Annotated in this window: 47 protein-coding genes and 2 tRNA genes (2 of these 49 running past the window's edge); 28 read left to right on the top strand and 21 right to left on the bottom strand. The window is 53.3% G+C overall.

The window, feature by feature from the left end:
• On the bottom strand, positions 1–706 hold the 5' portion of the coding sequence (locus ABD949_RS08015) for a DUF6807 domain-containing protein (protein ID WP_345242320.1). 221 nt of this gene lie to the left of the window's left edge; 706 of the gene's 927 nt are visible here — the first part of the coding sequence; its start codon is at positions 704–706; its stop codon lies beyond the left edge, outside the window.
• Positions 707–887: 181 nt separating this feature from the next.
• Here ABD949_RS08015 and ABD949_RS08010 point away from each other — a divergent pair, with 181 nt between their 5' ends.
• Complete coding sequence (locus ABD949_RS08010) at positions 888–2,303, top strand: SLC13 family permease (RefSeq protein WP_345242318.1); 1,416 nt, start codon at positions 888–890, stop codon at positions 2,301–2,303.
• A 33-nt stretch (positions 2,304–2,336) separates the two neighbouring features.
• Here ABD949_RS08010 and ABD949_RS08005 read toward each other — a convergent pair whose 3' ends face one another.
• The 5 genes from ABD949_RS08005 to rpoN form a co-directional block, all read right to left on the bottom strand.
• Positions 2,337–3,110, bottom strand: a complete 774-nt coding sequence (locus tag ABD949_RS08005; RefSeq protein ID WP_345242316.1) for an HNH endonuclease — start codon at positions 3,108–3,110, stop codon at positions 2,337–2,339.
• A gap of 305 nt (positions 3,111–3,415) precedes the next feature.
• A tRNA-Arg gene (locus ABD949_RS08000) sits at positions 3,416–3,489 on the bottom strand.
• Between the two features lie 85 nt (positions 3,490–3,574).
• Entirely contained in the window at positions 3,575–4,372 is a 798-nt protein-coding gene (locus tag ABD949_RS07995; RefSeq protein WP_345242314.1) for an enoyl-CoA hydratase/isomerase family protein, read from the bottom strand.
• 133 nt (positions 4,373–4,505) lie between these two features.
• On the bottom strand, positions 4,506–5,144 hold the full coding sequence (locus ABD949_RS07990; protein ID WP_345242312.1) for a hypothetical protein: 639 nt from the start codon (positions 5,142–5,144) through the stop codon (positions 4,506–4,508).
• A 180-nt stretch (positions 5,145–5,324) separates the two neighbouring features.
• Positions 5,325–6,779, bottom strand: a complete 1,455-nt coding sequence (gene rpoN, locus ABD949_RS07985) for an RNA polymerase factor sigma-54 (RefSeq protein ID WP_345242310.1) — start codon at positions 6,777–6,779, stop codon at positions 5,325–5,327.
• A gap of 185 nt (positions 6,780–6,964) precedes the next feature.
• On the opposite strand from rpoN, the gene ABD949_RS07980 reads away from it, so the two are divergent.
• Positions 6,965–8,440 (top strand): nicotinate phosphoribosyltransferase, encoded by a 1,476-nt coding sequence (locus ABD949_RS07980; protein WP_345242308.1) that lies wholly within the window; start codon positions 6,965–6,967, stop codon positions 8,438–8,440.
• A gap of 82 nt (positions 8,441–8,522) precedes the next feature.
• Here the strand turns inward: ABD949_RS07980 and ABD949_RS07975 are convergent, their stop codons facing one another.
• Positions 8,523–10,916, bottom strand: coding sequence for an ABC transporter permease (locus ABD949_RS07975; protein ID WP_345242306.1), 2,394 nt, complete (start codon positions 10,914–10,916; stop codon positions 8,523–8,525).
• Between the two features lie 427 nt (positions 10,917–11,343).
• On the bottom strand, positions 11,344–11,595 hold the full coding sequence (locus ABD949_RS07970; protein WP_345242305.1) for a hypothetical protein: 252 nt from the start codon (positions 11,593–11,595) through the stop codon (positions 11,344–11,346).
• A 33-nt stretch (positions 11,596–11,628) separates the two neighbouring features.
• Here ABD949_RS07970 and ABD949_RS07965 point away from each other — a divergent pair, with 33 nt between their 5' ends.
• From ABD949_RS07965 to ABD949_RS07950, 4 genes are all read left to right on the top strand, one after another.
• The gene (locus ABD949_RS07965) at positions 11,629–12,513 is read left to right on the top strand and encodes a tetratricopeptide repeat protein (RefSeq protein ID WP_345242304.1); all 885 of its coding nucleotides are present in this window, start codon (positions 11,629–11,631) and stop codon (positions 12,511–12,513) included.
• A complete protein-coding gene (locus tag ABD949_RS07960; protein ID WP_345242303.1) occupies positions 12,506–13,045 on the top strand; it encodes a helix-turn-helix transcriptional regulator in 540 nt (179 codons plus the stop codon). Before ABD949_RS07965 ends, ABD949_RS07960 begins: the two co-directional genes overlap by 8 nt.
• 133 nt (positions 13,046–13,178) lie before the next feature.
• A complete protein-coding gene (locus ABD949_RS07955; protein WP_345242302.1) occupies positions 13,179–13,670 on the top strand; it encodes a T9SS type A sorting domain-containing protein in 492 nt (163 codons plus the stop codon).
• A gap of 19 nt (positions 13,671–13,689) precedes the next feature.
• Positions 13,690–16,410 (top strand): autotransporter outer membrane beta-barrel domain-containing protein, encoded by a 2,721-nt coding sequence (locus ABD949_RS07950; RefSeq protein ID WP_345242301.1) that lies wholly within the window; start codon positions 13,690–13,692, stop codon positions 16,408–16,410.
• Positions 16,411–16,519: 109 nt separating this feature from the next.
• On the opposite strand, the gene ABD949_RS07945 is transcribed toward ABD949_RS07950, so the two are convergent.
• Complete coding sequence (locus tag ABD949_RS07945) at positions 16,520–17,668, bottom strand: hypothetical protein (protein WP_345242299.1); 1,149 nt, start codon at positions 17,666–17,668, stop codon at positions 16,520–16,522.
• A gap of 106 nt (positions 17,669–17,774) precedes the next feature.
• Here ABD949_RS07945 and nadE point away from each other — a divergent pair, with 106 nt between their 5' ends.
• Genes nadE through ABD949_RS07925 form a run of 4 tightly spaced genes read left to right on the top strand, consistent with a single transcriptional unit; the run spans position 17,775 to position 21,370 of the window.
• On the top strand, positions 17,775–19,820 hold the full coding sequence (nadE, locus tag ABD949_RS07940; protein WP_345242297.1) for an NAD(+) synthase: 2,046 nt from the start codon (positions 17,775–17,777) through the stop codon (positions 19,818–19,820).
• A gap of 34 nt (positions 19,821–19,854) precedes the next feature.
• Positions 19,855–20,082, top strand: a complete 228-nt coding sequence (locus ABD949_RS07935) for a hypothetical protein (protein WP_345242295.1) — start codon at positions 19,855–19,857, stop codon at positions 20,080–20,082.
• Positions 20,079–20,519 (top strand): PIN domain-containing protein, encoded by a 441-nt coding sequence (locus tag ABD949_RS07930; RefSeq protein ID WP_345242293.1) that lies wholly within the window; start codon positions 20,079–20,081, stop codon positions 20,517–20,519. The genes ABD949_RS07935 and ABD949_RS07930 overlap by 4 nt, the downstream gene beginning before the upstream one ends.
• Positions 20,516–21,370: a DMT family transporter gene (locus tag ABD949_RS07925; RefSeq protein WP_345242291.1), complete on the top strand. Its 855-nt coding sequence runs from the start codon at positions 20,516–20,518 to the stop codon at positions 21,368–21,370. The genes ABD949_RS07930 and ABD949_RS07925 overlap by 4 nt, the downstream gene beginning before the upstream one ends.
• Positions 21,371–21,451: 81 nt before the next feature.
• Here ABD949_RS07925 and ABD949_RS07920 read toward each other — a convergent pair whose 3' ends face one another.
• Positions 21,452–22,300: an OmpA family protein gene (locus ABD949_RS07920; protein WP_345242289.1), complete on the bottom strand. Its 849-nt coding sequence runs from the start codon at positions 22,298–22,300 to the stop codon at positions 21,452–21,454.
• A 201-nt stretch (positions 22,301–22,501) separates the two neighbouring features.
• Between ABD949_RS07920 and ABD949_RS07915 the strand changes: the two genes are divergently transcribed.
• Positions 22,502–23,545: a hypothetical protein gene (locus ABD949_RS07915; RefSeq protein ID WP_345242287.1), complete on the top strand. Its 1,044-nt coding sequence runs from the start codon at positions 22,502–22,504 to the stop codon at positions 23,543–23,545.
• Positions 23,546–23,758: 213 nt separating this feature from the next.
• Positions 23,759–24,754, top strand: coding sequence for a c-type cytochrome (locus ABD949_RS07910; RefSeq protein WP_345242285.1), 996 nt, complete (start codon positions 23,759–23,761; stop codon positions 24,752–24,754).
• 194 nt (positions 24,755–24,948) lie between these two features.
• Here ABD949_RS07910 and hemH read toward each other — a convergent pair whose 3' ends face one another.
• Positions 24,949–26,022: a ferrochelatase gene (gene hemH, locus ABD949_RS07905; protein ID WP_345242283.1), complete on the bottom strand. Its 1,074-nt coding sequence runs from the start codon at positions 26,020–26,022 to the stop codon at positions 24,949–24,951.
• Between the two features lie 40 nt (positions 26,023–26,062).
• Entirely contained in the window at positions 26,063–26,866 is an 804-nt protein-coding gene (locus ABD949_RS07900) for a hypothetical protein (protein ID WP_345242281.1), read from the bottom strand.
• Between the two features lie 141 nt (positions 26,867–27,007).
• On the opposite strand from ABD949_RS07900, the gene ABD949_RS07895 reads away from it, so the two are divergent.
• Positions 27,008–27,937 (top strand): hydrogen peroxide-inducible genes activator, encoded by a 930-nt coding sequence (locus ABD949_RS07895; protein WP_345242279.1) that lies wholly within the window; start codon positions 27,008–27,010, stop codon positions 27,935–27,937.
• Between the two features lie 125 nt (positions 27,938–28,062).
• Here ABD949_RS07895 and ABD949_RS07890 read toward each other — a convergent pair.
• A tRNA-Thr gene (locus tag ABD949_RS07890) sits at positions 28,063–28,135 on the bottom strand.
• Between the two features lie 154 nt (positions 28,136–28,289).
• On the opposite strand from ABD949_RS07890, the gene ABD949_RS07885 reads away from it, so the two are divergent.
• Entirely contained in the window at positions 28,290–30,272 is a 1,983-nt protein-coding gene (locus tag ABD949_RS07885) for an ABC-F family ATP-binding cassette domain-containing protein (protein WP_345242277.1), read from the top strand.
• A gap of 120 nt (positions 30,273–30,392) precedes the next feature.
• Here ABD949_RS07885 and ABD949_RS07880 read toward each other — a convergent pair whose 3' ends face one another.
• Positions 30,393–31,304, bottom strand: a complete 912-nt coding sequence (locus ABD949_RS07880) for a bestrophin family protein (RefSeq protein WP_425576737.1) — start codon at positions 31,302–31,304, stop codon at positions 30,393–30,395.
• A 123-nt stretch (positions 31,305–31,427) separates the two neighbouring features.
• Between ABD949_RS07880 and ABD949_RS07875 the strand changes: the two genes are divergently transcribed.
• Genes ABD949_RS07875 through ABD949_RS07860 form a run of 4 tightly spaced genes read left to right on the top strand, consistent with a single transcriptional unit; the run spans position 31,428 to position 35,850 of the window.
• The gene (locus ABD949_RS07875; protein ID WP_345242274.1) at positions 31,428–32,747 is read left to right on the top strand and encodes a type IX secretion system plug protein; all 1,320 of its coding nucleotides are present in this window, start codon (positions 31,428–31,430) and stop codon (positions 32,745–32,747) included.
• 39 nt (positions 32,748–32,786) lie between these two features.
• Positions 32,787–33,830: a cellulase family glycosylhydrolase gene (locus tag ABD949_RS07870; RefSeq protein WP_345242272.1), complete on the top strand. Its 1,044-nt coding sequence runs from the start codon at positions 32,787–32,789 to the stop codon at positions 33,828–33,830.
• Between the two features lie 53 nt (positions 33,831–33,883).
• Complete coding sequence (locus tag ABD949_RS07865; RefSeq protein ID WP_345242270.1) at positions 33,884–34,855, top strand: Kelch repeat-containing protein; 972 nt, start codon at positions 33,884–33,886, stop codon at positions 34,853–34,855.
• Positions 34,856–34,863: 8 nt separating this feature from the next.
• Complete coding sequence (locus ABD949_RS07860) at positions 34,864–35,850, top strand: Kelch repeat-containing protein (RefSeq protein WP_345242268.1); 987 nt, start codon at positions 34,864–34,866, stop codon at positions 35,848–35,850.
• Between the two features lie 121 nt (positions 35,851–35,971).
• On the opposite strand, the gene ABD949_RS07855 is transcribed toward ABD949_RS07860, so the two are convergent.
• The 5 genes from ABD949_RS07855 to ABD949_RS07835 form a co-directional block, all read right to left on the bottom strand.
• A complete protein-coding gene (locus ABD949_RS07855; RefSeq protein ID WP_345242266.1) occupies positions 35,972–36,727 on the bottom strand; it encodes a LytR/AlgR family response regulator transcription factor in 756 nt (251 codons plus the stop codon).
• A gap of 15 nt (positions 36,728–36,742) precedes the next feature.
• Positions 36,743–37,828 carry a sensor histidine kinase gene (locus ABD949_RS07850; RefSeq protein WP_345242264.1) on the bottom strand — a complete coding sequence of 362 codons (1,086 nt, stop codon included), beginning with the start codon at positions 37,826–37,828 and terminating at the stop codon, positions 36,743–36,745.
• The gene (locus ABD949_RS07845) at positions 37,825–38,883 is read right to left on the bottom strand and encodes a sensor histidine kinase (RefSeq protein WP_345242262.1); all 1,059 of its coding nucleotides are present in this window, start codon (positions 38,881–38,883) and stop codon (positions 37,825–37,827) included. Before ABD949_RS07845 ends, ABD949_RS07850 begins: the two co-directional genes overlap by 4 nt.
• A gap of 121 nt (positions 38,884–39,004) precedes the next feature.
• Positions 39,005–40,039, bottom strand: a complete 1,035-nt coding sequence (gene cydB, locus ABD949_RS07840) for a cytochrome d ubiquinol oxidase subunit II (RefSeq protein WP_345242260.1) — start codon at positions 40,037–40,039, stop codon at positions 39,005–39,007.
• Positions 40,040–40,145: 106 nt separating this feature from the next.
• Positions 40,146–41,528, bottom strand: coding sequence for a cytochrome ubiquinol oxidase subunit I (locus tag ABD949_RS07835; protein WP_345242258.1), 1,383 nt, complete (start codon positions 41,526–41,528; stop codon positions 40,146–40,148).
• 247 nt (positions 41,529–41,775) lie between these two features.
• Here ABD949_RS07835 and ABD949_RS07830 point away from each other — a divergent pair, with 247 nt between their 5' ends.
• The 8 genes from ABD949_RS07830 (at position 41,776) to ABD949_RS07795 (ending at position 50,677) form a co-directional block, all read left to right on the top strand.
• The gene (locus tag ABD949_RS07830; RefSeq protein ID WP_345242256.1) at positions 41,776–42,540 is read left to right on the top strand and encodes a creatininase family protein; all 765 of its coding nucleotides are present in this window, start codon (positions 41,776–41,778) and stop codon (positions 42,538–42,540) included.
• A 387-nt stretch (positions 42,541–42,927) separates the two neighbouring features.
• Positions 42,928–43,380: a hypothetical protein gene (locus ABD949_RS07825; RefSeq protein ID WP_345242254.1), complete on the top strand. Its 453-nt coding sequence runs from the start codon at positions 42,928–42,930 to the stop codon at positions 43,378–43,380.
• Between the two features lie 187 nt (positions 43,381–43,567).
• On the top strand, positions 43,568–45,274 hold the full coding sequence (locus ABD949_RS07820) for a PA14 domain-containing protein (protein WP_345242252.1): 1,707 nt from the start codon (positions 43,568–43,570) through the stop codon (positions 45,272–45,274).
• 5 nt (positions 45,275–45,279) lie between these two features.
• A complete protein-coding gene (locus tag ABD949_RS07815; RefSeq protein WP_345242345.1) occupies positions 45,280–45,621 on the top strand; it encodes a tRNA-binding protein in 342 nt (113 codons plus the stop codon).
• A gap of 19 nt (positions 45,622–45,640) precedes the next feature.
• A complete protein-coding gene (locus ABD949_RS07810; RefSeq protein WP_345242251.1) occupies positions 45,641–47,716 on the top strand; it encodes a plastocyanin/azurin family copper-binding protein in 2,076 nt (691 codons plus the stop codon).
• A gap of 145 nt (positions 47,717–47,861) precedes the next feature.
• Positions 47,862–48,404, top strand: a complete 543-nt coding sequence (locus ABD949_RS07805; RefSeq protein WP_345242250.1) for a hypothetical protein — start codon at positions 47,862–47,864, stop codon at positions 48,402–48,404.
• 352 nt (positions 48,405–48,756) lie between these two features.
• Positions 48,757–50,109 (top strand): M20/M25/M40 family metallo-hydrolase, encoded by a 1,353-nt coding sequence (locus ABD949_RS07800; RefSeq protein WP_345242248.1) that lies wholly within the window; start codon positions 48,757–48,759, stop codon positions 50,107–50,109.
• A gap of 100 nt (positions 50,110–50,209) precedes the next feature.
• Positions 50,210–50,677 (top strand): lipocalin family protein, encoded by a 468-nt coding sequence (locus tag ABD949_RS07795; RefSeq protein WP_345242246.1) that lies wholly within the window; start codon positions 50,210–50,212, stop codon positions 50,675–50,677.
• Between the two features lie 76 nt (positions 50,678–50,753).
• On the opposite strand, the gene ABD949_RS07790 is transcribed toward ABD949_RS07795, so the two are convergent.
• Together ABD949_RS07790 and ABD949_RS07785 are read right to left on the bottom strand one after the other, a co-directional pair.
• Positions 50,754–54,386, bottom strand: a complete 3,633-nt coding sequence (locus tag ABD949_RS07790; RefSeq protein ID WP_345242244.1) for an ABC transporter permease/M1 family aminopeptidase — start codon at positions 54,384–54,386, stop codon at positions 50,754–50,756.
• A 33-nt stretch (positions 54,387–54,419) separates the two neighbouring features.
• Positions 54,420–55,322, bottom strand: coding sequence for an ABC transporter ATP-binding protein (locus ABD949_RS07785; RefSeq protein ID WP_345242242.1), 903 nt, complete (start codon positions 55,320–55,322; stop codon positions 54,420–54,422).
• Between the two features lie 416 nt (positions 55,323–55,738).
• Between ABD949_RS07785 and ABD949_RS07780 the strand changes: the two genes are divergently transcribed.
• Together ABD949_RS07780 and ABD949_RS07775 are read left to right on the top strand one after the other, a co-directional pair.
• Positions 55,739–56,908: a pyridoxal phosphate-dependent aminotransferase gene (locus ABD949_RS07780; protein ID WP_345242240.1), complete on the top strand. Its 1,170-nt coding sequence runs from the start codon at positions 55,739–55,741 to the stop codon at positions 56,906–56,908.
• Positions 56,909–56,967: 59 nt separating this feature from the next.
• On the top strand, positions 56,968–57,671 hold the beginning of the coding sequence (locus ABD949_RS07775) for a flavin monoamine oxidase family protein (RefSeq protein WP_345242238.1). The gene runs 859 nt beyond the window's last position; the window shows 704 of its 1,563 coding nt (coding positions 1–704); it begins with the start codon at positions 56,968–56,970; the stop codon falls past the right edge of the window.

Genomic DNA, 57,671 nt, shown 5'->3' with positions numbered 1-57,671 from the left:
CCGGATCACTCCGACCCTCGACCTGGATGCCTACATCCGTCCAGATGGCGCGTTGGCCTTCGGCCTCTTTATTGGTTTGGCCAACGGCATTGACCACCTCGCCGTTGATGCCCGGCTGCCAGGGCATCCGGATAAATAGCCCGCCGACGTAGAATTTACCCAGGTTGACGGTCGTTTTGGCGTTGCCCCGCCATTCCAGATCCAGCAGATATTTACCGGCTTCTTCCTGCATGGACCAGTTCTGGGTTTCGGTCAGGAGGGTATTCCCCTGCGCGTCGATCAGGTCATAGACGGTCTGCCAGCTAACTTGCCGGCCTTTCTTCCGGGTAACCGTGGCCGAAACGCGTCGGTAGTAATCGCCCTGCCAGTTCATGAAATAGTCGCGGCCATTGACCTCTTTCAGGCCCCAGTACAGGCCGGTCTGATGCAGATGATGTTTGGGCCGGTGTTCCGTGAGAACGCCTTTGCCGTCGGGAGCTACAATGGGGTGGATATACGGGCGGGTATCGGGCCGGGCGTGCTGGGTCAGGATCGGTGTTTTTTCGCCAACGCGGTACACCGAAATGGTGCCGGCCTGCCCATCGTGTTCAATCCGTAAATCGATTTTGCCGGAACCTGGCTTTGCCGGACCAAAGGCTTTTGAGGGCGCGATGCCGCCCCCGAAAAGGAGAACGATAGACAGGCAGAAGGTAACCAATCGGGTCATAATTGTCAGAGTCACATCCCAAAGGGAAACGTAAACAGGAGTATAAGGACAAAAGCGGGAGATTCTAACTTTGATTACTATGTTTGTAACTGCTCAACGCTCCTCCTGAAATCGTCGCAGCCGAGACCGGCCGCATCCTGAACGTAGCTTATCTGACCAGACCTTGAAGACCTTACCCCTCTTGAAACAGCTCATTGCCCTGCTTTGTGCGGTGCTGGCCCTGGCTGCTTATTTCCTGAATCCGCTGGGGGTAAAACCCGAAGCGGCCACCGTTATTGCCATTGCGGTGCTCATGATCGGGCTCTGGGTTACCGAAGCCATGCCCATGCCGGCGGTGGCGCTGCTTCCGCTGGTGCTGTTTCCGCTGTTTGGGGTAGCGCCCATTGATGTTACGGCTTCATCGTACGCCAATCCGGTGATTTTCCTGTTTATGGGGGGCTTCATGCTGGGCCTGGCCATCGAAAAATGGAATCTGCACCGCCGGATTGCCCTGAACATCGTGCGGGCCACCGGCACCAGTGGCGACCGGATCATTTTGGGCTTCATCATCGCCACCGGCCTGATCAGTATGTGGCTGAGCAATACCGCCACTACCATGATGATGTTTCCGATTGCGCTGTCGGTGGTAAAGGTGATCGGAGAAAATCACTCTAATAAACAGGGGGTAAGCCATTTTGCCATGTCCATCATGATCGCCATTGCGCTGGCCTCCAATTTTGGCGGTATCGCTACGCTGATCGGTACGCCACCCAATGTAGCCTATGCGGGCTTCATCAACAAGAAGTACAACACAACAATCCCGTTTGCCGACTGGTTTCTGCTTTGCACCCCCCTGGCCATGCTGTTGCTGTTCTCCCTGTACCTGGTGATGGTAAAATGGCTGTACCCGAACGGCATGAAAAGCGACGAAACCACAAAGGCCGTGATTAACTGGGAGATTACGGCACTCGGACCTTATTCCACGGCCGAGAAGCGGGTATTCGTCATTTTCCTCGGCACGGCGCTCCTGTGGATGACTAAAGACCTGGTGAATAAGCTCGGCCTGTTTAAGCTGGACGACAACATGATTGCCATTTTGGCCGGCGTTACGTTGTTTATTGCCCCTAGCGGGCATGAAGACAAGCCGCTGCTGGACTGGGCCGATACCAAAAACATGGCCTGGGGTATTTTGCTGCTGTTTGGGGGGGGCATTGCGCTGGCCGGGGCGCTGGAAAAAGCTGGCCTGATTGAGCAACTGGGGCAATGGTTTGCCGGCTTTGGGCTGAATAAACTGCTGTTAATCTTCCTGGTTACGGTGTTCTCCCTGTTTATTTCGGAAGTGATGAGCAATGTGGCGCAGGTGATCGTATTTGCGCCGGTGGTAACCGGCCTGGCCGAAGCCCTGCACATCCATCCCTTACAACTAGGTATCCCGATGACGCTGGCGGCCTCCTGCGCCAGCATGTTGCCCATGGGTACCCCACCCAACGCCATTGCCTTTTCCAGCGGCTACATCAAACTCAAAGACATGACCCGCGTTGGCTTTGTCATGAACATCATCTCCGTCATTCTGATCACCCTCTTCTGCTGGCTGTTATTGCCGGTGGTGTTTGGGTGAGGGATTACTACCTCAGAAAAATAGTTGTTCAGGTTACGGTTCAAAACGCGCCAACCTGTACTCCAAAAACTCTTTCCTAGGTTTGTATTGCAAAGGCAGTAATATTGTCTGGTTTTCAAATCGACCAAAATACTGTTGAAAGGCTTCTTTAGTAGTCTCATGTTTTAGCCGTTTTGAAACCAATATTTTATAGTTTGTGTCAATACAGATTAAGCGCCGTTCATAGGCTCGGTCGTATAAATTTGATAGGCAAATGCCATTCTCCGGGTTCAGCCGCTCTTTGTCATTTTCAGACCATGGAATAATATGACCAGCCACCAATAACTCTGGAAGATTAATGCCTGAGATAGCACACCGATTCTGGTATGTTTTTAAAACCATTTGTCGAAATATACTCTGATTGACTCGTGTTTTGATCATTCTTTCCCTCTCCTCACCCTGTAAATTATGCAAGTCAAACTTTATTTCTGGGTGAAGCTCTTCAATGGGTCTCTTTTCATATTTTGCGAGAATGCGCTCGCTTTCAAATACTAATCCTTCCTGATCATTAATAAACTCCTTCCAAATGGGTTCAACCTGTTTCCGACCTCCGCCCATGCCTTTAACACCACGTTGTTGGTGGTAAGGGTCAATGCTGGCAAAGTTGACTAAACGCATGGCGACAGAATCAGGGGTTCGCCGTCCTAACAAATTAGCTAGTTTAATTACGTCAGGATTGCCTTTGTGCATTTTTCCAAATGGCAGTTTCAAGTAGAGATTGAATGCTAAAATCAACTCTTCCCGTGACCAATTAGGACTTTTTGTCATTTTGTTTGCTCCTGATTAACAGGTTTATGCTCACGTTGATCAATAATTAGCCAATTGTTTGCGTGACACAAAGCTGTTCCCTTGCGGCACCATAATCATGTATCACCGTACAAAACTGTCAATTGCTATTGTGACATTTTCGGGTGGAAGATAGCTACATAATAACCTGCTAAAAGTAAGGCTAATTTTATCAGTAGCCCAAGGTACCGGTATTCAGGCCTGCATTTCTTTTTTGAGTAGTTGCGTCAGTGCGTGCAAATGAAAAAAGCCACTCAACATTGCTGCTAAGTGGCTGATAATCAAAGCGGACCCGTAGGGATTCGAACCCCAAACCTCCTGATCCGTAGTCAGGTGCTCTATCCAATTGAGCTACGGGTCCGTAACACATGTCGTGTTCCCGTGTTGGGACTGCAAAAGTAGTAAGTTGTTGGAATAAGTCAAAAGGCTAGCAGGAAAAAATTTGCCTATTTCCCTTTAAAAACCGCCTTCCGCTTCGATAGAAAGGCCATTATGCCTTCGGCCGCATCGTGCGATTGGCCCAAAGCGTCCTGATAGCCAGCCTCTTCCTCCAACATATGCTCCAGGTCGGAATACAGCGACTGATTCAAGACTTGTTTCATGGAGCCGATCGCCAGGGTAGGGGCGTTGGCGTAATACGCTACCGCTTCGTTTACCGCCTGATCCAGGTCGGCGGCTGGTACGGCCCGGCTCACCAGACCCAGGGCTTCGGCTTCTCTGCCGTACACGCGCCGACCGGTGCTGCATAGTTCAAAGGCTTTCAGCGGGCCTACCAGCCGGGGCAGAAAAAACGTGGAGCCGGCATCGGGCATCAGGCCGATGTTGATGAAGATCTGGCTGAGGTAGGCTTCTTCGGCTGCAATGATCACATCGCAGGCCAGCGCCAGGGAGCAGCCGGCTCCGGCAGCTACCCCGTTTACCCGCGCAATCACGGGCTTTGGCAAGCTGCGGATGGCTTTGATCATGGGGTTGTAGCCCGTCCGCAGGGAGTCGCCGAGGGCGAGGCTGCCGCTGTCCTGTAGCTGACTGACACCTTCTTTCAGGTCGGCACCGGAGCAGAAGGCTTTGTCGCCCGCGCCCGTCAGTACCACCACCCGTACCGTGTCATCGTCGCCGGCGTATTTCATGGCCAGACCAATCTCCCGGATCAGTTCGGGGCGGAGGGCATTATAAACGTCCGGCCGGTTTAGGGTAATGGTGCAAACGCTGTTTTGGATTTCGTACAGGAGGTGGTTGAAGTGCATGGGTGTTTCAGGTTTCAGACGTTTGGGCGTTTAAGTTAGCAGATCGTTTTTAGAAAGCCATAGCCTTATAAGCAGCTTGACCTAGCGGCCAACCCGAACCTGAAACTTTGAACCTGAAACCTGAAACAATAAATTAAACCAGCCAAAACACCGTGACCAAGCTAACCGTCAGCCCCAGCGCCAGTCCGGCGCCGATCTGGGCGGGGGTATGGGCATTGAGGTGCAGGCGGGCGCTGGCAACCAGACCGGCCAGAATGGTAAGGGCAATGAGGGAGAGAAACAGGTCGGTTTCGCTGAACTTCAGCATGATGCCGATGATGGCCCCAAGCGAGCCGCCGATGCCTACACTGTGGGCGCTGATTTTCCAGAACAGGCTGATAAAGCCCACCAGCAGAATGGATACGGTAATGCTGCCGAGGATGATGGCAACTTCGGGGGCCGTCTCGGAGACAAGCTGCATCCGGAAGGCAAACAGAAACGTCAGAAACGTATAGATCAGTCCGGTAACCAGGTAGGGGAGACGGCGTTCGGTGCGGTCGTCCATGTGCAGACTGCTGAGTAGCCCCTGCCGGTACATATAATAGATCAGCAGCGCCGGCACGCCAAAGGTGCCAATGGAAATCAGCATCAGCAGACTCAGCCGCGCCCGCTCCGAGAACGCATCCAGGCCAACCACCCCCGGCACCTGAAACAGCAGGATACCAAACAGCAGCGTCGGCATGAGCAAGGGGTGGAAGAGGGCAGAGAGTACGCGGGCAAGTGGGGTAGTCAAGGTAGTAGGCAGTTCTCAGTTGGCAGTTTGCAGTTCGCAGCCAACAGTGTGCTGTTGGCGGAGCTGACAAACGGCCAAAATTACAATAAAAATAGGCGTATACGAAAGTACCGCCTACTGAGAACTGTTAACTGCCTACTGAAGTCTGCCTACTGCCCACTGAGAACTGCCTACAGCACATCAAAGCTGCTTCCGCAACCTGGCCACCGGAATATTCATCTGCTCGCGGTATTTGGCCACGGTCCGGCGGGCGATGTTGTAGCCCCGGTCGTTGAGCATCTTTTCGAGTTTATCGTCGGAGAGTGGGTTCAGCTTGGGCTCGTTGTCAATGAGTTCTTTTAGGATATTCTTTACCTCGCGGCTGCTGACATCCTCGCCCGAGTCGGTGGAGATTCCTTCGGAGAAGAAATACTTGAGCGGGTAGATACCAAACTCGGTCTGGATGGACTTGCTATTGGCCACCCGTGAAACCGTCGAGACATCCATCTCGATCATGCTGGCGATGTCTTTCAGGATCATCGGCCGGAGTTTCGATTCATCGCCGGTCAGGAAAAAATCGTACTGAAATTCCACAATGGCGTTCATGGTCCGGAGCAGGGTCTGCTGGCGCTGCTTGATGGCGTCGATAAACCACTTGGCTGCGTCGAGCTTCTGCTTTACAAACGTGACCGTTTCCTTCAGCGATTTATTATTCTTGCTGCTCTTGTCGTAGGTATCCAGCATCTCGGCAAACGAGCGGCTGATGCGGAGTTCCGGCGCGTTTTTGGCGTTCAGCGTCAGTTCCAGCTTACCGTTGTTGTTGGTCAGAATGAAATCCGGCAACAGGTACTGAATACCGCCTTCTTCATTTTCAACCGAACCCGGCTTCGGATTTAGCTTGGTGATGATGTGAATGACCTCTTTCAGGTCTTCCTCGGTGATGTTCAGCCGTTTCTCAATCTTTTCGTAGTGTTTCTTGGAGAACTCTTCGAAAAACTCATCGATAATCCGGATGGCCAGGTGAACGTAGGGGTCGCTCTGGTCTTTGCGCTGCAATTGCAGAATCAGACACTCCTGCAGGGTACGGGCGGCAATACCGGGGGGATCAAACGTCTGAATCTTCTTCAGCACTTCCTCCAGTTCGTCGGTATCCGTAAAAATATTCTGGGAAAAGGCCAGGTCGTTGACAATCGCCTGAAGCGACCGTCGGATGTAGCCGTCGCTTTCAATGCTGCCGATGAGTTGCAGGCCAATGGCTTCCTGCTGTTCACTGAGCAGCAGATAGCCGAATTGCTGCATCAGCGAGTCAATCAGGCTGGAACGGGTGGCAATAGGTACATCGCGGTCTTCTTCGCCGTAGTTGCCGTCGCCCTGCATTTTGTAGCCGCCGTATTCGTCGTCGTTCAGGTAACCGTCAATGTCGAGGTCGTTGTTGCGGTCGTAGTCGTCGCCATCGTCGTAGTCATCGGCGAACGGGTCATCGTCCTTGGAATCGTAATCTTCATCAGCACCTTCCTCCAGCGCCGGGTTGATTTCCAGTTCTTCTTCAATGCGGCTGTCCAGTTCGGCGGTTGGAATCTGCAGCAGCTTGATAAACTGAATTTGCTGCGGAGATAGCTTCTGCTGTAGCGTCTGGTTCAGGCTAAGCCTCTGCATGGTGAGTGGTCAATTAGGGTAGTGTACTAAAAACGTCGAGTGAATGGGTGAGTCACCAAACGTGCGCTCACAATTATCAGACCAATTTTATCAAATTTTTGTTTGACTCGCTAATAAAATTTGTGTGAATAATTTATAAGCCCTTGTTTTACAGCCACGAATTTTAGCCAGTTGCCTTTCCGTAAATGATCAAGAAGCTATACGATACCTCGCTGAGTCTGCTGACCGACCTGTACCAACTGACAATGGCGTATGGGTACTACCAATCGCAAACGGCTGAGAAAGAGGCTGTTTTCAACCTCTATTTCCGCAGGCATCCGTTCAGTGGCGGCTTTACGGTAGCCTGCGGACTCAATTACGTGATCGGCTACCTCCGCGAGTACAGGCTATCAAAAAAAGATATCCGGTACCTGGAAACGCTGACCGGCAACGACGGCAAGCCGCTGTTCGACGCTGATTTCCTGCAGTATCTGACCCAACTGGAATTTACGTGCGATATCGACGCCGTACCCGAGGGGACCGTGGTGTTTCCCAACGAGCCGCTGCTGCGGATACGCGGCCCCATTCTGCAGTGTCAGTTATTGGAAACACCCCTGCTGAACATGGTCAACTTCCAGTCGCTGATCGCTACCAAGGCCGCCCGGCTGCGGCTGGCGGCCAAAGACGATACCCTGCTGGAGTTTGGGCTGCGCCGGGCGCAGGGTGTCGACGGGGGCATGACCGCCAGCCGGGCCGCTTACATAGGGGGCTGCGATGCTACCTCCAACGTGCTGGCCGGCAAGCTGTATGATATTCCGGTAAAGGGTACCCACGCCCATAGCTGGGTGATGTCGTTTCCCGACGAGCTGACGTCCTTTGAGACCTACGCCGAGGTGCTGCCGAACAACGTGACGTTTCTGGTCGATACCTACGATACGCTCGAGGGAGTACGCAACGCCATCCGCGTCGGCCACAAACTGCGGGAACGGGGGCATACACTCGCCGGCATCCGGCTCGACTCCGGCGATCTGGCTTACCTGAGTATAGAATCCCGCAAGCTCCTGGACGAAGCCGGCTTTACCGATACCGGCATCGTGGCCAGCAACGACCTCGACGAACACATTATTACCAGCCTGAAAGAGCAGGGCGCGCAGATCAATATCTGGGGGGTAGGCACCAAACTGGTAACGGCCTACGACCAGCCGGCTTTGGGCGGGGTCTATAAACTGGCGGCTATTCGGGAAGGTGACGGCGAAGGGGCGCGGTGGGAGTACAAAATGAAGCTGTCGGAGCAGGCCATCAAAATTTCGACGCCGGGTATTCAGCAGGTCAGGCGGTACCTTGACGAGCAGGGTAATTTTGTATCCGACATGATCTACGATGAAGACCGGCTACCTACCGATGCCGCCACCATGATCGACCCGCTGGATTTTACCAAACGCCGGAAGTTTGACGCCGGTCAGCCGTACGAAGACCTGCTGGTGCCGATCTTCCGGAAAGGGAAGCTGGTGTACCAGCAGCCTGATATTCACCAGGCAAGGGAGCGGGTACAGCAGCAACTGGCGGGGCTACACGCGGGCATCAAGCGGTTCGTCCATCCGCATACTTACCCCGTCGGGCTGGAGCGGCAGTTGCACGAGTTGAAGACCGCGCTGATCCTGAAGCTGCGGGGGCAGGGGTAGCAAGGGGTAGTTGATTGGTAAATTAGTTTCCTGGTTAGCTAGGCTCCCTGCTACTCCTGCCATCCCTGCCACCCCTGCCCCCTTATTCCGCCCGCAACGACTTCACCGGATTGGCCAGAGCCGCCTTTACGCTCTGAAAAGAGACGGTAATGAGCGCAATGGTGATGGCCAGCAGGCCGGCCAGGGCAAACATCCACCACTCGATGCTGATTTTATAAGCAAAGTCCTGGAGCCAGCGATTCATAGTGTACCAGGCGATGGGGGTGGCAATGAGGAGGGCAATCAGGACCAGTTTGAGGAAGTCGGCGCTGAGCATCGAAACAAGGCTCGGTACGGAAGCTCCCAGCACTTTCCGGATGCCGATCTCTTTGGTACGTCGCTGGGCGGTGAAGGTGGCCAGGCCGAACAAACCCAGGCAGGCAATGAAAATAGCCAGACCCGCCGACGCCAGAAAGAGCTGCCCCCGGCGCTGGTCCGACTCATACTGCCGGGCGTAGTTCTGGTCCAGAAAATACGTTTCGCAGACATTGATCGGATCAAATTCTTTGAATACCTGCTGAATATAGGCGAGCGTCGCCGGCAGGTTGTCGGGTCGCAGCCGCAGGAACAGATTATCTGACTCCGCTTTCCGGATAGGCGTCAGGATAACGGGCTCAATCGGCTGGTGCAGGGAAGCTACGTGAAAGTCGGCCACAACACCTACCACCTCCACCGGCTTCGGCAGCGGTGCTTTCTCATCGGCCGGCAGAAACCAGATGCGCCTGCCGATGGGGTTCTGCCAGCCGGCCTTACGGACTAGTGTTTCGTTGACCAGTACCGACCGCAACGAGTCGGCTCCGTTGCCCGCTCTGAAATCCCGGCCCGCCGTCAGCCGGAGCTGCATGGTCGATACATAGGCGGGATCAATACCCAGGATGTGGGTCATATCGGTCCGGGAAGGCTTCTGGTTGTTTCGTTCCAGAAAGACGCCCCCCATACCCAGGTCGTCTTTGCCCAGCGGATTGGTGGTAGCGGAAGCCTGGAGAATATTGGGATTACGCAGCAGTTGGGTTTTAAATGCGTCGACGCGATTGCGCATGGCGTAGTCGGGTACGCGGACACCCACCACCGGTGCGTTGGTGAAACCCAGGCTTCGGGTCGAGACGAACTGCATCTGGGCGTATACGACCAGCGTGGCGGCAATCAGGGCAATGGATACCGAAAACTGCGCAACCACCAGCGTTTTGCGAAACGTGCCCCGCCCGGCGCTCGCGCCAAAGCGCGATTTGAGCACCCGCACCGGAGCAAATCCCGACAGCACAAACGCCGGGTATAAGCCACTCAGCAAACCAGTCAGCAACGTCAGGCCGATCAGCCCGCCGATGAGCAGCGTATTGCCCTCGACTACCCCCTGCAACGACTTACCCGTTAGCTGGTTGACCAGGGGCAAGGCCAGTTCCAGCAGTTGCACGCACACCACCTGCGCAAGTGCGGCCAGCAGGAGTGATTCGGTCAGGAACTGAGCAACCAACTGACTACGCTGCGAGCCCACCACCTTCCGAATCCCAATCTCCCTCGCCCGCATGGCCGACTGCGCCGTGGTGAGGTTGACGTAGTTGATGCCGGCCAGCAGCAGAATAATGGCGCCTACGGCCGCAAACAGGTAGAGGTAACGCACATCGGCATTGGCCGACAGTTCATTGACCAGGTGTGAGTGCAGGTGGATCGACGTCAGCCGTTGCAGTTCCAGATGAGCGGTAACGCCCATCATATTCAGGTGCTTTTGGTAGAAAGCCGGCATTTTGGCCTGTAACCGCGCTGGATCGTAGCCTTCCCGAAGCAGCAGATAGGTGTATAGGGAAAAATTCTGCCACTCCTTCAGAAAACCGGCACTTGTGTTTAGGGAACCCACGGCGCCAAACTGAAAATGGGACTGCCGGGGCGGGTCACTAATGACGCCTGTAATCAGATAATCGGGACTATTCTGAATGTGAATAGTCTGGCCATACGCCTTAGCCGCGTCACCATACAGGCTTTCCGCTACCGAGCGGGTGAGTACCATTGAGTTGGGCGCATCCAGTGCCCGCGCCGGGTCGCCTGCCAGAAACGGATAGCTGAACATCTCGAAGAAACCCGAGTCCGCATAAACTACCACGCTCTTTACCGGTTCACCGCTCGCTTTTAAGTATTCGCCCCCTTCGCTGAGGATACGTACGGCCTGTTCCACCTCCGGAAACTCCGCCTTCAGGGTCGGCGCATACGGTCCCGAGGTCGAGGCTGCGTCGATCTGGTTGCCTTCCCACTGAAAGTGATTGACTACCCGCACAATGCGGTGGGCATTGGTATGGTAACGGTCGTAGCTCAGTTCGTCGGCAATGAACAGGCCGATCAGCAGGCAGACGGTCAGCCCGACGGCCAGTCCGAACACATTGATAAGGCTGAACGTGCGATTCTTCCAGAGGTTGCGGAAGGCGATTTTGAGGTAGTTGTGGAGCATAGGGCCAGGGGTTTACCAACAGGTCTATGAAACCATGCACTGGGTGATTTTTCTCCGCGTCTCGGTCGGGTCGGCTGAGAAGACTATGAATAGAGCCCAAATGTAATGCCAAATGGTAATTACTGTGTTTATGCCTTGCAACGGAGGAGAGAGGTTGAGGAGTTTGTCCGTAAATGGACAGAGCGCGTTCGGGGGCGGACAATGTGTCAGCGCGGGCAAGAAGCTCTATGGGAGCTTAATGACGCTCCGGATAACGGCTCTATATTCTCATTGTATAAGTTGGTAGTTAGCGAATAACGAGCTACTTTTAACTATTTGGTTCTCATATGTAATACTTCGGTAGTTTGTTCCTGATGATGCGTACCTAATCCTGAAGATCGTTACGAAAAACTTTTCCCAAATACACGGCAGGTGTACCTGTATATTATCAATTGCCTGGCTGCTGGTCCAGACGGCTGGAGCGCAGGTAGACACGCTCTTTCGGCTCCCGCCCGATAGGCAGGTTCTGCGCCTGTGGCAGCATGCGCCTTATTTTGCCATTAGTCACCCTCCATACCTGCGAGCCCGCGACTCTACCCGCGTATTTGCCCAACTCGACCGGCTGGCTGCCTTTGCCGAAAAACGGAGCGACGACCGCCTGTTCTGGTACGCCCAACTCAATAAGATCCTGTTTCGGCATACGCTGCTTGCTGAGGCAAAAAAGCCGTCGGTCGTGTTAGATTCGGCCCAATCCTACTTTGACCAATGCCCGGTACCCGTAGTTAAGGCTTCGTATTGGTATCAACGGGGCTTCTACTACTTCGAAGAGCAACGGTTCGACGAGGGGTTTCGCTGGTTGCTGCGTGCCCAGCAAGCCTTTGAACAGATTGGCTACGATCGTATTCCTGAAATCAGCGAGTACCTCTCCGGGTTAGGCGGCCGGTACTATTTCTTTGGTGAGTATGCCATCTGCATCCGCTACATGTTGGCCTCTTTCCGCTACCCGCCCTGGGTTAGGCGGGCGGAGACTACCGCCCACAATACTGTAGGCCTGAGCTACCAGCACCTGCGCAGGTTTCCGCAGGCACAGGCCTATTTTGCCAAAACCCTGAGCCTGGCCGGCCGGTATGGCGACTCTGCCTATGTGGCCATCGCCAATACTAATCTGGGTCACCTGCTGCTACTTCAGGGTAGGCCTGAGCCGGCGCTGCCTTACCTCTATAACGGCTATCGGTTTAGCTGGCAGCCCATTCCCGAGAACCACGTGCCCGAGAATGCCGCCCTGACCGCCCTCTACCTGGCTCAGGCGCTGCTGGACCTGGACAGTACCCGTAAAGCCAGGACCTACATCGACCGCTCGACACAGTTGTTTACCAACCGCCCCTGGTCGGATTATGACCTTCAGTACTATCAGGCGCAGACCAGGTATTATAAGAAGACAGGAGATTACCGCCTGGCAACAATTTACCTGGACTCGACCCGGCATCTGGAAACATCCATGCGGGCCTTGTTTAACAGCCGTCTGGTAGCGGCTAACCAAATGCAGATCAACGCTGAGCGGTACCTAAATGAAGTTTTTCGTCTGGAGGCTGATAAGAAAAATGCCCTTGGTGCGTAACATCATTCTGATTGCTGCCCTGCTGCTGGTGCTGGCTGGATGGTACGCCTTTCGGCAGAATCAGCGGAAACGTCTGCAGGAAAAACAGGTTTTGCTGGAGCAACAGCAGCGAGCCGAACAACTGCTGGTCCAGTACATGACCCACCTTCAGGAGAAGAACCAGCTTATTGAATCCATTTCGGCGGAGCTCAACCAGGTGGAGCCCCCGATTAGTCCGAACCCATCGATCGAGGGTTTGTTGAACCGAGTCATTCTGACCGACGCCGACTGGCAGCAGTTCAAGTCCCTCTTTGAAGATGTCCATCCCGGTTTTTTTTCTACCCTTCGGAACCGTCATCCTGATTTAACCAGAGCCGAAGTGCGCCTGCTGGCTTTGTTGAAACTCCGCATCGACACCGGTCAGATGAGCCGAATGCTGGGCATCTCGCCCGAATCCATCCATAAAACCAAGTACAGGATGCTCAAAAAGCTGGGCGATAACGCTCAATCAACGCTGGTTGCCCTCTTAGCCAACGGAGAGGTCCGGTCGTAACTTCCTAATTAACAACCAAATAGTTTTTTGTCCATAGTTTTGTCCATCCCTCAAATTAGGTAATCTGTTTTGGTTGCTGTTTCCTTTGCTTTATCCAGAGCTTTGGCTAATACTCAACTAAACATTTACCTGCATGAAAAAAACTGTAATTCCACTCTTAATCGGTCTTGGATTGCCTGCCCTTGGTATGGCCCAGCGCCTGATGCCGAGCGTGGTGGCGAATGCCGGGGGCTATGACCAGAACAGTCAGCTGGCCCTGGAATGGACATTGGGCGAAACCTTCGTTGAGACTGTTTCACGTCCCGATCGCATTTACACTCAGGGTTTTCACCAACCTATGTTGAGTGTTGAGGAGTTACCTCAGCTTGCTTCGCCTTACCGCATCCGAATTTCACCCAATCCGGTAGTAGCCGTACTGAACATTGCTATTGAAGCAGCGGAGGATACCAGGTTCCAACTCAATCTCACGGACCTGACGGGTCGTACTTTATACAGTAAGCCGGCCGAGGGCCGCTTAGACGCCTTACAGGTGGATATGAAAGATCTGCCGGCGGGTGTATACATCCTGCAGGTTGCCACCCCTGAGGGCCGACCTGCTAGAACGGTCAAAGTAGTTAAACAGTAACCCTTACTCAATCAACACCATGAAAAAACTATATACCATTCTACTATTAAATCTGCTTGTCTGGTCGCTAACGTATGGCCAGTTAGTACCCAGGGGTATGAAGTATCAGGCAGTTGCCCGCAATCTGACCGGGACTGTTATGGCCAACCAGGAAATAACCCTGAAAATAACCCTGTTAAGCTACCAGTCGAAAAACGGGCAGATTCATTACAGTGAAACTCATACGGTGACCACCAATCAGTTTGGTTTATTTACCCTCACCATCGGGGAGGGCATCGCAGGTAACGGCGCTTTTAACGCTATTCCGTGGAGTAGTGAGGACATCTGGATGGAAGTCGCCATCCGGGATAAAGGCATGAGCAGCTTTGCTACGCTGAGCAGCAGTAAGCTGCTGGCGGTTCCTTATGCCATTCATGCGGCTACGGCCTCTGAACTGGTAGGCAGTAAGACCAATCCGGTGGCACGGGTGGCTGCGGGGCCGCAACCATCGGTTACGGATGGGGTCCCGGCCCAGGCCTGGAATCTGTTCGGGAACTCAACTACTAATGAGACTAAAGATAAGTTGGGAACAACCGATTACATGGGCCTGATCATGACTACTAACAACATCGAGCGGCTCAAAATCACCCGGGATGGCGACATCAACATTGCCAATACGCTGAATGTGGGCAAAGATGTCAATATAGGGAGGGATCTGAATGTAGAGCGAAGTGTTTACCTGAATAAGGGAACTGGTGGTCAAACCATCAATTATGGTCCTCTCACGGTAGAGCGGCTTAGTCCGACCTACCTAACCGGCATTTTGACCGTTGATCTGGCGACGCTGCTCAAAAGCACGCTGGTCGTTGACGGCACCACGAACCTGAACAGCAGCCTTTCGGTCAATAACCAATCGCCCACTAAGTTGACGGGTATACTGGATGTGGATGGTGCGACGCGTCTGAGAAATACGCTGATCGTTGATGGCGCTACGGACCTGAACAACACGCTGAATGTAGATGGAGCGACTACTCTGAAGAATACCTTAACGGTTGATGGGGCGACTGATCTGAATAGCACCTTAAACGCCGACGGCGCTACTACCCTGAAAAACACGCTTGACGTTGACGGCGCAACCGTCCTGAAAAACACCTTACGGGTAGACGGGGCCACTGATCTCAAGAACACGTTGAATGCCGACGGGGCTACCACGCTAAAGAGTACCTTAGCGGTTGATGGCGCTACAGATCTGAAAAACACCTTAAATGCGGATGGGGCTACCACGCTGAAAAGTACGCTGGTAGTTGATGGCGCTACCAATCTGAACAGTGCGCTTACAGTTAATAATGGTAGTCCGACTCATCTAACGGGTATTCTTACTGTCGATCAAACATCGGCGCTGAATGGGCAAGTCACCATTACCGCAAATGTGGGAAATGCCGAAGATAATTACGATAGCTATCCACTCAGAGTGACGGGAAACGAACAGGGTATCGTTGTAAAATTGTCCAGTTCAAAACCGAAGCGGGGCAATAATTACATGATGTTCATGAATGGCGAGGGAACGCCATCGGGCCGTATTGAAGGGTTTGAAGGCATGGCCGACGGCCTCCGGAGCGCTGTGAATAATGTCGTTGGCGAAGGCAGTGATGATGCCTCCCAGGATCGTGATCAGGAGGTGGCCGCCAACGTACCCACCGGCGCCAGCAATTATTTCAATACAAACTATGCGTTTGGGGCTTTTCAGTTAACATTGACGTTAATTGATAACATCATCCGTCTGACGACGAATGCCATTGCGTGCGGTGCGGGTATTGGTATATTCGGCGATTGCGATGATGTTTTCTGGAGTTCAGTTGACGTTATTATTGGGGGGATTCAGCTAGGAGGTTACATCGCCTACAACGAGCAAACCTCTCCGGCCGGCGTTGGTTACGAGTCCGGCGGAGCCGATTATGCCGAGTGGCTGCAAAAAGCCGACCTCAAGGAATCGTTGACCTACGGTGATGTGGTAGGCGTTGTGGGAGGAGCCATCTCGAAGAACTATGTCGACGCGGAGAAATTTATGGTTGTTTCCCACAAACCGGCGGTCATCGGGGGTATGCCCGAAGCCGGAAAGGAGAATCAATATACCAAAGTAGCTTTTATGGGGCAGGTGCCCGTTAAAGTTGTCGGACGGGTCTGCAAAGGAGATTATATCTTACCGTCCGGAAATGGTGACGGTATGGCTACGGCACTGGCACCGGCCGACATGAAAGCCCGGGATTTCGCACGAATCATTGGCGTTGCCTGGTCAGAATCGGACCCTAAAAAATTATTCAACTACATTAATACCGCCGTCGGCATCAACGCCAATGATATGGCAGGTATGATTGAGCAGATGCAGGCGCTAATGAATACCATGCAGCTTGCCCTGCAAAAAGCGGTTCCGGAGTATAAGCCCATGTTGTATGCGGTAGGCCAGAAAGCCACCTCAATCGCCATGGATTACACGACAGCACCACCTATCCGGGAAACCGTGGGTGAAAATTTGCAGAGGGCTAAGTATAACAACGTAAATGAAGCCATGAAAGCTGCCCAGGAATATGCGGCTAATCAGGGAGTGGATCTGAAGCAGTATCCGTTACTCGGCGAATTCTTCAGCAACCCGACCGTTGAAAATGCCCAGAAAGTGCAGAATCACTACATGAAAGCGTTAGCTCGGGCACAAAACATCATGGCCCGTATGGAGAAAAGCACCAAAACGCCCATGAATAAGTAAAGAGTGAACGATACGTAGTTAATGAGTAAGTATCTCTGCAACAGCCTGCTGGTTGGGTAAACCAGCAGGCTGTTGGCGTATTTGGTCTTTGACCCTCATGCCTCTGATTTTATCTGAACTCCACAATACTATACGCCGACTGATTTGGCTTGCGGGTCTGAGTTCCGACCTTAGTCAGCACCCGGTCATCGTCGTGAATGACCATCAACCGGCGGGGTGTAATGATGGTCAGGTCTTCGGCTTTGTGGTCAAACTTCAGGACGGAGCCGTTGCGGTAGTCGATGACGGGCCGGAGTTTGTTGGCCCCCAGATTTTCCAGGTCTACCGTCCACAGATAAGCGCCTAACTGCTCCCCGTTTTCGTAGGAGGTCAGCACGTAAAACTGATCGTGGACTTTGTCGTATTCAAGGCTGGAAATGGCCAGGGGTTTGGGCAGGCTGGGATAGGCGGTAGCCAGATCAAAATCGGCGGCTACCTGAAAAGGCCCGGTCAGACTGACTTGTCCCTGATCGATTCGGTATGGGGCGACCAGCAGCTTTATCTTATACTGGAAGGCATCATATTTCGCTCCCTCCTCACGGATACCCAGATACAGCCGGTCGTCGGTAGCGGCCAAGCCTTCAACTTTGAAATAAGGAGCACCGTTGGGAAATTCCGGCGACGTTAGCAGCCGGGAAATCTGATCGCGGAGGCTGATCGATGTCGGGTCATCGGGCGTAGCACCCAGGACTTTTACGTCGTTGCGGTTGTTGGTGTTCCAGTACAGGATGGTATTGTAGCCATTCCACTCTTTGCTGTCGGGTTTCACGCGATCGAAGGCCGTAGTCAGAAACGCATACTGTCCGTTGGGCGTGAGCGCAAAATCCTCGTATTTTTTACCAATACTGAACGCTTCACTGGTCAGGTAGCCGCCGGGTTTCTGACCGGGGCGGGTAAACTCGTCGTTCCGGTACGCCCAGTAGAAAACCGATGCCTTACCGCCCGGCACGTCTTTATCGCTGGCTACGAGTATATCGTTGCCGTCGAAGAGAATGGCCGAGGCCTCACACCAGACCGCCGGAGCGTCGGCGGTTTCGTCAAAGCAGTCAATAAACCCTTCCTGCGTAATCGTTGCCGTATAGCGTTTCTCGCTAGTAGCCTTGCTGGCCTTCCGGTCGGTTTCGGTAGTGGAGGTCTGAGAGGGAGTCTGGACTGTTTTGCACTCAGTAAACGTTAGCAGCGAAACCGTCAGCAGGATAAGTGACCACGAAAAGCGCATAAATCAGGAGTGTTTTTGTGCGTAGGACTGTGCCGCCAAAATTAGGAAGTAAATCTATTTTGACCGCAATTTTGTTATTCCTCAATATCGTACGTAACTCGCTTCAATGAGACTTATAAAAGTAGCGGCCGGGGTCCTCAACCAAATTCCGCTGGCCTGGGAACACAATCAGCAAAACATCATCAACGCCATCGACGAAGCCCGGAGCCAGGGCGTCAGCCTGCTCTGCCTGCCCGAACTCTGCATCTCGGGCTACGGCTGCGAAGACGCCTTTTTTGCGCAGAACACCGTCGACCAGTCCATTGCTTCGCTGCTGGAAATTGTTGGCCATACGCAGGATATTGTGGTGTCCGTGGGCCTGCCCATCCGGCACAGCAACCGGACGTTTAACGTAGCCTGCCTGATCGCCAACAAACACATTCTGGGCTTTGCTGCCAAGCAATACCTGGCCAACAATGGCATTCATTACGAGCATCGCTGGTTTCAGCCGTGGATGCTCAACCTCCGCGACGAAATCAAGGCAGGGGAGTTCGGCTACCCGCTGGGTGATCTGGTTTTTGATGTATCTGGTATCCGGGTCGGTTTTGAGATCTGCGAAGATGCCTGGATTGCCAGCCGGCCCGGCCGGGCCTTGTATGACCGAGGTGTCGATGTCATTCTGAACCCCAGCGCCAGCCACTTTGCGTTCCATAAGTCGCAGGTTCGGGAGCGGTTTGTGATCGATGCGTCGCGCTCGTTCGGCGTGAGCTACGTGTACACCAACATGCTTGGCAATGAAGCAGGCCGCGCTATCTTCGACGGTGATGCCATGGTGGCCAGTAACGGTGAACTGCTGGTGTCGGGTGCCCGGCTGAGCTACGAGGACTTTGTGATTGTGCCGGCAGTGATCGACGTCGAGATAACGCGACTGACCCAGGCGCAGAACCGCACTAATCTGGCGCTCCTTATGCCTAACCTGCGCGTATCGGCTACGTTTGACTTCCCGGAGATCAGTCCGGTGGTGCAGAAAGCCGGGCTGGAACCGTGGGAGCGGGGTGGCGCTTTGAAAGAAGAAGAATTTGCCCGTGCTGTAGCACTGGGTTTGTTCGATTACCTGCGGAAGAGTCGCTCCCAGGGCTATGTGCTGTCGCTGAGCGGAGGGGCCGATTCCTCAGCTATTGCTGCGCTGGTGTATCTGATGGTGCAGATGGCCGAGGAGAATATTGGACTGGATGGCATCAAGAAGAAGCTAAACTACATCAAAGCGATTCAGGCGTGCCAGTCGCCCGAAGAAATGGTCGGCAAACTGCTGACGGTTATTTACCAGGGTACCGAAAACAGCTCCCAGGATACACTGCACTCGGCGCGGTTGCTGGCGGAGTCAATCGGCGCGACGTTCTATAACATCAACATCAACGGGCTGGTCGAGACGTACACCAAACTGATCGAAGACCAGATTGGCCGTCAGCTTACCTGGGAGACCGACGACCTGGCCCTGCAGAACATTCAGGCGCGGGTGCGTGCTCCGAGTGTCTGGATGCTGGCCAACCTGAACAATGCCCTGCTGCTTTCCACCTCCAACCGCTCCGAAGCGGCCGTAGGGTACGCCACCATGGATGGTGACACAGCGGGTAGCATCTCCCCCATAACGGGTATCGACAAGCATTTTCTGCGCAACTGGCTCCGATGGCTGGAAAACGAAGGACTGAACGTCATCAACACACCTACGGCCCACGAGCGGATTCGGATAGCCGGCCTGAACGCCGTCAACAACCTCCAGCCCACCGCCGAACTGCGGCCGCTGGACAAAAAGCAGACCGACGAAGACGACCTGATGCCGTATGAGGTGCTGAACGAGATTGAGAATATTGGTATCCGGGATAAACAGCCGCCGGTGGAAGTGCTCAAAGCCATGGAAGTTCGCTTCAAGGGCATCTACGACCGGGAGAAGCTGTTGCTGTGGGTTGAGCGGTTCTTCCGGCTCTGGAGCCGCAACCAGTGGAAGCGCGAACGCTATGCCCCTTCCTTTCACCTCGACGACCATAACCTCGATCCGCGCAGCTGGATGCGCTTCCCGATCCTGTCCGGCGGCTTCGAGAAAGAAATCCAGCAAATGAAAGATTACGCCAGCGGCTGGGACGGCAACCGGCGCAAAGGGAAGATTGGGTTTTAGGCTTGGCCCGCTATTATTTGTAAATTAGCAGACTATGACAACGATTCAGATCGAAGTGCAGGATGATCTGGTACAGCGGCTAGGGGTAGCCGCTGTCCAAAAACTGCTGGAGGAGGAACTAGCCTACCAGCGATTTAAACTGCTTGAAGAGAGTATACAGGCATCTATGCAGGCTGCGGAAGGCGTGGATTGGGAGAAGGAGTTTGAGCAGGCCCGGCAGGAAGCGTTTGACGACTATCAACGCCAGCAACGGGAAAAATGACATCGTACGTTCTTGACGCCAATATTCTGTTCAGCGGTATTCTAAGTCGTAAGCCGGTCTACAGAGCCTTATTTTCTATATACACTTTCTACCCGCCTGACTTTGCCTTTATTGAATTGGAGAAATACCGGGCGCTTATCCAGAAGAAGGCTGGAGCCGATACCACTCAGCTAAAGGAGTTTACCTTATTTATCTTTTCCAGACTTATAGTGGTACCTGCTTACCTTATTTCTGACGCAACCAGGGGGCACGCTGAAGAGTTGGTCAAAACCATTGACCCAAAGGATGTTGCCTATGTTGCTTTGGCAGAGGAATTGAACGCCACATTACTCACCAGAGATCAGATTTTACACAACGGCCTTGTTGCCAGGGGGTACAGGAAGGTTCAACTTTTTGAAAGCTTTATAGCCGAGCAAATCAAGTTAGGCCTGGTATGAAAACAATCCTTCCTGGTCTTCTTTTTGCCGCTCTGTGGGCGTCGGCGTCCGTGGCGACGAAGTTTGGTATCCAATCGGCTGATCCGCTGGTGCTGGCGAATGTGCGGTTTATGATTGCCGGCGGCCTGATGCTGTTCTACGCCCATGGCCTGCGCTCAAATTACAATGCCCGGCCTGCGGGTATCGAGTGGCGGCAGCTGACCATCTTTGCGCTGTTGAATACGACGATCTACCTGGGTACCTTCGTGCTGGCAATGCAGGAGGTGTCGGCAGGTATCGGTAGTTTGTCCACGGCGACAAGTCCGCTGTTTATCACGCTGATGTCGGCGATCTGGCTTCGGCGCCCGCTGCTGTGGAACGAGGGGTTGGGCATGTTGCTTGGGTTGGCCGGCGTGGGGGTAGCTACCTATCCGCTGCTTCAAAACAGTTACGCCACGCTGGAGGGGCTGCTGATTCTGCTCGGTGGGATGATCTCGGTATCGGCTGCTACGGTCTACTACGCCCGCATTACCTGGCGATTACCCAACATTGTCATCAACGGCTGGCAGGTCATGCTGGGTGGGCTCCTGCTGTTACCCGTTACGTTGCTGGCGGGCGATGTGACCAGTACGCAGTATGACACCCGCTTCTGGGCCTCTGTTTTCTGGCTGATTATCCCGGTGTCGGTGGTGGCCCTGCAACTCTGGTTTTACCTGGTCCGGCTGGATGCCGTGCGTGCCTCGCTGTGGCTGTTTCTCTGTCCCATCTTCGGCTTCGCCTACTCGGCCTGGCTGCTGGGCGAGCCCATTACGGTTTACACCGTTGTTGGTACGGTACTGGTGATAATTGGCCTGTATCTGGCCCGGAAATAATTTTGGATTAGGGATCTGGGATTTCGGATTTAATGGTCGCTTAGTAAATCCGAAATCCCCAATCCAAAATCCGACATTGCATCACATTTTCCGGATCACCATCTCGACCCGTCGGTTTAGCCGGCGGGTTTCTTCGGTGCTGTTGTTGGCGATGGGACGGGTGCCGCCATAGCCACGGGTTCGGATGCGCCGGGCTGCAACTCCACTTTTCACCAGGAACTGTTTGATTATATCGGCCCGCTGTTTGGACAGTTCCAGGTTTTTATCAAAATCGCCCTGGTTGTCGGTATGGCCGGCCAGTTCAATCTCTACTTTGGGGTTATCGCGCAGAAACTTCAGCAGGTTATCCAACTCCGGCTGTGACTCCGGCAGCAGGTTGGCCGTACTCTGGGCAAACTGAACCGCCCGTAGCTCGGTGGTAACGTCTTTCTCTAAACGAAATTCGGTGGGGGCAGGTACGCTGGTCGGTTTGGTCGGGGCTGTAGCCGGCTGACGAGGCTCCGGCGTGGGGGCCGATTTGGTTACCGAAGGTGTATCAGTCGATTGCCGGACCAGGGTGCGGTTGAGCCGGATAAGCTTGCCGGTCAGGTGAGTTGGGTACGTTGAGGTAAAGGCAAATGGCTCTTCTTTGGTATCGTAGCCAGTAGCTTTCGTGATGATGACGTAGCTGCGTTTTGGGTCAAGCCGGAAACGAAAGCTGCCGTCGGTAATGGTCATGCTGGTAAAGGGCTTGTTCTGATCCGAATACCGGATGCTGACCACGGCGCCCACAATCATCCGGCGTGTTTCAGCGTCGACCACCGCTCCTTCAATCAGGGTTTCTCCGGAAGGCGTTACAGCTTGCCGGTCGGGCTGGGCAAGGCAAACAGGAGCCACGGAAAGCCCCAGCCAGATAAAACCGAGAAGTTGGATAAAAAAGAGTTTTATCATACAACAAAAGTAACACCAAATGGGGTAATTATTGTCCCCATCGCCTTAAAAAAGCTGTTCTGAGGCCTCTGGAAAGGGTGTGAAAATATAGTTGAAAATAATCGTAAAAATCTTGATTAAGACGCTGTTTATCAGTATATTTATAGGCTAATAATCGGAATAAAAATTGAACGTAAGCCGGGGCAGATTTGTTGATAAAGTATGAGAGAGACAACCAATGTGGCGATGAATGCAATGGATTCTCAGGCACCTTTCGGGTCGGGTCAGCCGATGGACGAAAATTGGCGGAAATCTATACCGGCACAGGTGTTCCTGAACCACTTTTTTGCGATGGATTTTCACATCCAGAACCTGGACGACCTGGCCGATGTAGCGAAGTTTCCGATCTATCATCAGTTTGAGCCGACCGTTACCGACGAGCAGCGTAAAGCCTTGGAGAAGTTACTGTTAAACAGCTGGAGTGCCGAATACGCGCTGCGGATTACGCCGGTTGTCAACGACGAACAATACCTGCAAAGCTCGTTGCACTGGACATTTCCGCAGGCTTATTATAGTGCACTGTTCAGCGCGCGGGCATTTCTGGCCGTGCAGGGCATCAACGTAAGCAATGAAGACCTGATCCGGAAGCGGATTGGTAATGCCGTGGTACGGGGGTTTTATCCGGCTTCGGTGGGGTATTATGCCCTCGGTCCGTTAAACAACTACCGGATGCACCGACTGCCGATGGCAAAACGGATGGACGATGGCTCAAAGCCGGATCTGGCTCTTCCTTCGCGGGAAGTTGCGGCTCAACTGGAGCTGACGCAGTTTTTGAAGACAACCCGTGACCAGCGAATCAAGGCGCTGAAGGTGATTATGCAGAGCAACCCGAAGACGGCGCTGCGGAGCCAGCGTACCGGCGAAATTCTGCAGAAGTTCAGCGTTGAACAGTACAAGCAACTGGCCCGGCAGATCGGCTACACCACGTATTTCGATATGCTGAGCCGGTTGCGGATTTCTTCGACCAATCGCGAGATTGAGCGGTTTGTCGATTCGGAGATCGATGTAAAGTTATTCCACCAGAGCCTGGTCAACATCGTGTCGCACGTCAACGCCGTCCACGAGTGTTATATCGCGAAGGCACTGGGCGTAGCGGGCTATAAGCAGCTCATTGCCAAACTGCCGTCGTATCTGCAGGAGGGCTTTGTACGGGAGCGGCTGCAGCTCCTGATTGAACCCATGATGAGCCGGAAAATGGCGGCTTAATTCAAGAGATCGCCCACTGTAGGCCGAACGACATATCGTTCGGCTTTTTTGTTACACTTTCGTTTAAAACAGGTGCATATGATACGAAATGCTACCTGTTGGCCATCAATCTTTTCCGTTTACTAAATGGCGCGCCAAAATCCTCATTATTAGTCACTTCTTTGCGGAAGAAAGTTGTAGATTTAAGACAAGAGACCCTTTTACCAATTTACTATGAAACGAAAAATTGTACGAATTGCCCTGGGCGTCGTTGGCGCGGTTGCCCTTCTCATTATTGGTGGTGTGGCGTATGTAAAGCTGATGCTGCCGGATGTAGGGCCTCCACCCGAGATTAAGATTCAGGCTAATGCCGCTCAGATTGAGCGGGGGAAATACCTGGCTCATCATGTGGCGCTCTGTATCGACTGTCATTCTGAGCGGGATTATAACCGTTTTGCCGCTCCGCTGGTCGTTAATTCGGAAGGGAAAGGAGGGGAGGCCTTTCTGCGGGAGATGGGTTTTCCCGGTGAATTTTATGCCCCGAACCTGACTCCGGCTCACCTGAGTAACTGGACCGATGGCGAAATCTACCGGGCTATTACAACGGGGGTGAGCAAAGATGGCCGGGCGTTGTTCCCATTGATGCCGTATCAGCGTTTTGCCCAGATGGACCCTGAGGATATTAAAGCCATCATTGCTTATATGCGTACGTTGAAACCAATCAAAAATGAAGTAAAAGCCCCGGAGTTTGATTTTCCGCTCAATTTCATTGTGAACACCATTCCGGCTAAGACAGAAGGCGGTAAGCGGCCGGACCCGACCAATACCGTTGAATACGGCAAATACCTGGTTGCCTTTGCCAGTTGCATCGAGTGCCACACCAAGGCCGATGCCCAGGGGCAGCTCCTGCCGGGTATGGAGTTTGCCGGAGGCCGGGAGTTTCCGCTGCCGACCGGTACCGTGCGCACCGCCAACATTACACCGGCTCAAACAGGTCTGGCGAATTGGACCAAAGAGCAGTTTATTCAGAAATTCAAGTCGCATGGGGAAGGGTTTGTAGCCCCGGCCATCAACGAAGGGGAATTTAATACCATTATGCCCTGGTCGATGTATGCCGGTATGACCGAGCAGGATCTGAGTGCCGTTTACGACTATCTGCGGACGCTGAAGCCGATTGAAAATAAAGTAGAGAAGTTTACTACGCGCCCTGCACCCGTGGCCAGCCGCTAAGTATGGCTATGGTACAAGCAGGCCCGTCAGTCTGAAAATATTTTCCGCTGAATACTTGAACAAATGTAAAAAAATCACTAGTATTCCTGTAGATAAACGAAGCAGTCAGACACTATGCCAGCAGCGACAAAAGCGCTTTTCTGTGTGCCGATATAGTTAAAAAGCCGCCTGGTTGGGCGGCTTTTTCATTTTAGTCAGGATACCACTGTTTTACTTTTAACCAGATCCGCTAATGTTTCAATCCAGATTGGGCTATCGTTCAGGCTTTCAACCAGTTGCCAGTGTTCACCGCCATGCTCTTCAAACAGTTCTTTATACTCCTCGCCAACTTCAATGGTTGTTTCGAGGCAGTCGGCAACAAAGGCGGGAGAGAAAGCCAGCACGCTTTTAACCCCTTTCTTCGCTAATTCCTTAATGGTATCTTCCGTGTACGGCTTGATCCACGGGTCATTGCCGAGCCGCGACTGGAAGCAGGTGGTATAGCTACCCTCCGGTATGCCCAGGTCGCGTACCAGCCGGCGGGTGGTCTCGAAACATTGCGCCCGGTAGCAGTACTGGTTCATGGCGTGCAGCGACGAGCAGCAGTCGCCCAGGCGGCATACCTGACCGGTAATGTCGCCTTTGCGGATCTGGCGCTCCGGCAGGCCGTGGTAGCTGAAGATGAAGTGCTCGTAATCGTACGCAGCCATATGTTTGCGGCCCAGCTGCACAAAGCCCTCGATAAATTTGGGGTGGTCGAGGAAGCTGTTGACGAACTCGATACGGGGAATGATCTGCCAGCTTTTTACAATGTCCATTACCTTTTCGTATACCGAACCGGTAGTGGCGGAGGCATACTGCGGGAAAAAGGGGATGACGATAATGTCGGTCAGGCCCAGCCGCTGAAATGCCGTCAGGCCCGCATCAAGGCTGGGGCTCTGGTAGCGCATCGCCAGCTTCACCACATAGGCGTCGCCCAGCGTCTTCTGCAATTCCCGCTCCACGACTTCGCCGTAGTATTTCAGCGGAGAACCGTTTTCGGTCCAGACTTCTTTATACACCTTCGCCGATTTTGGTGCCCGAAACGGAGCGATGATGCCGTTGACCAGCAAAAAGCGGGGAATAAACGGAATGTCAATGACGCGGCCATCCATCAGAAACTCCCGCAGGTATTTACGAACATCGGGCACCGACGGGCTGTCGGGGGTGCCGAGATTGACCAGCAGAACGCCGGTTTTGCCAAGTTGGGTACGGGGTACGGTTGGTTGTTTTGAAACTGTTGTTTCCATATCCGGAGAAACAGTGTTTTTAAGAAGTTTGTTGCATCACCTACTTCGCTTCGGGGTACCGGCTCAGGTCGGTGCGGTCCAGGGAGGTAAAGACTTCGCCGGGGAGGCCGTTGAACACGCGGATGTCGGTAATTTCGCGGTCGCCCCGCTTGCCCGACAGCAGAATACTGCCGTGCTTCTCGTAATTGGTCCAGGGGTTCACAAAGCGTGGCTGCTCGTCGGTATATTTGGGGAAATAGGCAAACTGGGAGACCAGCCGGCTGTTTTTATCGACCCAGACATGGTATTTATTATCCGGGGTATTGCCCACGCCCTTGAACGTCAGTTGCAGCAGATCAGCGTCTTTGCCATCCTGAGTTTTGCCGTCGCCCAGGTGTTTGAGCGTAACGCCTGAATCTTTTAACTTAAACGGCATGACCAGCCAATACGAATCGTTGATCCACATGCCTTTCCCCATTTTAACGTATTTGGTTACCGAATCCGGTTCGGTCAGTTCTTTACCGTTGCGGAAAACCCGGCCTTTGTCGGTGTTGATGTTCAGGAGGATGGTCTGGTCATCTTTGAGATTGTCGACGCGCACGTTACCGGTCCATTTATCCCAGACCAGCCGGCGATTGCCGAAAAACGTCCAGGAAATCAGGCGGGTTTTGTCCCAGTTGGCACGTCCCCCCATGGCTTCCATCACCTGATCGGCTATCTGGACGGCTTTAGGATCGGAGCCGGCCATATCGAAGCCGTCAGCCGGCGGGTTGGCGGATTTGCGGTTCTGGGAACAGGCCGGCTGAGCAAGGATTAATAATACCAGACTGGCGGCAGCCAGCAGGCGGAGCAGAGACGTTTGCATATGGCGATGAAACAGAAAAGGTGTTTAGATGCAAAATAAGCTATATTTCGGTATGGATGGGAACCCCCGGCAGAATACCCCATAAAACTGAGCAAATAACCTTATTTTCCAGCTTAAAAAGCCGGGACAGGTTGATATGAAATGACATTGACTCAACTGGAATACCTTGTTGCGCTGGATACCTACCGTCATTTCGCCACGGCGGCTGAACACTGCCATGTTACCCAGCCTACGCTGAGTATGCAGATTCAAAAGCTGGAAGACGAACTGGGTATACTGGTTTTCGACCGATCCAAGCAGCCGGTGGTGCCCACCGAAACTGGTCAGGTGATTCTGGCACAGGCCCGGGAGGTGGTGCAGGCGGCCCGCCGTATTCCCGAACTGGTGAAGGAGTCGAAGAGCGAGATCAGCGGGGAATTGCGTTTAGGCATAATTCCGACGCTGGCACCGTATCTGCTGCCCTATTTTATCCGCTCCTTCATGAGCAAATACCCGGCCGTAACGGTCCACGTACAGGAGTTGCTGACGGAGCAGATTGTCGACAAACTGAAGAACGGTCTGTTCGACGTAGGAATCGTAGTAACGCCCCTGCCCGATAGTGGCTTACGGGAATTTCCCCTGTTTTACGAGCCGTTTATGGTGTACACCTCACCGGAGCATCCGCTGTACCGGAGCGACCGGGTAACGGCCGATGATCTGATGGCCGACGGCCTTTGGCTGTTGTCGGAAGGTCACTGTTTCCGCAACCAGGTGATGAACCTCTGCGGACAACCCTTACGCGGGGCCCAACCCCTCCGGTACGAGACCGGTTCGCTCGAAACTCTGATGAAAATCATCGATAAACAGGACGGCTTTACGCTGATTCCTTACCTTGCCACCCTCGATATGGCCGCCGACCGACTGGCGCGGGTAAAGCCGTTTGCCGACCCACAGCCGGTGCGGGAAGTCAGTCTGGTCACCCACCGCAGCTACCTGAAAAAAGGATTGATTGATGCGCTGCAGCGGGAAATCTTAGCCCATATGCCGGCGGAACTGACGCGCCGGGAAAAAGGAGCAGTGGTTGCACTTTGAGCACGTATTGGTACCACTGTTTTCCACTTCAGGCGAACCTAAGTAAAGCTATCAAAGCAAAAGGGCTAATTTGCTGATTAACAGACTTTATGGTCTGGAGCGAATTAGCCCTGATGTGAAAAAGGAGCCTCCTACGGGACTCGAACCTGCGACCTACGCATTACGAATGCGTCGCTCTACCAACTGAGCTAAGGAGGCTTATGTAGGTTGCAGTAAGCAAATGCCAGTAGGCAGGAAAAATTGAATACTGCTGACCGGAGACTGCCTACTGCCAACTGAGTAGCGCTCGCAAATATAAAGTCTTCAGCCCAAAATGTGCAAGGATACGAACGGGATTTGGTAAATTTGTGGTATGATTTCCATTAATAACCTGTCGTATTACCTCGGCAGCCGGGCCTTGTATGAAAATGCCTCGCTGCACATCAAACCGAATCAGAAAATAGGCCTTATCGGACTGAACGGAACCGGGAAGTCTACGCTGCTCCGACTCATCATTGGTGAATACCAGCCCGATGGCGGTAATATATCCAAAGCCGGTGATTGCACCATTGGCTTCCTGAACCAGGACTTACTTTCGTACCAGACCGACGATTCCATCCTATCCGTTGCTATGCAGGCGTTTGAACGGCAGAATGAGCTGCAAAAGCGCATCGACGAACTGCTGCACGAGATGGAAGTGAACTACCGCGACGAGCTGGTGGATAAACTGGGTAAGGTGCAGGATGAGTTTGCTGCCCTAGACGGCTACAGCATTCAGTCCAGAGCGGAGGAAATTCTGGAAGGTCTGGGCTTCTCGACCGACGATCTGCATAAGCCGCTGCGGCAGTTTTCCGGTGGCTGGCGGATGCGCGTCATCCTGGCTAAACTGCTCCTGCAACGCCCGTCGCTGCTGATGCTTGATGAACCGACCAACCACCTCGACTTACCGTCGATCCAGTGGGTAGAAAAATACATTCAGAATTACGAAGGTGCCGTGATTGTGGTATCGCACGACCGCGAGTTCATTGACAACGTGGTAGATACCATCGTGGAGGTGTCCGGTGCGAAACTGAACTTCTACGCCGGTAATTACTCCTTTTATGTGGAGGAAAAAGCCCTCCGCAATGAAATTCAGCAGGGAGCCTATGAAAACCAGCAGGCCAAAATCCGGCAGACAGAGCGTTTTATTGAACGATTTAAGGCCAAAGCGACGAAGGCGAAACAGGCACAAAGCCGCGTGAAGATGCTGGAGAAAATGGAACTGGTGGATGCCGTTATCGACGAAAACGCCCGCGTCAACTTCCGCTTTAACTTTTCACAACAGCCGGGCCGCCATATTCTCCACCTCGACCATATATCGAAAGCATACGGCGACAAGGTCATTCTAAGGAATACCACCGCCCGGCTAGAGCGGGGCGATAAGGTAGCTCTGATTGGGGCCAACGGACGTGGTAAATCGACGCTGCTGCGCATTATTGCGGGTGGTGAGCCTATTCAGGGCGAACGGCGGCTGGGGCATAATGTGCTGTTTAGTTTCTATGCGCAGCATCAGCTGGAGTCGCTGCACGTTGAGGACACCATGCTCGAAGAACTCAAACACGCCAACCCAACCAAAACAGAAGGAGAGTTACGGGGCGTGTTAGGGTGCTTCCTGTTCTCGGGCGACGATGTGTTCAAGAAAATCAAGGTGCTGTCGGGCGGGGAGAAGTCCCGCGTAGCGCTGGCGAAAGTCCTCTTGTCGCAGGCCAATTTCCTGCTGTTGGATGAACCGACCAACCACCTCGACATGCAATCGGTCAACATCCTGATTCAGGCGCTTGACCAGTATGAGGGTACCTACGTGGTGGTATCGCACGACCGATATTTTGTCTCGCAGATTGCCAACAAAATCTGGTACATCGAAGACCACGAGATTAAGGAGTATCCCGGCACGTACGATGAGTACGAGTGGTGGATGCAGGAAAAGAAGTCGGCAGTGGGCAATGGGCAGGCACGGTCCGGCGGTCCGGCAGAAGCTAAAGCTAAAAAAGATGATAGTCCCAGGCCCCCAGCCGCTAGCCGTAACGACGGACCGCCCTTGCCCCATGCTACCGACAGTGAGCGTAAGGAATGGCAGAAGGCGTTGAAGAAGGCTAACCAGCAGGCTGAAGAAGCCGAGCAGCAGATCACCAATCTGGAGCGGCAGAAGAAGCAGCTGGAAGCGGAGCTTTCCAAAACCGATGTGATTGCCGATTCAAAGAAACTTCAGACCAAAACCGACGAATACAGCCGGGTAAACAAACAACTGACGCAACTCCAGGAAACCTGGGAAAACGCCATGCTGGAGGTTGAAGAGTGGGAGAAAAAGCTGGCATAAGTCGATTATTTTAACCCCTCTTCCTGCTCATCACCAGCACGACCGATGCGATGATAATACCGGAGGCCAGCCGCGTTTGCCACGATAGTCGTTCGTTGGCAAACGCCAGCCCAGGTTCATTCACCCATTTATTCGTTCACCGATCGGCACCTGCCCAAAGGCCTGATTGACCGTATTTCGGATTACGACCGAGAGTTCGTCAGTCGGCAGGTCGTTGGCATCGGTGCCGAAGGGGTCTTCAATTTCTTCGGCGATCACCTCCAGACTGGCCAGCACATAAAAGATGAAGACGACAAATGGAACGACCAGGTAGTGCAGGTTGAACACGTAACCCAGCGGCAGGGTGATACAGTAGAGGGTGATAAATTTCTTCAGAAAAGAGCTATACGAAAACGGGATCGGTGTATTCCGGATGCGTTCGCAGGCTCCGCAAATATCCATGAATGACTGGATTTCCGGATTGATCACCAGCAGGTGCTCCGGGCGCAGAATTCCTTCCCGTTCGAGGGCGTGTGCTTTGCCGAACAAGGCAGACGCTATTTGTTGAGGCACATGGTCCTTGGTATTAAGCTGGGAAAGCCGGAAGGATGAACATTCCGTAAAGTCTTCTTCAATAAAGCGGCTCCGCAGGTGGTTTTTCAGCGAAGCCGAAAAATTGGGGATCATTACCTGAAAAAACTCCCTGGCCTCCCTATGGTGCGATTCGAGCAATTGATGCATCTTCAGGGCCAGATTGCGGCTGTTGTTGACCAGCGAGCCCCATTGTTTGCGCCCCTCGTACCAGCGGTCGTAGGCGGTGTTGGTCCGGAATACCAGCAGCATAGAGATGACAAAACCCAGCAGCGAGTGCATCAGCGAAATATTCCGCAGGTCGGACTGGTCGCCTAATTTCCAGAAGTCAATAATCAGAAAAGCAATGGCCAGTGAGTAGCCGGCCATCGCAATCAGAATAGGTAACAGTTTACGGACAGTATCGGCCCGGTGGAAATTAAAGATGAAGCGGAGCCAATCTTTAGGATTATAATTGACCATGGAGTAAGGATAGTGATGATTGGTAAAAGAAGGTGCACCAATTTTACTAATTTTCATAACTCCAATTCGTTATCATCGTTAAATAACTATGAAAATAAGGCTCTGCTTCCGGAGCAACATCCGATGATCGTGTATCGAACCCTTCGTCTTTTCGCTGCCTGCTTGCTGTGGTGCCAATTCGTGTCGGCCCAGGAAATCCGAACCATTGATTTCATTTATGACCCGCAGATCCGCACGGTGCTGCTGTATCCGGTGGTGGGCGATCCGAACAACCCGGCGCAGACGCTGAACCCGCCGGTGATTCCGCTCGAAGAGGGCGTACCCCTGCAACTGGAGTTCGATGACCTGACGGCTAATTATCGTTCATTCCGGGCCAAATTTATTCATTGTAACACCGACTGGCACCGGTCGGCACTGAACGATATTGAGTTCACCTACGAGTACAACGATCAGCCGATTACCGAATACCAGGTATCGATGGGGACTAAGGTGCCGTACTACCACTACCGGTATCCGGTGCCCAGGGTGAAGTTGCCGGGCAATTACGTATTGGTCGTGTACGACGAGCGGAACCCGCGCAACATCATCTTTACCCGCCGGTTCAGCACTTACGTCAGCCGGATTGCCGTGGCGGCCAACGTTCGCTTTTCAACCGAAGTGCAGCGGCAGTTCAACGATCAGCAGATCGAGTTTACCATCGATTACAAAGGGTATCAGGTGATCTCTCCTCAGGATGATTTCCGGGTGGTGATCCGGCAGAACTACCGCGACGACCGGGTGATCCGGGGCCTGAAGCCGACCAATGTCCGGGTGTTCGACAATATACTCGAATACCGGCTGGTCGACCTCAGCAATACCTTTCCGGGTGGTAACGAGTACCGGTTTTTCGATACCCGTACAGTGATGTCGCTGGCTAATTTTGTCGCCCATATTGAACGCCGTTCCGACCGTAATTTTGCGTACATTATGGTGGACCAGCCGCGTGGCCGGGGGGCTTACCTGCAAAACGACGATTTTAACGGCCAGTACGTCATAGACCACCGCGAAACCCGCAACGGCGCTACGGAAGCCGACTACATCGAAACCGTATTCACCCTGAAAACCGACGAAATGCCGAACGCCGAGGTGTACGTCAACGGCTCGTTCAACTTATGGTTGCTGAACGACCGCAACCGCATGACCTACAATGCGGCCGAACGGGCTTACCAGGCGGCTATTTTGCTGAAGCAGGGCATTTATAACTACAATTACTCGGTCAAAGGCATCAGTCCGCCGGTTACCCGCACCGGCATGACCCCTTCTGAGGGTAATGAACTCCTGCTAGAGGGCAGTTATTCGGCCACCGAAAACGATTACGAGATCTTCGTCTACAATCGCCCGCCCGGTGCCCGCGCCGATCAGTTGGTAGGTTACCGCAAGATTGGCTACAACAAGCGGAAATAGACATCAGTAAATCGGGTTGGTGCGGCTGCTTTGGTAAATATGAAACCAAAGCAATTCGTGCCGTTGATTCTGTCTGTCCTTCTGGCAGGAAGCATTGGTGAGGTAATGGCTCAGGGCAACGAAGTCCAGACCGGCCAGGCCAAATCCAGCCATGAACTCGCTATTCAGGGAACATCATTTATAATGGATGGTAAGCCGTTCCCGTTTACCGGCATCAGTTTCTTCAATGCAATTTTCAATCCGGCCTTTAACAAAAGCACCGCCGACCGGAAGGCGTGGCTGGAGAAGTTTCAACGATACGGTATCAATGTCCTTCGTATCTGGGGGCAGTGGGACAACGGTCGCGGTTATGTAGACGACTGCCCAACTTGTACCTTGTATCATCCCGACGGTCGCCTTCGGCAGGAGCATGTCGATAAACTTAAAGCAATCATCACTGATGCTGACCAACTCGGTATGGTTATTGAACTGGCGTTATTTGCCCAGGAAAGCTACTACGCCAATGTTCGATTAGGCGAAAAAGAAGCTGATAAAGCGGTAGCGGCCATTACCCGGGAACTGCTTCCGTACCGCAACGTGGTGATTCAGATCTGGAACGAGCATTCTGACCGGGTCCTCGACCATGTCAAAACTGTAAAGTCGATTGACCCAAAGCGTTTAGTCACCAATTCGCCGGGTTTCGCCGGCGTTTTAGGCGACGAAAAGCAGAACCAGGCGCTTGACTTTCTAACCCCGCATACCAGCCGACAGTACGTGGGCAAACATTGGGAGGTAGCTCCGCAGGAGATTGCTTACCTGCTCAAACGGTATCGGAAGCCGGTCGTTGATGATGAACCGGCCCGAAATGGAACCGGTAACTTTGGCGGTCCTCGGGATACTACCTATCCGCACGACCAGATTGTGCAGATTTATCAGGTCTGGCAGCAGGGAGGCTACATCGTCTATCATCACGACATGTTCCAGACCGGCTACGGCACACCGGCCATACCACCATCCGGTATACCCGATCCCGAATTCAGCCCTTACCACCGGGCTGTACTGGAGTTCATCGCCAGGCGACAGCGGTATATGAATAGTCAGTAGTTTCGCTTCTAGTAAACTTGCCTACTTTTGTTGACCCTAACTTTTTAAATCGTATGAAAATTCTTTGCCTTTTAGCCGTGTCGGTGGCGGTTGCTACGGCTGCATTGGCTCAAACCAATAAACAATGGGAAACCGTTGAGCCGAAAACCCTTCCTGAAAAACGGCACGAAAATGCCTTTGTCCGTGTTGGAGACCAATTTTACCTCGTCGGTGGTCGTGGCGTAAAGCCGATAGACGCGTACAACCCGAAGACGAACCAGTGGGAAAAGCGAGCGATGGGCCCGCTCGAAATGCATCACTTTCAGGCAGTCGAGCATAACGGGGAGATCTATGTGGCAGGCGCCTTTACCGGCGGTTACCCCCACGAAAAGCCTATCCCGACTATTTACATCTATAATCCCAAAAAAGACGAATGGCGGCAAGGGCCTGAAATTCCGGCCGACCGGCGTCGCGGTTCGGCGGGAGTCGCTACCTACAAGAACAAAATCTACCTGTTCTGCGGCATTATTGACGGACATTACGACGGCCACGTGAGCTGGGTGGATGAATATGATCCGGCAAAAAATACCTGGACCAAACTACCTGACGCCCCACATCCCCGCGACCATTTCCAGGCGGCTATTCACGGTGACAAAGCGTACATCGCCGGTGGGCGTTTATCCTCCGCCAAAATCGGGAAAGTACTAAACCTAACGGTCAGCGCCGTAGATGTTTATGACTTTAAAACGCAGAAGTGGATTACCCTGCCGGAAGACGAAAACATACCCACGCAGCGGGCGGGTAGCACCTCGATTCCGTATGAAAACAAGATTCTGGTAATCGGTGGCGAGAGCCCGCAGAAGAAGGCCCATAATCAGGTAGAAGCGTTGGACACCAAAACGCTGAAGTGGGAGAAATGGGCACCCTTGCAGATGGGTCGGCACGGCACGCAGGCCATCGTCTACAAAAATAACATCTTTATAGCTGCCGGCTCCGAGAACCAGGGCGGTGGTCCCGAACTAAACACAATGGAGGTGCTGAAGTAATGTCACCCATGAGAAGAGCTACGCTGATTGCTTTATCGTTAATTGCTGGGCATACGGTTATTGCCCAAAGTACCTCGGGAAATGGTAAGCGCTGGGAGGTAGTACAGGCGCAGAATGAACCGGAAAAGCGCACCGAAACTGCTTTTGCCCGGGTAGGAGACCTCTTCTATCTGGTCGGCGGCCGTACCATCAAACCCGTCGAAGCCTACGACCCGAAGCAGAATCGCTGGGAGAAGCGGGCTGTCGTACCGGTAGAAATGCACCACTTTCAGGCCGTGGAGCACAACGGGGAAATCTACGTAGTAGGCGCCTTTACCGGTGGCTATCCGCACGAAACCCCAATACCCGCCATTTACATCTACAACCCGAAAAAAGACGAATGGCGCAAAGGAGCTGATATTCCCGAGGGACGTCGCCGGGGCTCCGCAGGCGTAGCTGCGTACCGGAACAAAATTTACCTGTTCTGCGGCATCATCGACGGTCATTACGACGGTCACGTAAGCTGGGTCGATGAGTATGATCCAACTAAAAATACCTGGCGGCAACTCCCCGACGCGCCACACGCCCGCGACCATTTTCAGGCGGCTGTGCAGGGTGACAAAGCTTATATTGCCGGCGGACGCCTGACTTCGGCGAAGACGGGTAAGGTCATTAACCAGACGGTGAGCGCCGTGGATGTCTACGATTTCAAAAGCCAAAAGTGGATGACGCTTCCGGAAGCCGATACCATTCCCACCCGACGCGCCGGCAGTACGTCCATTCCTTACGGCAACAAAATTCTGGTCATCGGCGGGGAAAGCGATCGGCAAAAGAAGGCCCACAACCAGACCGAGGTGCTAGACACCAAAACGCTGAAGTGGGAAACCTGGGCGCCGATGCAAATTGGCCGGCACGCGACGCAGGCGATTATCTACAAAAACAACGTCTACATTGTAGCCGGCACCGGCAACCAGGGCGGTAGTCCGGAGCTGAACTCGATGGAAGTGATGAAGTGAGTTTTGTTGTGCGGAGCTTTGTCATTCCGACGCAGGAGGAATCCTAAGCGTTATTCTTTCAGTAGCGTCTGAGATTCCTCCTGCGTCGGAATGACAAAAAAGCGGAATGACAGAAGCAAGGCTACTTCCCCAGCCACTCCTTAAAATCTGTCACTTTGTCCATACTGACAAAAACCTCTTCCGACGACACCGGCTGGAGGTCCAGCTTGAGTTTGCCTTTGGAGTAGGTATGAATGTTTTTGATGGCGGGCAGGCGGACGAGGAACTGACGGTTGACCCGGAAGAAGTCGTCCGGGTTCATCATCGTCGTTAACTTGTCGAGGCTGAAGTCGATGGGCAGGCGCTGGTTGTCTTTTGTAACCAGAAACGTAATCTTCTCTTCCGAAAAAAAGTAGGCAATATCGGCCGCATCGACGGTGCGAATGCGCGTGCCGACGGTAATCATGAATCGCGTTTTGTACTCCGTCTCCTTCTTGCCCAGCAGATTTAGCAGCGTGTTCATATCCACCTGGTTGTACTGGCTCTTCAGCGATTTAAACTTGTTGATGGCCGCCGAGAGTTCGTCGAAGTTGACCGGCTTCAGCAGGTAGTCGATGCTGTTGACCTTAAACGCTTTAATCATGTATTCGTCAAAAGCCGTGGTGAAAATCACCGGCGTAGTCAGCGAAACCTGCTCGAAAATCCGGAAGGCAAGGTCGTCTTCCAGGTGAATATCCATAAAAATCAGGTCGGGGGCGGTATGGGTTTTCAGCCACTGCACGGCCTCGCTCACCGACGGAATCTGCTCCAGTACCTGAATACTCGGGTCGTAACGTTTGATGAGGCTTTCGAGTCGTTTGGCAGTGAGGTTTTCGTCTTCAATAATCAGGACGTTCATAGGTGTTGTGTGTGTTTAGGCTTCAATAGGTTTAAGAGCAGTCTCGGCCAGCAGCGGAATCCGGACGATATACTCGTCACCTACGGCACCGGCGCTGATGGGCAGGTTGGTCAGGTAGCTATAACGGCTCTGAATGTTCGGCAATCCAATGCCCGTTGATTTTTCGTCCTGCGTACGGGCGCGCATGGTATTGCTGACCACCAGATACTGATCCGGCTCCGCCTGAATATTGATGATAAGCGGCCGGTCCACCGACATCTGGTTGTGCTTCACGGCATTCTCCACCAGCAGTTGCAGCGTCAGCGGAGGCAGGTAAGTGTTCATCTGGTCGGCCGGAATGTTAAAGCGTACGTCGAATTTGTTTTCGAAGCGGATTTTCAGCAGGAAAATATACGACCGGACAAAGTCCAGTTCGGTGCGTAACGTTACCACCTCTTTGTCTTTCTGCTCCAGAATATAGCGGTAGGCTTTCGATAACTGCTCAATAAACTGCTCCGATAAATCAGCGTCGATATGCACCAGCGAGGTTAACACGCTCAGGCTGTTGAACAGGAAATGCGGATTTACCTGATTTTTCAGCGCCTGTAGCCGCGTCTGAGCAAATTCTTTCTGGATGCGTATCGCTTCGTTCTGCGTCTGCTGCATCTGCTCGGTGAAGTTGACCGTTGCCAAAAAAGCGTAGACCAGGATACCGGCCAGCGTACTCATAATCTGGTATTGGCGGTAGTGCAGGGCGTCGAAGAACTCATTCGGGTTCGTTTGTAACGTGTAGATGTTGAAGATCCAATTGTACTGGATGTCAAAATTGCTAAGAATAATTACGGCCACCAGCACAGATTCCAGCACGTACCGGTACCACCGGTGCTTTTTGTGGCCCATCAGCCGGTTTATGAGATGGATAAGGCTGTAAATGAGCAGCCCGGAAATGAAGATGTTCAGGATGGCTACGCCAATGTCTTTCAGCAGACAGGTCAGGCAGTTGAACGAGCCATAACTGGCATTCATGTAATACAGCAGGCTTGGAAAAAGCAGGCCGAGCACCAGCGCCATATAGGCGAACAGCCGGAGATTCAGTCTCAGCGATTGTGTCAGTTGCTTCATGCGGGTTGCAGTAAGGGAAGTTTGGCCACGTACATATCGTTTACCAGGCCGATATAAGGCGTCCGGTCGGTCAGGTACTGGTACCGCTCCGCCAGGCTTTGCAAGGCCATATCCGACACCGGCATTTCGTTGGGGCGGGGTTGCCAGGAATGTTCGATATGCAGCGTGTGGTCACCATTGGTAAACAGCCGGATCTTCAGCGGCTTCTGCGCCGACATCACGCTGTGGGTAATGGCGTGTTCGATGAGCAGAAAGGTCGCCAGCGGAGGTATCGTTTCATTGGCTGCGGGGGCCGGTGGCTGGATGTCGATAACGAGCTTTTTGGGGAAACGAACGGTAAACAGGAAGGCAATGGTTTCGGCAAAGTCCAGTTCAGTTTGCAGCGGCACCGTTTCCTTTTCGCGCTGCTCCAGAAAATACCGGTAAGCTTTTGACAGTTTTTCGATAAACTGCTCCGACAGGTCGGGGTCGATATGCACCAGCGACGACAAGACACTCAGGCTATTAAAGAGGAAATGCGGATTAAGCTGGTTTTTGAGGGATTCAAACTGCGCCTGTACGAACTCTTTTTGCAGCCGGATGGCCTCCTGCCGGGCCTGTTGCATCAGCCGGAAGCTATTCAATCCACTCAGAAAGGCATAGGTAATCAGGAGCGTAGTCAGAATAATGACCTTTGACTGCCGGAGCTTCAACTGAAGGTAAGCGACATCGGCTTCGGGCACGACAACAAACGTTTCAAACGCCCAATGCACCAGATTGACCAGGGCCAGCCCGGCCACCAGCAAGACCGCAATTTCCTGGGCGTACCGTCTCCAGTGATTGGGTTGCTGAGCAAAGCGCCTGTTGAAAAAACGAATAAGGGTATCAACACCGAACAGGATGATGTACGATTCCAGCAGGAACATCCACACTTCTTCCCACAAACGTCGGTTAAAGACCAAGCCAAACCGCCATTCGCCGGTATTCATGTAAATGGTTACATACAGCACCACCATAAACAGGGGTGGTGTAATGAAGAGATAGCGGATGTAGTTGGGTAATGTCAGCGTCCTCATAGTAACATGCTGTTGCGCGCCGGGTCTGGTAGCACAACGGCATCTTAAAATTCGCTCTATTTCCTCAAGGCATCAAAAAAAGCTCACCGAATGCCGGATTTCGGGCGACGAACGTCTGCTTCTAATAACTGGTCTCGTCCAGCTTTACCTTGCCCCTAAAGGTCCAGAAGCTGAATATCGTGTACAGAGCCGCCAGGGGTATACCAATAATAGCAAACAGAAGCATAATGCTTAGGGACTTAGGCGTTGAGGCCGCTTCGTAAATGCTGATGTGGCCTTCCGGACTGATGTTGGAGAACACCAGATTCGGGTATAAACCCAGTGCCACCAGCACCAGCAGCAGGGACGTAATCACCGACGAGGAGATAAAGCCCAGAAAATACTTTCGCTGCTCAATATTCCGGCGGATGTTCAGCACAATCAGCAGGGCGGTAATTGGCAGGGCAAACAGCGCCGGTGATTTCTGGAAAATAGCCGCCATGTGTGGCACGTAAATCAGCGTTGCCAGCGAGGACGTGAGGAAGCAGAAAATGAAGAACTTGCTCGTCTGGTTCACCAGAATCGTCAGCCGGGCGTAAAGCCGTTCTTCGGTTTTCAGGGCCAGGTACATGGCTCCGTGCAGCATGAACAGCGACAGCGTAGTAACGGAAATCAGCATGGCATATGGATTAAAAAAGCCGCTGAGACTACCGACAAACTCATGCTGGCTGTTGAGCGGAATACCCTGCACCATATTGCCGAGTATCAGTCCCAGCAGCAAAGCAATGGTTACACTCGACAGACAATAACTGACATCCCACATGCGTCGCCACCACACCATCTCCTCCTTACCCCGGAACTCAATAGAAATAGCCCGGAAGATAAGAGCCAGCAGAAACAGCATAAACGGCAGATAGAACGCTGATAGCAGCGTGCCATACACCATCGGAAACGCTGAGAACAAAGCCCCGGCTCCGATAACCAGCCAGACAACATTACCGTCCCATACCGGCCCGATAGCGTTAATAGCAATCCGCCGGCTTGCTTCCTTGCGAAAGAACAGGTGCAGCGCCCCGGCTCCCAAATCGAAGCCATCCAGAATACCATAGCCGGTAAACAAAGCGCCGAGCAGCAGAAACCACCACGTTGGAAGGTCAAGGCCAAGAACTGTTTCCATGAGTAGTTGAATGGTTGAATGATAGAATTGCTGAATGATGGAATGGAGTTGGTAAAGGCTTGCTCTTTGGCTTACCTATTCAATCACTCAATCATTCAACATTCCTTTATCTTGTTGCGTACAAATCCGGATTTTTCGTTGAAAACGGCGCACTCTGATGTGTGTTGGCCGTATCAGGGCCGTGCTGAATCTTTTTGTTCAGCAGGTACAGGAAGAGCAGGAACAGCACCAGGTACACCAGCGTAAACATGATCAGGGAGATCAGCACGTGTTCGGCCTTGACGGTATCCGATAAGGCCTGAGAGGTACGCAGCAGGCCGTACACCACCCATGGCTGCCGCCCGACTTCGGCCGCGTACCAGCCGGTCTGGTTGGCAATTTGGGGCAGCAGCACCGATACTACAAAAACGCCCATCAGCCAGCGCGTTTCAAACAGTTTACCCCGCCAGAGCAGCCACAGGGCGTAGAGCGTGAGCGCGATCAGCATCATGCCGATGGTAACCATAATGTGGTAGGTCTGAAAGACAAAGTTGACAGCGCCCGGTCGGTCCTCGGGTTTAAAGCTCTTAAGACCCTTAACGGGCGTAGTAAAATCCTGGTGAATCAGGAACGATAAGCCGCCGGGCACCTTCAGGCCCGTAGTCACTTCCTTTTCTTTATCCACCCAGCCAAACAGATAGGCATCTGCTGCGGCCAGCGAATCCCAGTGTCCTTCCATGGCGGCCATTTTGGTGGGCTGGTATTCGCCTACGATGTCGGCGGCAGTATGTCCGGTAAACAGCGACAGCAGCGCCGAGGCCGACGCTACGTAAAGCCCAATGCGGAAGCCACGCTTGGCATGATCCAGATGCCGCTGTTTTAGAATATACCATGCGCTGACGCTCAGCACCAGAAACGAACCCGCCGAAAAGGCTCCCACCAGCACATGCGATAGCCGCTCAACAGAAGAGGGGTTGAATACCATTTCCCAAAAGTCGGTGACCACGGCGCGGGCTTGCATCTCATGCCCCTGAATGCGGTAGCCGGCCGGCGTCTGCATCCAGGAGTTAGCTACTACAATCCAGATGGCCGAAAAGATGGAGCCTAACGCAACCAGTACCGTCGACATAAAATGAATACGGGGGCTAACCTTGTTCCAGCCGAAGAGCAGAATACCCAGAAAGCCGGACTCCAGCGCAAAGGCAAAAATGCCTTCAGCCGCCAGCGCACTGCCGAAAATATCGCCGACGTAGCGGGAGTACGTCGCCCAGTTGGTACCGAACTCAAACTCCATGACAATACCCGTGGCAACGCCAATGCCGAAGATGAGCGCGAAGATTCTTATCCAGAAGCGGGTGAGTTCTTCGTAAACCTTATTATGGGTCTTTAGGTACATGCCTTCCATGATAACCAGACATACACCGAGGCCGATGCTGAGGGGTGGATAGATGTAATGGAAAGCAATGGTAAAGGCAAACTGAAGGCGGGAGAGAATTTCAACATTGTCCATAGCCGGTGGAGGTAGATGGATAAGGCAATCGCCCGCAATGTACCACACAAGCCAATTCGGCGGTAGAAATAATTGATCAAATCAGTAAACGGTAATTTGGTAAATTTGAAGTTTGTATTTTCGGGTTGATTGTTCCAAGTTATCGCCGTCATCAATCTAAACCCGCCGGCCCCGCGGCAACTTTGAGCAACCCCGGATGCCCAGCTAAAACCTGAAACTTTGAACGTTAAACCTTAAACGCTAATAAATGCGCCCTTACATCCTGGCCGAAACCAACTGGAAACACATTCAGCAGCACCCCATCGACCTTGTTATTCTGCCCTGGGGAGCGACCGAAGCTCATAATTATCACATGCCCTACGCTACCGATGTCATCGAGGCTGACCATATAGCGGCCGAAGCGGCCCGACTGGCGTGGGAGCAGGGCGCTAAAGTGATGGTGTTGCCGACGATACCCTTTGGGGTCAATACCGGCCAGACGGACATCCTGCTGGATATAAATCTCTACCCCAGCACCCAGCGGGCTATCCTGAACGATATCATTGAAGTACTCGACCGGCAGGGTATCCGAAAACTGGTCATCCTCAACAGCCACGGCGGTAACGATTTCAAAACCATGATTCGGGAATTGGGAGTGAAATACCCAACAATGCTGCTCAGTACCTGCTCCTGGTTTCAGACGCTAAACAAGTCGGAGTACTTCGACGAGTTCAAAGGCGATCATGCCGATGAAATGGAAACCAGTCTGCTGCTCCACCTCCGCCCAGACCTGGTACTCTCCCTCGATGAAGCCGGCGACGGTAGGGCCAAAAAGTGGAAAGTCACCGCTTTTCGCGAGGGCTGGGCGTGGGCCGAGCGCAAATGGTCGCAGGTAACGGAAGATACCGGCATCGGTAACCCCAGACAGGCCACCGCCGAAAAAGGTAGACACTACTTTGACGATGTTACGCAGAAAATAGCCGGCTTTTTTGTGGAGTTGGCGAAGGCCGATCCGGCAGATTTGTATGAGTAGACCGGAATTGTATTCCGGTTCTCAATTGCCGCTAAAACCGGAATACAATTCCGGTCTGAACACACTGTCCGCCATAGGACAGGCGTTGTGTCCAATTGTCCGAATTTGGACATTAGTGAAAAGATAAGTAATTGATAATCAGTGCGCGGAAGTTTTGGCATTGTCTGTGCATTAAGATAGACAGCCTGCTGTAGGGCACTATCCACATCATAGAAAGAAGTATAGGTTAAGAAAACGTAGGAGAAGCCACCCCCGACATGAGGAGTGGCTTTTTAGTTTTTACCCGGTTGCGGGGTACGTCCGATCACTCGTCTACGGCCAAAATTGCGCCAAAAGCGTTCGTTCATTGGCGGGTAATTTGTACTTTAGGCACAAACCTGCCCCTGAATGCGCAAACCCCTGCCGACGTACCTGAGCAGCACCTTCTGGCCGGCCTTCAAAGCCTTTCTGATTGCCGCTTATCAGATTGGCCGTAACGCTGGTCTGCTGATCCTGACGCTGGTGGTGGCCGCTGTTGTTCTCCTTTTGCCCGATCAGGCTAAAGATATGATCGGAGCCGTGTTGTCGGCTTCGGTTGGTAATCCTCTCTTTGTTGGCATCCTGGCCGCCACAATCCTCTGGAGCTGGATGGTATATGGCGGTGCACGGGTCATTCTGCACATCACACCGAATGGCATTGACGCCGTATCCGCTGGGCTGGTATCTGTCGGACAGCGTAGCCCAGAACCTGCGCCAGGCGGCCCTCGATACAGCCATGTCGCCCAGAAACAAAGCTGTCGTTACGTTGTGTCAAGCCATTGGCCGTTAGAACTGGCAAGGAACACTTCGCCGTATAGGTGAGAGGAAAAGTAGGGTTTGCATGGGGTAAATAGACCTGTTTTCAGACTTTATCAGGAAAGTATCGGCAACAGACGGTCGTTTTTATCTCGTTCCGGGAAAGGGAAATCTGTACTTTTGTTAGTTTTCCTCCCAGACCCAAAGATGGAACATGACGGCTTATCGCCCATCGTTAACCCCAACGCTGTTTATGCATAAAATACCTCGATTACTTCGCTATAGTTTGGCCCTGGCCGGAGCCGGATGGCTTATAAGTCCGGTTGCTTTAGCCCAGTCGGCCGGCGAAGCTCTCCCCAGAATCCCCCTTGAACAGATAGCGAGTTTGCCCGGCAACTGGCAGCGAGCTGGTTCGCTCACCGTCGGGCCTACCCAGCCGACCCTGAAGACGCAGAGCGGTAACACCCTGCTGGTTGGTACACCGGGGCAACCGCTGATGCTGGTGAGTCCGGCCGGCGATTTTGCCATGCAGATGGAAGTGCTGATGACCGCTGGTGCCGGCGGTCAACTAACGCTACCCGACGGCTATACCGTTGGTCTCAATGATCCGAAAACCAGCAAAGCGCCCGGCCTGTGGCAAACGGTCGAAATTCGCTACCGGGCTCCGGTCGGTAACCGGTCGGCCATCCTCGAAAAACTGACCCTGAACGGCGTGACCCTACAGGAAGGCCTGGTGCTGCCCCGCAGCAGCCGGGCGGTTGGACCCGTGGCGCTGGCGGTGCAAAGTGGTTCGGCAGCTATCCGGAATCTGGGCTACCGGGCCCTGACCAATAAAGAGGTAGCCCGCTGGGTTGGCTCGATCAAATACACCATCTACGAAGGCGAAATCTTCAGTCGCGATGCCCTGGCCAACCGTAAAGTGCTGAAGGAAGATACTACCTCCATGCTGAGTTATGAAGTCGCCTATGGTCTGCCGGGTAATCGCTACGTAGTGCTGTACAATGGTAAACTGAACGTAACCGAAAATGAAACGTATCAGTTTGACCTGCAGGCCGGGGGGGTCGGCGGACTGTGGATCAATGGGAAATCATTGATACCGACGAGTGACGAGCGGCAATACCTCGGCAGTGGCAAAACGGTAAGAGTCCCCTTAACAGCCGGTACGCATGATGTGCAGGTGATGTTTACCCGCTCTTGGCCCCGGCCCGGTCTGGGTCTGTTTGTTTCCAAAGCCGACACGCGGCCGCAGCCGCTGCATACGCTGACGTCGTTACCGGAGCCCGATCCTGTTGGTGCCATTACAGTGCAGGCGGAGGCTAAACCTGAACTTGTTCGTTCGTTTGTGCAACTACCCGGCGAAAAGATGAAGCGGACGCACAGTCTGTCGGTGGGTACGCCGGCCGGTCTGCACTATACCGTAGACCTGAACCAGATGGCGCTCATTCAAGCCTGGAAGGGCGACTTTGCCGATGTAACCGAAATGTGGCACGAACGCGGAGAGCCGCAACTGCTCCGGCCCATCGGTACGAATGTGTACCTGCCCGGCCAGTCACCCCTGATGGCACTGAACAGCGATCAGGCTGCCTGGTCTGATAGCCTCGGCGAAAATGTGTTGAAATATCAAGGCTTAACCATCGATAAACAGGGAATGCCCGTTATGGAATACAAGCTGGCGGGCGTAACCGTTACGGATGCCATCCGGCCGGAAGGTGGCGCGCTGACGCGGACACTGAATCTGACCGGTAGTGCCACCGCGCCGGTATATTGCCGGATTGCGGCTGGTTCTTCAATAGAAGAAGTAGGAAAAGGGGTATACGCCGTCAACGACCGTAGCTATTACGTGCGTCTTGATCCGAAAGCCAAACCACGCGTCCGGCAAAGCGGAAATAAGCAGGAGTTGCTGCTGCCGGTGGCGATGAAGAACAGCACCGGTTCGGTCCAGTACTCTATTCTTTTCTGATGAAAATGGTGGAAAACTCGATTACCTGGGCCGACTTCGAGAAAATAGAGATATTGACCGGTACCATTGTGCAGGCGGAGAATTTTCCGGAGGCCCGGAAGCCGGCTTATAAACTGACGATTGACTTCGGACCGAACGGTATCCGCCGGTCGTCGGCGCAACTGACCAGCTTGTACCAGCCGGACCAACTGACCGGCATGCAGATTGTAGCGGTGGTGAATTTCCCGCCCAAACGCATCGCCGGCTTTGACAGCGAATGCCTGGTGCTGGGCGCGGTCGCCGACGATGGCACTGTCACCCTGCTGCAAACCGAGCGTCCTACCGCCAACGGAATACGAATTGCCTAATTTGCAACGACAAATCAGCATGAAAAAAATACTTGCTTTTTCTTTAACCTCCTTACTGGTATCCTCCCTGGCGCTGGCGCAGACCAAGCCGTTGACCGAGGAAGATTATTACCGGATCATTACCCTGCCCGTGCCGGAGGGTGTTAGCCTTGAAGTAGGCGGTCTGGCACCGTTGCCTGATGGGCGGCTGGCGGCCTCTACGCGCCGGGGTGAAGTCTGGCTGATCAGCAACCCGTACATGCAGGGCAGTCGCGTACCGACTTTCAAACGGTTTGCCTATGGCCTGCACGAGCCGCTGGGTCTGCTGTACCGGTCCAACAAAAATGCTAATGCCGGCGGCAAAGAGCCGGGCTGGTATTTCCTCTGCACCCAACGGGGCGAAGTAACCAAGCTGATGGATACCGACGGGGATGAAGAGGCCGACGAGTACCGGTCGTTCTATAAATGGCCCCTGTCGGGTAACTACCATGAATACTCCTATGGCCCGGTGCTGTTGCCGGACGGTGATATGGTGATTACCCTTAATCTCGGCTGGATTGGTTACGGTGCCAGTCTGGCGAAATGGCGCGGCTGGATGCTGAAACTGAATGACAAGGGCGAAATGACTCCCTGGGCTACGGGTTTACGTTCGCCGGCCGGTTTCAACGTACTGCGCGACGGATCTATCTTCTACACCGAAAACCAGGGCGACTGGGTAGGCTCCGGCCGGATGACGCACCTGACCAAAGGCGCGTTTGCCGGTAACGTCGGAGGGTTGCGGTGGTCGGGTGAACCGGGTTCTCCGCTGACGCTGAAACCGCAGGACGTACCCAGTACGGGTAAGCCCATGCACGAGGTTGCCAAGTCGGTGCCGAATCTGAAGGTCCCTGCTATCTGGTTTCCGCATACGCTGATGGGGATCTCAACTTCCGATATACAGGAAGATACTACGAGTGGAGCCTTTGGTCCGTTTACCGGCCAACTGTTTGTGGGTGACCAGGGGCACAGCAAGATCATGCGGGTAGCACTGGAGAAGGTAAATGGCGAATGGCAGGGTGCCTGCTTTCCGTTCCGCGAAGGGTTCCAGTCGGGTATCCTGCGTATGGTCTGGGGCGTCGATGGCTCCATGTTTGTGGGCATGACCAACCGCGGCTGGGCCTCTACCGGCAAGGCGCCGTTTGGCATTCAGCGGCTGGTATGGACGGGTAAAACACCGTTCGAGATGAAGACGATCCGCTCCATGCCTGATGGATTTGAGATCGAGTTTACCACGCCCGTCGACCGCAAAACCGCCGAAAGTCCAGATTCATACTCGCTGAACAGTTTCACCTATAAGTACCACCGCTCTTACGGCAGTCCCATTGAAAGCGCAAAAGCGGTGCCCATCCGGGGCGTTGTTGTTTCGGCCGATGGCCTGAAGGCTCGTATTGTAGCCGATACCTTACTGCGGGAAGGATACATTCACGAAGTAAAAGCCGAAGGCGTGCGTTCGGCTGGTGGTTTGCCGGTGCTGCACCCCACTGGTTATTACACGCTCAACGCCATTGCGCCGGGCGAAAAGCTGACCATTGCTTCTGCCCGCAAGCACGATCACAGTGCCATGAATGCGATGGCTTCTACGGCCGATGCCGGGAGTACGGAGCGCGGAGCCAAGAGCAAGGCAACCCCAGTCGGTCGCGCAACCACCGGCAAGCCCCAGGCCGCGAAGCGCATCACCGAACAGCCGGCCGACTGGACCAGCGGACCGGATCAGACCATTTCACTGAGCACCCGACCGGGGTTGAAGTTTGATAGGGAAAAGGTAGAGGTGAAAGCCGGCAGCCGCGTAAAGTGGGTATTCAACAACAACGACGATATGCTGCACAACTGCGTGATTGTGAAGCCGGCGACGGCTAACAAAGTCGGCAACGACGCCATGAAGCTGAACTTGAACGGCCCCAAGATGCAGTATGTGCCGAACGCACCGGAGGTGTTGTACCATACCAACCTGCTCCAGCCCGAGACGGCCGAGGCTATCTACTTTGTAGCCCCCACTGAGCCAGGCGAGTACCAGTACGTCTGTACCTTCCCCGGTCATCACACGCTGATGCAGGGGATTCTGAAGGTAGTGAAATAGTACAGCGGAATGCAATTCCGTGGCACACACAGGCCGGCTACCGGACTCTTGGGTCTGGTAGCCGGCTTTTTTTTGTTATTTGCATGAAAAAACCGGATGAAGCGTTATAAAGCCAGTTATCAATAAAACTATAAGTCAAACCAAAGTGACTGACCGGCTTCTATATCCACTCCTATTTCTCTTTTTTTCGCAACTTCTTTCTTCCCGCGCCCACGCCCAGCGCGATACATCGCACTACCGGACAGTACCCGTGCCGGCACACTTGCGGCCCATTGAGCGGGCGGTTGGCTCTTCGGCCCTGGGTAGCGTCTATTATTACGGTGGTAAGCGCCTTACGTCACCCCACTCGCTGGAGGTGCCTTTCTTTGAACTGAATGACCCAATGGTCAACCGTCACTACCGCAACTACCGAACCTGGACCACGGTCAGCCGGCTGACCGCCGTTGTGCCACTGCTGTATGTGTTTACCCGGAACACCTCCGCCCGGCTTAACAGCCGGGAGTACTGGGCGATCTATTTTGGGTCATTGGGTGCATCGCTCGGGTTTACCATTATTGGGAATACCCAGGTCAACAAAGCGGTGATGCGGTATAACCAGATGCTGCGGCAGTCGCGGCTGGGGGTTTCGGCCGTACCGACTCCTCTGGGAGGGACAGCCGTTGGCATTGGCTACTCAGGAAGTTTTTGAGCGTTTAGCCATTTTAATTTGTAAATTTATCAGGTGAAGAAGCAGCGTCACGTTACATCAGGAAATGTATGCTGGACGAAGGGCCAAACCTATACAAGGATAAGCTTGTCTACCGGGAATTATTTTCGGAAGACGAAGCTCGCCTGTTTGCCCGGCCGGAACGTCAGCTCCCCACAACCTTCGTTGCGTACGCTTCTGTCGTAGCTTCGTTTATATTTGCCCTTATTTTGGTTTTTTCCCATCGGCAGGAACGCGACAGGAAGGCCTCCTCTACGATCAGTCAGTCGGATTCCCTGGCGCATAAGCGGGTAAAGCCAGTAAAATTTAACCAACCGAGTGTACCCCTAAATCGATGAAACAAATTATTACCTTATTGCTGGCGGGTGGCCTGACGGCTACGGCTTCCGCCCAGACTACCGTTGTGCGTGACCCTCAGATTGAACAGATGATCCGCGAAGTGTCGGCCGACAGCCTCCGGGCTCATATCAACGGCTTAGTGAGTTTTGGTACCCGTCATACCCTCAGTAATACCACCGACGCGAAGCGCGGCATCGGTGCTTCACGGCGCTGGGTCCTCGGTAAGTTTCAGCAATATGCCAAACAGTCGGGTGGCCGCATGACCGCCATGATCGACAGCTGGACGCTCCAGCCCGACAACCGGCGGATTGATAAGGCGGCCGACATGGGGAATGTGATGGCGACGCTGAAAGGCACCGACCCCAATGATAACCGAATTTTCCTGGTCAGCGGTCATATCGACAGCCGCGTGACCAACGTAATGAACCGCGAAGCGGACGCGCCCGGTGCCAACGACGATGGTTCCGGTACAGCCGCTGTCATCGAACTGGCGCGGGTAATGAGTAAGTATCAGTTCCCCGCGACGATCATCTTTGTAGCCGTGAGCGGAGAGGAGCAGGGCCTACTCGGTGCTGAACACCTGGCCGAGAAAGCGAAGACGGAAAACTGGAGCCTGGAGGCCCTGCTGAACAACGATATTATGGGCTCCAACCATAGCAACGAAACCAACATTATCGAAAATACCAAGCTTCGGATCTTCAGCGAAGGATTGCCGGCTTTCCAGACCGCTGAGCGGGCCGCCAACATCCGGCAGTATGGCAACGAAAACGACGGGAAGTCGCGCCAACTGGCCCGTTACGTAAAAGAAGTGGGGGAACGCTATGTCGACAATCTGGACATCGTCCTGATTTACCGGAATGACCGTTATCTGCGCGGGGGGGATCATACGCCGTTTGTAACGCGGGGCTTTCCGGCCGTGCGGATTACGGAGATGAACGAAAACTACAACAACCAGCACCAGGATCTGCGCGTAGAGAATGGCGTTGAATACGGCGATTACGCCAAACATATGGATTTCGAGTACCTCCGTAAGAATACCAGTGTTAACCTGGCGTCGCTGGCCAACCTGGCCAAGGCTCCGGCGGTTCCGCAGACGGTGACGATAGACGTTCGGAACCTGACTAACTCGACCGCGCTGTACTGGCAGGCGCCCAAAAGCGGTAAGGTGCGGGGTTATTACGTACTGATGCGCGAAACGAACTGGCCCTACTGGCAAAAAAAGTTCTTTACCACGAAACTGGGTATAACACTGCCTTATTCAAAGGATAACTACTTCTTCGCCGTTCAGGCCGTCAGCGAAGACGGCAACGAAAGTTTGCCGGTGCTGCCACAACCGAACCTAAGATAGCGTATAGTAGCTTATTTGGGTAAGGTAAGTAAAGCATATTGTTTTTTTTGTACCTTTCCTTCGTTCACACATTTTTCACTGCTGAAACAGCTTTTTGCTTATGAAACGTTTATTGCTGATGTTGAGTCTGGTCATTACAGCATTTGTACTGGACTCCTGTACGAAAAGTAAAGATCCGGAGCCTGTGCCGGTAGTAGGCTCCTGGAAGTTAGATAGAATTCGGACCAGTGGGTTTACGGGTGCCTTTGCTAACCTCAACGGGGATAATGATCCGGGCGTATTTGACTACCAGGACAGCTTTACGGTAAAAGCGGATAAGTCTTTCACTGGTACAGTTCGTAACAGTGGACGGGTGATTGATTACAAGGGTAACTGGGAGTTTACCAACAACGAACTGTCGCTGAAAGATGAGCAGGGCAATGAAGACAAATACACGCTGGATAATACGGCGACACCGGTTCAACTCCTTTCGCAGGCTATAGCCCAGGAGGACTCGCTGCGTAATCCGACAACCGGGGCTGCTCAGTTGGTACGTTACAACCTTCAACTGGTTTACACCAAACAATAGCCGTCTACGGACTGCTGCATAAAAAAGCGCCGGCGAATCTCGCCGGCGCTTTTTTATGGCATTATTCTGCGTTACTTTACTCCACCGTCTTTACGTTATCATCCGACACCCGGTCAATGAGCTTGTTGTACGGATCGATACCCGCTTTGGCAGGTTTGCCCTTTACAACGAACTCCAGCGTGTGCTCGCCTGGTGCCAGCCAGTGCTTTTTCAGGTAAAGCGGTACCTTACGGGTCATTCCCTTCTCGTTCTTTGTGTCAGGACCGAAGATGCCGATCTCGATCAGGTCCCGGTCCTTGCTTTGACTGGTTTCCTTACCGCCTTTGTCGTAATACAGTTTTTTGGTCTGCACCGTCAGCTTCACCTTATATTGATCGTTTTGCATTGGCTGCGACTCGGCTTTGGTGATCCGGTTTTCGTACAGCGTGATCGTCTCAAAACTGTCTTTCAGGTAATACCGCAGCGAGTCGGGCGTGGCAGCCTGGATGAAGCTGTACCACTCGCGGGAGGTGGTAAACGGCGGCTGCTGCCGGAACGCGGCTTTTTGGACATAATCCTTTAAAGCTTTGTTGAGCCGGGCTTCGCCGATCAGATCCTGCAGGCCGTACAGCACCAGCGAGCCTTTATCATACCATACATAGGCACGGGTGTCGTTGTCCAGCAGCGTTTCCTCAAACTTATCTTCGTTGGAGCGGCCGCGCAGGTAGCGGTCCAGCGAATACTTCAGCCGGTTCTGCATCACATCTTCACCGTAAGTCTTCTTCAGCACCATCAATGATGAATACTCCGCCATCGACTCCGAAATCTGGTTAGCCCCGCGGGTATTGCTCGGCATAACCTGGTGCCCCCACCACTGGTGAGCCACTTCATGAGCCGTTATATAGTAGGCATAATCGGTTTTGTCGGGGTTGCGGAAGTCGGCCATCCAGCCGAAACTCTCCGAATACGGCACTGTGTTTGGAAACGACTGCGCAAAACCGGCATAGCGCGGAAACTCCAGAATACGCATCTGTCGGTACTGGTACGGACTGAAGTTCTGATTAAAGTAATCCATAGATGCCTTTATGGAGGCCACATAGCGGTCCAGGTTGCGGGTATGGGTTGGATGATGAAAGATTTCGATATTCACCATCCGGCCGTCCGGCCCTTTCCATTGGTCACGCTTCAGGGCATACCGCGCTGAACTGACGTTCATGAACAGGTCCATGGGTCCCTCCATTTTGTAAGCATAGTATTTGCGGCCGTTTTCCGTCCACTCGCGCTGCCGGTATCCCGGCAGAATAGCAATCTGGTCGGGCGCGGTGCTGACCGTCCCCTCAAACGTAATCCAGTCGGCGTCCTGCGTAAACAGGAAATTGTTCAGCCCCCAGGGGTCTGTATGGGCAGGAGCCTGGTACTGCTTGACCGGCAGACCATATTTTTTGCGGTATTTGTCGCTGGTGAGTTCGCCATTGGTGCTATATGCCAGGCTGGGGAACACCTGGGCGTCGAAAAAGGTGCCGTTTTCGACGATTTCCCGATTCAGCCCGCTGTTGGTGAAACCTTTGGGCTGGGCGGTAATGGTCATGGCCATTTTCAGACTATCGCCCGGCATCAGCGTTTTCGGCAATTGATAAATGTAGTAGCGGTGCTTATCATCGCCCATCAGCAGTTTAGGGCTTTGGCCGTCGATGGTAAACTGCTCCGTTTTGGCGTGCAGGTACTGCGGAGAGCCATAGTTCAGGTGCAGCGAGTCGAGCGGCCGACCAGTTTTGTTCACCATCATAAATAAACCCTGCATCCGCATCCGACGCTCCTCCGGCACCAGATCAATGGCTACTTTCAGGCTGCTGACCTTCGGCCGGGCTACCCGTTCGTAGCGACTGTACTTCTTTTCGTAATCGGCCTGCTGCTCCCGCGATTCATCGGCGGTCCGGTAGGTGTTCAGCACACTAACATTGTAATAGATATACGCGCCGGCTCCGATCCAAACCAGCAGAAAAACGGCCAGGGCGGTTGTGGTAATGCCGTTCAGCCGCGACTTAGCCAGTTTCCAGCGGGTTTTGGCGCTGCTCTCCGAACCCCGGTTCCAGAACAGATTTCCCAACACCAGCAGCACCGCCCCAAACGCCAGCCAGTACAGATTGAACCAGAACAGCGGCTGCCCGAAATGCCCAAAGCCGTTCATGTCGGAGATGCGGTAGTTGGGCGTGTAGCTGTAGAAAAACAGGTTATAATCCAACTCGGCAAAACTCCGCAGCCCGAACAACAAGATCCAGATGCCAATGGTGATGATGTGCCCGGTAAATTTGCTGTTCACCAGTATATGCACAAAGAAGGCCAGCATCAGCAGTTGCAGGTACTCCGGAAACTCAATCAGATAAAGGTCGGTGAAATATTTGCCGAATTCGTAGTTGAAATACCCTTTCAGCGTCTGGTTCAGCACCCCGCTCACGATCACCAGGTTCACCAGCAGAAAACACACGCCCGCCAGCGCCAGGAACTTGGAGCCGTAGCTGAGCCAGTTGGGTACCGGCAGCGCATCGGCAATATTGTCGAACCGGACGGCCTTGTCGCGGTGAACCGACTCGCCGGTGTAGAAGATGATCAGGATAAAGACAAACAGGATGTAGTTGAAGTCTTTAGCCTCGATCATGTAATAGGTAAGCGGCAGCGATGGCGTACCAAAACTCTGATCGGCAAACCAGCCGTCGAGGAACAAAAACAGGCCTCCACCCAGCATAATGGCCCAGAAGTACATATCGCGAACGATATTGGTAAACTCCAGCCGGGCCAGTCGCAGCATATGACCGATGTACGCGCCATCGGTGTAGATCTTCTCCGCAACGGGCAGCGAAAGCAACGATTTGGGGGCCGGCACCGTACCGGTGGCTTCCCCTTTGGACTTGCCCAGCCGCACGGCCAGAAAATGCTGGAAGTTGAAGCGGTACAGCGTAAACAAAAGGACCAGCAGGCCCAGCCCACCCCAGATCAGCCGGTTTTTCAGCAGATTGCCTGCCAGGGGTACGGTCAGGGTATTTTGCTCCACCGGCGTCCAGTATTTGGTGGCATCGATAAAGGTGGTCAGCGCGAAGGGGTCGAGCAGGCTGACCAGCTCTTTGTTGTCGAGGTCTTCGGCCAGCGTATTGGCTACCAGGTAGCCGATAAACAGCAGCAGGCTACCGGCGTAGGTAACAAAAATGTTGCGGGTCAGCGCCACCAGACCGAAAAACAGGCTGCCGGTAAAAAACATCGTTGGCACCACAAAGACCAGCAGCGGCTGAACGTATTCCCAGAAGTTAACCGGCCCGAAGCGCTCAACGTTGTCGGCCAGGTTAAACACCGGCCCCAGCACCGACCCGGCGGCAATACCCAGACAGGCGAAGGCCATAATAAAAACCAGCACCAGAAACGAACCCAGGTAGCGACCCAGCAGGTAACCCCGCTCCGAAATGGGGTAGGTAAAGAAATACGAGCGGGTGTTGTGTTCGATATCGCGGTAGACTGGTACGCCCATCACCGCCGAACTGATCATGGTGGCGAAAATGCTGATGATCGTCAGCATATAGGCGATACCATAGGGCGAGTTGACGTTGGTTTTCTCGGAAGCCGGGCCGCTGCCGTAGATGATGTTGATGAACGTAAACAGAAACAGAATGGCCCCGTAGAGGTAGGTAGCCGGGCGTCTCAGGCGGTATGCCAGCTCGAAACGGAAGATTTCAGCAAACATAAAATAGCGTTTGGGGTGGGTGGGGATAGCGCGTCAGGCGACAACGGCCGCTTTCTTACCGGCGGTAATTTTAGAGAAATACACATCTTCCAGGTCGGCCTCTACCGGCTCAAAATCCAGCGGCTGGGTTTCGTTGTGAACGTGGATCTGCGTCCTGCCGGCTTTTAGCTGGGTAGAGATGACCTGATAGTCGTTGCGGTAGGCTTCCAGCTCTGCTTTTTCGATGGTTTTGCGCCAGATTTTCCCCTGCAGGTCGGCCACGAGATCGGCCGGGTGTCCTTCGGCAATTACCTCGCCCAGGTTAATAATGGCCATGGCCGAGCAGAGGTTCGTGACATCTTCCACAATATGGGTCGACAGAATCACGATGGTGTTCTCACCAATTTCGCTCAGCAGGTTGTGGAAACGGTTACGCTCGGCAGGGTCGAGGCCGGCGGTTGGTTCATCAACGATAATAAGGCTGGGGTTGCCGATCAGGGCCTGGGCAATGCCGAAGCGCTGTTTCATACCACCCGAGAAGGTGCCCAGGTTTTTCTTCCGGACGTGCATCAGGTTTACTTTTTCCAGCAGGGCTTCGACCACCGTTTTCCGCTCTGACCGGTTGGCAATGCCTTTCAGACTGGCGATATGGTCGAGCATGGTTTCGGCCGTCACCTTCGGATAGACGCCAAACTCCTGGGGCAGGTACCCTAACAGCTTGCGGACGTCGTGCTTCTGCCGGAGCACATCAATGGTGCCGGCGGGGGTATCTTCCAGCACAATCTGGCCGTGGTCGGCTTCCTGCAGGGTGGCAATGGTGCGCATCAGCGACGACTTACCCGCGCCATTGGGGCCCAGCAGGCCAAACATACCCTGCGGAATGGTTAAGGAGACATCGTGCAGGGCCCGGACGCCGTTGGAGTACGTCTTATTTAGGTTAGTAATGGTGAGTTTCATGGGGTAAGTGATTGGGGAATAAAAAGTTAGTGGCTAAAGAAAAGAAAAATAACCTGAAAACGACAGCCCTAAATCGTGAACGGTTCAAACAAACGGACAAACGGTCAGGATGGGTAAGCCGATAGGAAATCAAAACGTAAGGTATGTACACTGAAAATATCATTGCTAATGGCCTTTCCATAAATACCGGAGAGGAGTAGATGAAAGCCAAATTTTTAATATTTATATTTTTATTTTGATAGATAGTTAATTTTAGAACTAATATTTTGAATTTTTTAAGAATATGCTTATAAATAGCTTTAAAAATTAAGTTTTTTTTAAAAATTACCTATTTTCGAAACTATTGAGCGTTGCCGATAGAGTAGTGGGAAATAATAAAATGTCATCGTAATATAGTACAATAAATTTATCACAACATGAACCACTCTATCAACCGCCGGGACTGGCTTCGTAACAGCGCGCTCCTGGCTACCGGCTTAAGTACCGGACTGAGTCAATGGAACCCGGCGCTCCCGGCTGCTGTCCGCCAGGAGCAGGCTTTCGTGAAGGAGTTTGCAGCCCTGGGTGAAGACTTACCGGTATTGCGGGCGCGTCTGTTTGCTAACGAAAATCCGCACGGCATTTCGCCGAAAGCCCGAGAAGCCCTAATCAAAGCCATTGACGTCGGGAACCGCTATGCGTTTCGGGAAGGGTCTATGCTTCGGGAGATGATCGCCGTGAAAGAGGGGATCAAGGAGGAGAATCTAATGCTTTGCGCGGGTTCATCGGAGTTACTGATGACGGCGGCCCTGTTCTTCACCGGCCGGGGTGGCAAAATCCTGACGAGCCGGCCTACCTACGACGACCTGCTCGAATGCGCCAGTGCCTTCAACGCAGAAATTGTGTCGGTACCGCAGACAACGGAGCACCGGTATGATCTCAACGCCATGAAAGCTAAACTGGCGACAACCGATGGTGTGAAACTCGTCTATATCTGCAACCCGAATAACCCAACGGGCACTATCCTTTCGCCCGATGAACTGACCGCTTTCTGCAAGGAAGTATCCCCAAAAGTGCCGGTGTTCGTCGACGAAGCCTATATCGACTTTTTGGCCCCCGCCGACCGGCCGAACCTGGCTAAGCTGGTTACGGAGGGATACAACATCATACTGGCCCGCACCTTCTCTAAAATTCACGGGTTTGCCGGACTGCGCCTGGGCTACGGGATGGCACCGGCCAAACTGGTTAAGGAAATAAGTGCCTACAACCGGGGTGAGTACGAAATCAGCGTAACCACCATTACCGCCGGTATGGCCAGCTATCAGGATCAGGACTGGCAGAACTTCTGCCGGACCGAAAACGCCAAAGCCCGCGAGGTGCTGTATAAAGGATTGAAGCAACTGGGCTACGAGTATGTGCCCTCGTACACCAATTTCGTGCTATTCCCGATCCGGATGAAGACCAAAGCGTTTGCTGAGCAGATGTTCCGTAACGGCGTTGGTACGCAGACCCGCGATTTTGATAACCAGCCCTGGTGCCGGGTCAGCATCGGCACCGTCGATGAGATGAACATCTTCCTGGATGCCTTCAAAAAAGTAACCTCCTAATCAGTGACTGCTGCTGCATGTCCGTCATTCATGCTGTGGCTGTCAGTAATTATCCAACTATGACGCGACGCGACTTTATCCAATCAACGAGTACCGGCTACGCCAGTCTGATGGCGTGGGGGTTATTGCGGTCGGCTCCGGCCGAAGCGTTTGCTCTGTCGCCCAATGGCATACAGGATGGCAAAGCCCGTAAGGTAATCATTCTGGGTGCCGGTCTGGCGGGTCTGGCTACTGCCTACGAACTTGGTAAACTGGGCTACGACTGTACCGTGCTGGAAGCCCGCAGCCGCTCCGGTGGCCGGGTCTGGACGGTGCGGGGTGGTACCAAAGAAACCGAACTCGGCAGTGCGGAACAGACCTGCCGGTTTGAAGACGGCCTGTACTTCAACGGTGGGGCGGCTCGCATACCGCATCACCACCAGCTTACAACGCATTACTGCCGGGAGCTGGGCGTACCGCTGGAAATCTTCAACGGGGCCAACGAGGCCGCCTGGCTGTACAATGAGGGTGGCACCGGACCGCTCGCCAACAAACGCATGCGCATTAAGGAGTACCACAACGACATGCGCGGCTACACCAGCGAACTGCTCACCAAAGCCCTCGATCAGTCGGTTCTCGACCAGCAACTGACCAAAGAGGATGTCGAAAAACTGGTTGATTTTTTAAAGAACGAAGGAGACCTCAATACCGCAAAACTATACAAAGGAACCAACCGCCGGGGTTATAAAATTGAACCCGGTGCCGGCCCCGTTGCCGGTGAACT

The sequence above is a fragment of the Nibrella saemangeumensis genome (assembly GCF_039541915.1).
Lineage (GTDB): Bacteria > Bacteroidota > Bacteroidia > Cytophagales > Spirosomataceae > Nibrella > Nibrella saemangeumensis.
Note: the sequence above shows the minus strand (reverse complement) of the source record. Positions and strands in the feature narration are given on the sequence as shown.

What these genes read in the sequence shown, in the direction of transcription:
- ABD949_RS08005 (WP_345242316.1), bottom strand. Translation starts at nt 3,110, where the DNA reads ATGACAAAAAGTCCTAATTGGTCACGGGAAGAGTTGATTTTAGCATTC.
- ABD949_RS07995 (WP_345242314.1), bottom strand. Translation starts at nt 4,372, where the DNA reads ATGCACTTCAACCACCTCCTGTACGAAATCCAAAACAGCGTTTGCACC.
- rpoN (WP_345242310.1), bottom strand. Translation starts at nt 6,779, where the DNA reads ATGCAGAGGCTTAGCCTGAACCAGACGCTACAGCAGAAGCTATCTCCG.
- ABD949_RS07980 (WP_345242308.1), top strand. Translation starts at nt 6,965, where the DNA reads ATGATCAAGAAGCTATACGATACCTCGCTGAGTCTGCTGACCGACCTG.
- ABD949_RS07975 (WP_345242306.1), bottom strand. Translation starts at nt 10,916, where the DNA reads ATGCTCCACAACTACCTCAAAATCGCCTTCCGCAACCTCTGGAAGAAT.
- ABD949_RS07970 (WP_345242305.1), bottom strand. Translation starts at nt 11,595, where the DNA reads ATGCCGAAACAGGATCTTATTGAGTTGGGCGTACCAGAACAGGCGGTC.
- ABD949_RS07955 (WP_345242302.1), top strand. Translation starts at nt 13,179, where the DNA reads ATGAAAAAAACTGTAATTCCACTCTTAATCGGTCTTGGATTGCCTGCC.
- ABD949_RS07950 (WP_345242301.1), top strand. Translation starts at nt 13,690, where the DNA reads ATGAAAAAACTATATACCATTCTACTATTAAATCTGCTTGTCTGGTCG.
- ABD949_RS07945 (WP_345242299.1), bottom strand. Translation starts at nt 17,668, where the DNA reads ATGCGCTTTTCGTGGTCACTTATCCTGCTGACGGTTTCGCTGCTAACG.
- nadE (WP_345242297.1), top strand. Translation starts at nt 17,775, where the DNA reads ATGAGACTTATAAAAGTAGCGGCCGGGGTCCTCAACCAAATTCCGCTG.
- ABD949_RS07935 (WP_345242295.1), top strand. Translation starts at nt 19,855, where the DNA reads ATGACAACGATTCAGATCGAAGTGCAGGATGATCTGGTACAGCGGCTA.
- ABD949_RS07930 (WP_345242293.1), top strand. Translation starts at nt 20,079, where the DNA reads ATGACATCGTACGTTCTTGACGCCAATATTCTGTTCAGCGGTATTCTA.
- ABD949_RS07925 (WP_345242291.1), top strand. Translation starts at nt 20,516, where the DNA reads ATGAAAACAATCCTTCCTGGTCTTCTTTTTGCCGCTCTGTGGGCGTCG.
- ABD949_RS07920 (WP_345242289.1), bottom strand. Translation starts at nt 22,300, where the DNA reads ATGATAAAACTCTTTTTTATCCAACTTCTCGGTTTTATCTGGCTGGGG.
- ABD949_RS07915 (WP_345242287.1), top strand. Translation starts at nt 22,502, where the DNA reads ATGAGAGAGACAACCAATGTGGCGATGAATGCAATGGATTCTCAGGCA.
- ABD949_RS07910 (WP_345242285.1), top strand. Translation starts at nt 23,759, where the DNA reads ATGAAACGAAAAATTGTACGAATTGCCCTGGGCGTCGTTGGCGCGGTT.
- hemH (WP_345242283.1), bottom strand. Translation starts at nt 26,022, where the DNA reads ATGGAAACAACAGTTTCAAAACAACCAACCGTACCCCGTACCCAACTT.
- ABD949_RS07900 (WP_345242281.1), bottom strand. Translation starts at nt 26,866, where the DNA reads ATGCAAACGTCTCTGCTCCGCCTGCTGGCTGCCGCCAGTCTGGTATTA.
- ABD949_RS07895 (WP_345242279.1), top strand. Translation starts at nt 27,008, where the DNA reads ATGACATTGACTCAACTGGAATACCTTGTTGCGCTGGATACCTACCGT.
- ABD949_RS07885 (WP_345242277.1), top strand. Translation starts at nt 28,290, where the DNA reads ATGATTTCCATTAATAACCTGTCGTATTACCTCGGCAGCCGGGCCTTG.
- ABD949_RS07880 (WP_425576737.1), bottom strand. Translation starts at nt 31,304, where the DNA reads ATGGTCAATTATAATCCTAAAGATTGGCTCCGCTTCATCTTTAATTTC.
- ABD949_RS07875 (WP_345242274.1), top strand. Translation starts at nt 31,428, where the DNA reads ATGATCGTGTATCGAACCCTTCGTCTTTTCGCTGCCTGCTTGCTGTGG.
- ABD949_RS07870 (WP_345242272.1), top strand. Translation starts at nt 32,787, where the DNA reads ATGAAACCAAAGCAATTCGTGCCGTTGATTCTGTCTGTCCTTCTGGCA.
- ABD949_RS07865 (WP_345242270.1), top strand. Translation starts at nt 33,884, where the DNA reads ATGAAAATTCTTTGCCTTTTAGCCGTGTCGGTGGCGGTTGCTACGGCT.
- ABD949_RS07860 (WP_345242268.1), top strand. Translation starts at nt 34,864, where the DNA reads ATGAGAAGAGCTACGCTGATTGCTTTATCGTTAATTGCTGGGCATACG.
- ABD949_RS07855 (WP_345242266.1), bottom strand. Translation starts at nt 36,727, where the DNA reads ATGAACGTCCTGATTATTGAAGACGAAAACCTCACTGCCAAACGACTC.
- ABD949_RS07850 (WP_345242264.1), bottom strand. Translation starts at nt 37,828, where the DNA reads ATGAAGCAACTGACACAATCGCTGAGACTGAATCTCCGGCTGTTCGCC.
- ABD949_RS07845 (WP_345242262.1), bottom strand. Translation starts at nt 38,883, where the DNA reads ATGAGGACGCTGACATTACCCAACTACATCCGCTATCTCTTCATTACA.
- cydB (WP_345242260.1), bottom strand. Translation starts at nt 40,039, where the DNA reads ATGGAAACAGTTCTTGGCCTTGACCTTCCAACGTGGTGGTTTCTGCTG.
- ABD949_RS07835 (WP_345242258.1), bottom strand. Translation starts at nt 41,528, where the DNA reads ATGGACAATGTTGAAATTCTCTCCCGCCTTCAGTTTGCCTTTACCATT.
- ABD949_RS07830 (WP_345242256.1), top strand. Translation starts at nt 41,776, where the DNA reads ATGCGCCCTTACATCCTGGCCGAAACCAACTGGAAACACATTCAGCAG.
- ABD949_RS07825 (WP_345242254.1), top strand. Translation starts at nt 42,928, where the DNA reads ATGCGCAAACCCCTGCCGACGTACCTGAGCAGCACCTTCTGGCCGGCC.
- ABD949_RS07820 (WP_345242252.1), top strand. Translation starts at nt 43,568, where the DNA reads ATGCATAAAATACCTCGATTACTTCGCTATAGTTTGGCCCTGGCCGGA.
- ABD949_RS07815 (WP_345242345.1), top strand. Translation starts at nt 45,280, where the DNA reads ATGGTGGAAAACTCGATTACCTGGGCCGACTTCGAGAAAATAGAGATA.
- ABD949_RS07810 (WP_345242251.1), top strand. Translation starts at nt 45,641, where the DNA reads ATGAAAAAAATACTTGCTTTTTCTTTAACCTCCTTACTGGTATCCTCC.
- ABD949_RS07800 (WP_345242248.1), top strand. Translation starts at nt 48,757, where the DNA reads ATGAAACAAATTATTACCTTATTGCTGGCGGGTGGCCTGACGGCTACG.
- ABD949_RS07795 (WP_345242246.1), top strand. Translation starts at nt 50,210, where the DNA reads ATGAAACGTTTATTGCTGATGTTGAGTCTGGTCATTACAGCATTTGTA.
- ABD949_RS07790 (WP_345242244.1), bottom strand. Translation starts at nt 54,386, where the DNA reads ATGTTTGCTGAAATCTTCCGTTTCGAGCTGGCATACCGCCTGAGACGC.
- ABD949_RS07785 (WP_345242242.1), bottom strand. Translation starts at nt 55,322, where the DNA reads ATGAAACTCACCATTACTAACCTAAATAAGACGTACTCCAACGGCGTC.
- ABD949_RS07780 (WP_345242240.1), top strand. Translation starts at nt 55,739, where the DNA reads ATGAACCACTCTATCAACCGCCGGGACTGGCTTCGTAACAGCGCGCTC.